The following is a 55669-nucleotide window of genomic DNA, read 5'->3' as shown; positions in this document are numbered from 1 at the left end:
GTGCCGTCGCCCATGCCGAAGATCCAGCCGTAGCCCGGCAGCAGCCGGTCCTCGCCCGGGCCGCGGCGGTCCCACAGCTCCAGCCAGGACTCCAGGTAGTCGTCCTCGTGACGGGGGCTCTCGAAGTACGTGCGGACCGCGACGCCCATCGGACGGTCCTCGCGGCGGTGCAGCCCCATCGCCAGGGAGAGACGGGTGGAGTTGCCGTCGGCGGCCACCACGAGCGGTGCGTGGAAGGTCACCTCCCGCTTTTCCTCCCCCAGCTTGGCGTGCACGCCCGTGATCCGGCCCGTGCGGTCGTCGATGATCGGGGCGCCGACGTTGCAGCGCTCGTACAGCCGGGCGCCCGCCTTCTGGGCCTGGCGGGCGAGCTGCTCGTCGAAGTCGTCGCGCTTGCGGACGAGGCCGTAGTCGGGGAAGGAGGCGAGATCCGGCCAGTCCAGCTGCAGTCGCACACCTCCGCCGATGATCCGGAGCCCCTTGTTGCGGAGCCAGCCGGCCTCTTCCGAGATGTCGATGCCCATCGAGACGAGCTGCTTGGTGGCGCGCGGGGTCAGTCCGTCGCCGCACACCTTTTCGCGGGGGAAGCTGGTCTTCTCCAGCAGCAGTACGTCGAGTCCGGCCTTCGCCAGGTAGTACGCGGTCGTGGAGCCGGCTGGCCCCGCGCCGACGACGATCACATCGGCGGTGTTTTCGGAGAGGGGCTCGGTCACGGCGGGATCTCCCCAAGTTCGCAATCTACGTGCCGACGGGCACTGGACATGGGCAGTCTATTCAGCGTTACTGATCACCCGGCTGAAGGGCTGCCCCGTGAACCGAGCACTCCCCGTGGTACGGCTCCGTGTCCCCACCGACGAGGACGCCCCCGCCTGGCACCGGATCTTCGACGACCCGGACGTCATGGAGTTCCACGGCGGCAAGCCGGCCGAGCTGTCGGTGTACGAGGAACTCACCGCCCGCCAGCGCAGACACGACGCCGAACGCGGCTTCTGCCTGTGGTCCATGCTCGACGAGTCCGGCGAGGTCATCGGCTTCACCGGCGCCCAGCCGTGGGAGCGGGAGTGGGGTCCCACGGGCGAGATCGAGATCGGCTGGCGGCTCGGGCGGGCGTACTGGGGCAAGGGTTACGTCACCGCCGCCGCGCAGATGACGCTGGAGCGGGTGCGGACGGCCGGAGTACCGAGCGTCGTGGCGATGGTGCACGCCGACAACGCGCGCTCGATCGCGGTGACGCAGCGGCTCGGCATGCGGCTCGCCGAGGTCTACACGACACCGGAGTCGAAGCAGCGCGGCCACCGCTACCGACTCGACCTGTGACTCTCAGTAACTGGCTGCTACAGAAAGCCACTTGACGCTTCCGGATGACACCCCCCGGCGGTTACCCTGCCTGTACCGCTGGGGGTGACATCTGTGCGCATAACACCCAAGACGCCCGAAGTGCGCGTACCGAAGCTGGTCGGTCTGATGGCCATGGACGCGCGCGAGGCGGCAGAGGCACACGGCGTGCTGCTGGCCGCACCCGACCGCCCCGACTTCCATCTCACGGTCGTCGACTATGTCGTACGGCAATACCCGCCGCCCGGCGTCGAGGTGCCCCACGGGGCCGTGGTCACCGTGTGGTTCGAACTGGGTGAGGGCGAGGGCGGCGGAGGTGCGGGCGTGCGTGAGCCGCGGATCCCGAATCCGCCGACGGGCGGACTGCAGCGCGAACTGGACGCGCCCGGGGACGCCTTCGAGATGCTCCGCCGGTGACAGGCGCCCCGCCGAACTGAAGAAGCTCAGCCCTCCTTGAAGCCCCGGTGCAGAGCGACGATCCCGCCGGTCAGGTTCCGCCAGGCCACCCTCGACCAGCCGGCCTTGCGCAGCCGCTCGGCCAGCGCGGGCTGGTCGGGCCAGGCGCGGATGGACTCGGCGAGGTAGACGTACGCGTCGGGGTTGGAGGAGACCGCGCGGGCGATCGGCGGCAGGGCGCGCATCAGGTACTCGGTGTAGACCGTGCGGAAGGGCGCCCAGGTCGGGTGCGAGAACTCGCAGATCACGACCCGTCCGCCCGGCTTGGTCACCCGGTACATCTCGCGCAGCGCGCCATCCGTGTCCTGGACGTTGCGCAGCCCGAAGGAGATCGTGACGGCGTCGAACACGTCGTCCCTGAAGGGCAGCTTCGTCGCGTCGCCCGCGGTCAGCGGCAGCCACGGGTGGTTCCGCTTGCCGACCTGGAGCATGCCGAGCGAGAAGTCGCAGGGGACGACATAGGCGCCGGTGCGGGCGAAGGGCAGCGAGGACGTCGCCGTACCGGCCGCCAGGTCCAGGACCTTCTGCGCGGGGCGGGCGTCGACGGCCCTGGCGACCTCCTTGCGCCACACCCGGTCCTGGCCGAGCGACAGCACGTCGTTCGTCAGGTCGTACCGTTCCGCGACGTCGTCGAACATCGAGGCGACTTCGTGCGGCTGCTTGTTCAGGGAGGCGCGGGTCACGGGCCCATTCTTGCAGGACCCGTTCACGGCAGAAGCCGCGGCTTCTTCTTCCCCGCCACGTCCTCCACCCAGCCGCACAGCAGCACGAACACGGCGATCAGGAGCCACCCGATCCCGAACATGAACCACTGGCTCTCCAGCGGCAGCCACTTCTCGAAGGCCGGCACCTTCCAGAACCGGTCGATCAGCGGGACGGCCAGGATCAGCGCGATCTCGTGCCAGAGGTAGATCGTGACCGCGCGCGCGTTGAAGACCGTCACGATCCTGTCCAGCGGCCGGAAGCGGATGAGCCCTGCGAAGTCGATCCGGAAGCGGGCCTTGGCCCACATCAGGAGCAGCACGAAACCGGCCGACCAGAAGGCCTGAGCGAGGGGGATCTCGTCGAGGTCGTAGGTGCCGAACTCGGCCTGGTGGCCGACGGCGTACCAGCCGCCGTACCCCATCGCGGCGAGCGACAGCAGGACGACGACGGCGGGTCGCATCCGCTGGAGCACGTCGTCGCGATGGGCGAAGCCGAGCATCCAGCAGAAGAGGTACGTCGACAGGTCCCACAGCGCGCTGCCGAACCGGTCGTCCGGGCCCGACCAGAGGAAGGTCAGGACCAGGACCGGGCAGAGGGACAGCAGGAGCACCGGGACGGGGGCGAGTCGGAAGACCTTCAGCAGGAGCGGGGAGAGCAGGACGAACCAGAGGTACGTCCGCAGGTACCAGAGGATCTCCCAGGCCTGTTCGCCCCACTGATTGCCCGGCGGGTCACCGAGCGGCACGACCCAGAAGACGATCTGCCAGCCCGGCATCCAGCCGTGGATCAGCATCGCGAGAACCACGAAGAAGCCCCAGAACCAGAACGGCGGCAGCAGCCGGCGCATCCGGCTCCGCACCACCGTGAACGCCGGGCGGTCCAGGGACTTCGCCATCAGGGAGCCGGCCAGGCCGAACATGATGCCCATGGAGGGGAACACCAGGCCGGCCCAGGCCCACCCGAAGGTGTGGTACGCGACCACGCGGATGAGGGCGAGGGCCCGCAGGGTGTCGAAGTAGCGGTCCCGGGTGGGTGCCGGCGCCGGGAGGGCATCGGCGGCGGGAGGAGCGACGGCGACCAAGGGCGCCTGACCTGAACGTGTCGTTCACGCTGCCGGTCATGCCGTCGGGGCTGGACGACGACAGCCTGACGCTTCTGGAGTCGGCCAACGACCACTCCGTGCAGGTCTCCACGGTCAACCTCATGACCATGAATTACGGCGGGTCGTACGACGGGGACATGGGGGTTATGCGATCACCGCGGCGAAGGCCGCGCACGATCAACTGGCCGATGTTTTCGGGCTGTCCGATGCGGCGGAAGTGCGGAGTTTTGCGGAGCAGAACGAGGTCGCGTGGGTGTCTATGTGGTCGACGTTCCGGGATCAGGAGTGTGCGGAGGGGGACACGGCTACGAATTGCAGTGGGGTTGACCGGGAGGCGGGGGCGTTTGCGGAAGCGTCTGCCGGGTGAGGGTGCGTCGGCGAGTGCGGGTCGTGGAGGGCTGGTCGCGCAGTTCCCCGCGCCCCTGACGGGGCGCTGATCTCACCGGCGTCTATGTACCAAGCGGCCCGCACACACCGTCGCCACGCACTCGCCCTTCTCGTCGAACACCGCCAGATCCGCACGGCCGTTCTCAGTGATCGTCATCGGGCGCGTGCGCGGCAGCACGGCCACGTCGTTCCGTGCCGCCGCCGCCCGCAGTTCAGCGGTGTTGGCGTACTCCTCCAGTACCGCCACCGCCCCCTCCTTCAGCACCGCGTGGATCCGTTCGCGCGGTGTCGGTGCGTCCGGGAGGGGGCCGTCGTGCACGCGCGCGGGTCCGAGGACGCCGCCGGGCCACTGCCGCACCCGCGCGTCCGGGAACCGCTCCGTCAGCTCGGTGAGCGACCCCACCGCGGCGACTCGCGTCCCCGCCACCGCGACGGCGCCGCCCTCGTCCGCCGCGTGAATCGTCAGCACGTGTACGTCAGTTGGAAGCGAGGAGCTTCAGCTCGGGGTGTGCCGTGCCGCCCTCGATCGCGGTGGACGAGATGTGGGACATGACGCGCTCGTCGACCGGGTCGTTCGCCGGGTCGTCGTGGACGACGAGGTGCTCGTACGTGGTCGAGCGCTGGGCCGGGACGCGTCCCGCCTTGCGGATGAGGTCGATGATCTCGAGGCGGTTGGAGCGGTGCTTGGCGCCCGCGCTGGAGACGACGTTCTCCTCCAGCATGATCGAGCCGAGGTCGTCGGCGCCGTAGTGGAGGGAGAGCTGGCCGACCTCCTTGCCCGTGGTCAGCCAAGAGCCCTGGATGTGGGCGATGTTGTCCATGAAGAGGCGTGCGATGGCGATCATCCGCAGGTACTCGAAGAGCGTGGCCTGCGTGCGGCCCTTCAGGTGGTTGTTCTCGGGCTGGTAGGTGTACGGGATGAAGGCCCGGAAGCCGCCCGTGCGGTCCTGTACCTCTCGGATCATCCGCAGATGCTCGATGCGCTCGGCGTTGGTCTCGCCCGTGCCCATGAGCATCGTGGACGTCGACTCCACGCCCAGTTTGTGCGCGGCCTCCATGATCTCCAGCCAGCGCTCGCCGGACTCCTTGAGGGGCGCGATGGCCTTGCGGGGGCGCGCGGGAAGGAGTTCCGCGCCGGCGCCGGCGAAGGAGTCGAGGCCGGCGGCGTGAATGCGCTGGATCGCCTCCTCGACGCTCACCTTGGAGATCCGGGCCATGTGCTCGACCTCGCTCGCCCCCAGGCTGTGGATGACGAGCTGCGGGAAGGCCTGTTTGATCGCCGAGAAGTGCTGCTCGTAGTACTCGACGCCGAAGTCCGGGTGGTGGCCGCCCTGGAACATGATCTGCGTGCCGCCGAGCTCGACCGTCTCGGCACACCGCCGCAGGATGTCGTCGAGGTCACGGGTCCAGCCCTTGGCCGTGTCCTTGGGGGGCGCGTAGAAGGCGCAGAACTTGCAGGCCGTGACGCAGACGTTCGTGTAGTTGATGTTGCGCTCGATGATGTACGTCGCGATGTGCTCGGTCCCGGCGTACCTGCGCTTGCGTACGGCGTCGGCGGCGGCGCCGAGCGCGTGCAGCGGGGCGTCGCGGTAGAGGTCGAGCGCCTCCTCCGGGGTGATCCGCCCACCCTCGGCGGCACGGTCGAGGACGGACTGCAGGTCGGCCTTCTCGGTCACCGGAGCGTCCCTTTCGTCAAGGGTTGTGGACGGACCAAGCCAGCCTACGCCAGGCCTTTTACCGAGCCGACCTCAGGCCGTGTACGCCCCGATCAGCAATCCGGCATACGCCCCCGCGATCAGGAACGGCCCGAACGGGATCGCCGTCTTCCGGCCCGCCTTCCGCGCGACGACGAGCGCACCGCCGTAGAGCGCCCCCAGCACGAACCCCGCGAGCGTGCCGAGCATCACCGTCGGCCAGCCGTACCAGCCGAGCGCGGCGCCCATGCCGAGGGCCAGCTTGACGTCGCCGAAGCCCATGCCGCCGGGGTTGATCAGGAACAGGACGAGGTAGCCGCAGCCGAGGGTCAGCGCGCCGAACAGGGCGGTGAGCCAGTCCCCGGTGTGCTCGGGAACGAGCGCGACCAGCCCGAGGAGGACCAGGACCGCCGCCGCGAGCGGGAGGGTCAGCGCGTCCGGCAGGCGCCGCACCCGGAAGTCGACGACCGCGAGGAGCACGCCGACGGGGGCGAGGAGGAGCCAGACGGCGATTTCGGGGCGGGTGTCGGTGGCGGCGGCGAGGGCGGCGCAGACGAGGGCGGTGGTCAGGGGGAGGAGGGGGGTGGTGGCGGGGCCGTACGACGGGTCCGGGCACTTGGCGCATCGCGCCCGCCCGGCCCATCCCCGGATCGGATGCCCGCCGGGGCACTGCTCGCGCCACTCCTCCCCGGACGGGACGGCGAAGCGGTAGGCCGCGCGGGGCAGCAGCGCACCCGCCATCGCGCCCCACAACGCGGCGACGGTCACGAGGAGGCCAGTCACAAGGAGTCAGTATCGCAGCGGCAGTTCTGCCGACCCTTTTTACCGAGGGCTTCTGCCGGCCTTCGGCAGCATGATCGTCCGTGACACCACGAACGTCGCCGGGATCGCCACCATCGACGCGAGCAGCGGAGCGAAGCGGCTTCCGGCGTGCAGGATGTCGACGATGACGTACACCCCTGCCGTGGTGACGACGAAGCTCGTCGCGTTCGTCAGGGGGAACAGCAGGAATTTCCGCCAGGTCGGTCTCGTCCGGTAAGTGAACCGGGTGTTGAGGAAGAAGGACCCGATCATGCTGAGGCCGGAGGCGACGAGGTGCGCGGCCATGTACGGAAGGTGCGGCAGGAGCAGCAGGTAAAGGCCGTAGTACGTGCCGGTGTTGATGACACCGACGACGGCGAAGACGACGATCTGGCCCGATATCGGGCGGGGCTCCGACTCGGTTCCGGTTCGCGTGCTCGTCAGGGAATTGCTCATCAGGGAATGAGATCCTTGGTCGGGTGACCGCCGCACCGTGCCGGGTCCGGGGCTCGGTCCACGTTCGTCGCCTTCACCAGGAAGTGCGGGCGGCCCTTGACCTCGTAGTAGATCCGCCCGGTGTACTCGCCGATGATCCCCAGCATGATCATTTGCATGGCCGCCGCGGCGGTGACGGCCGTGATAATCGTGACATAGCCCGGGGTCTCCACGCCGTTGATGAGCGCGGCGCCCACAATCCACGCCGTGTAGAGGCCCGTGCACAACAGCAGTGCCATGCCGAGGTAGAGGGCGGCGCGCAGCGGGCGGTTGTTGAAGGAGAGCAGGCCGTCGAGGCCGTAGTTGAGCAGGCTGCGGAAGCTCCAGGAGCTGCTGCCGTGGGCGCGGGTGGCGTTCTCGTACTCGAAGGTGGTGCTGGGGAAGCCGACCCAGGCGAACAGGCCCTTGGAGAAGCGGTTGTACTCGGTGAGGTCCACGATCGCGTCCACCACACGCCGGGAGAGCAGCCGGAAGTCGCCCACGCCGTCGACGAGTTCGACGTCGACGAGCCGGTTGATGAGGCGGTAGTAGAGGCGGGCGGTGACCGTGCGGGTGAGGCGGTCGCCGGTCCTGGTGCGCTTGGCGATGACCTGGTCGTAGCCCTGGTCGTGCAGTTCCACCATGCGGTGGATCAGCTCCGGCGGGTGCTGGAGGTCCGCGTCCATGACGATCACGGCGTCACCCGAGGCGTGGCGCAGACCGGCGAGCAGGGCTGCCTCCTTGCCGAAGTTCCGGCTGAAGGAGACGTAGCGCACGCGCGCGTCGAGTTCGGCCAGCCGCTGCAACTCCTCGAGAGTCCGGTCGCGGCTGCCGTCGTCGACGTAGACGAACTCCATGTCGTGGCCGAGCGGCAGGAGTTCCTCCGCGATCTTCTGGACCGCGTCGTGGAACCGGGCTATGACGTCTTCTTCGTTGAAGCAGGGTGCGACGATCGAGATGAGCATGGTTCGGGTTCTCCCCGTGAGGTCCGGTCGGCGAGCGGTGGTCAGGCGCTCGGATGGTGGTGTGCGCGCCGTCGTCTGACCGCGGCGAGGACGCTGAGGGCGATGAGGGTCAGCAGGGAGGCGGCGCCGACGGCTCCGCCCAGGCGCAGGCCCGGTGGGTGGAACGTGCAGGTGAGACTGGTCGAGGAGCCGTCCAGGGGGACGGCGATCAGGCCGTAGTACTGCTTCGCGGGTACGGCGTCGGCGGCACCGGTCGCACAGCGCCAGCCGGCGATGCGCGGGGCCGCGACGACCGCGGTTCCCTTGCTGCCGGGCGGCAGTTCGGCGCGGATCGTGCCGTCGGAGACGGACACCTTCGTGGCGCCGGTGGTCTTCAACTGGTCGACGGCGGCGCGCAGGCGCCCGGTGTCGAGGCAGCCGACCGCGCCCTCGGGGACGACGCCCGGCCGGTTCGGGGACAGCTCGATGCGGAGCCGCCCGGACGCCGGGACCGTGCCGAGGGGCTCTATCGCGGCGATCTTGGTCCCGGGGTCGGACCGGAACCGCCCGGGACTCTGCGCCCCGGCGATGCTCGCGGTGCCCGAGAAGCGCGGGGCCCAGAGGTACGCCTCACTGCCGGCCCGGCAGGTAGCGGTGATCGTCGACGTGCCGGGTCCGTTGACCCGTAGCCCGGGCCGGCTGCCGGCGCTGCGCTGCGGCTGCTTCCCGGAGGGGGTGCGGACGGTGATGGGCGGCACGGTGTAGACGCGGGCGCCCAGCAGCAGTTCCTGGTTGCGGTACGGCGACGGCCCGAAGGCGGAGACGTTCGCGCCGGCGGTCGGCCGCACCGTGACCAGGGGCGGCACGTCCTGGCGGGTCACGGTCGCCTTGGTGCCGTCCTGCGGGAACCAGCCCTGGTGCGGGTCCGGCGGTGAGTGCACCCGCGCGCCGACGGAGAAGATCGCGTCCGTGACGGCGTTGTCCAGGCTCTGGATGTTGCGGCCGCGCGAGGTGTAGCCGCCGCCGAGGGCGATGAGCGTGCGGCTGAGGACGTCGGCGGTCAGGCTGCTGTAGTACTGGGCGCCCTGACCGCCCACCATCAGCGGGTCGTTGCCGACGGTCTGCTCCCGGCCCGGGTCGGTCCGATAGCGGGGCCAGCCGTCGGCCTCGGCGATCGCGTCCGCCTGTTGCTGCTGCCGCGGCCCCCAGGGCGCGTAGTCGTCCAGGTGCCCGAAGCGCAGCCGGGTGGCGACGGCGGAGGTGGCGGTGGCCTCGGCGACCTGCGTGCCGATGAGCAGCGTGACGGCCAGTCCGGCGAGGACCGTCTTACGCCGCCCGCTGTGGTGGCGGGCGAGCAGGGCCAGCCCGCACAGGGCGCCCGCGGCGGCGAGCAGGGTGAGCGGCAGGACGAAGGAGCGGTCCGTCAGCGCGCTGCGGCTCGCGACGGCGATGATCAGCGCCAGCAGTCCGCCCGCCGCACCCAACGCGCGCCGGCCGGGAGGGCCGTACGCCAGCGCATGCCACGCGGCGATCACCAGCAGCCCGCAGAGCACGAAGGTCTGCCGGTACGAGCTGCCGTTCGGGGTGGTGAAGGCGTGCCAGAGAAGGTGGGTCGGGCCCCACTGGAACGACAGCGCGACGGCGACGGCGAGCAGCGTCCAGCCGTAGCGGACCGGGCGCGGGACCTTCCGGTGGAAGGGCAGGGCGAGGGCGAGCAGCAGCGCTGTGGTGCCGACGTAGATGGCGGGCGTACCGAAGTTGTACGTCGTCGGCAGCAGCCGGGCCACCATGTCCTCGGTCGACGAGGGGACGAACGTCCGGACCACGCCGGGGTAGGCGTGCTTGGTGCCGAAGTACACGACGACGACCAGCGGAGCCGCCAGTCCGACGCCGAGCGCCATGGTCAGGACCGCGCGGCCCGCCGCCGCGAGGCGCTGCCGCCGGTCGAGGTCCGCGAGCCAGAGCCGCAGTAACACCACCAGACCGGCGGCGAGCGTGGCCATGTACGCCGTGTAGAAGTTGGCGATCCAGACGAGCGCCACGATGATCACGCCGAGCACCCGACGCCGGTCGTTCAGCGCCCACTCGCCGACCAGGCACAGCAGCGGCAGGGCGAGCAGGCCGTCGAGCCACATCACGTTGTAGATGGCGGAGGCCAACGTCCAGCCGCACAGGGCGTACGACGCTCCGAGCAGCCCCGCGGCCCACCAGCGGCCGGGGCGCATCCGGAGCAGCAGCCACGCCATCGCGGCCCCCGCCGACGCCACCTTCAGCAGGGTGATCACATACACCGCGAGGTCGATCTCGTCCCGCGGGAACACCCCTACGAGCAGGGCGAACGGGCTGCTGACGTACGTACCGAGGTCGGGCAGGAAGCTGGAGCCGTACCCGGACTGCCAGTTGACGAGGAGGCCGCCGTCGGCCCGTCCGTGCAGCAGGTCCCACAGGTGGGCGTGGAAGGGGACGTACTGGTTGCCGAGGTCGTTGACGCTGCGGGTGCGGGAGCCGAAGGGGTAGCTGCGGGCGATGATGTCGCCGGCGCACAGGACGGCGAGGGTGAGGGCCGCGGCCAGCAGCGCGGCGGTGCCTGCCGGGCCGGCGGGGCGGCGGGGCAGACGGAGGCGGAGCCGGGTCCGGGTTCCGTGCGTGGCCCCCGGCAACGGCGTTGCCGGGGTCGCCTGTTCCGTTAAGGGCGGGCTCGGACTGACCATTCTCGGCAAGCCTCCGGAGAATCGCGGGTGATTCTCCGTCTTAGATGAGCGCCGCTCAGGAATGGTTGTGTGACATCAGGAACCGTGGGGAACAATTCCGGCTACGTGCACCGGAGTTTCCCAAACAGGGCATTAACAAAAAGTGGACACAGGATGTCCTGAAGCGGGACCCGCTAATCGATCTTCGACATCCGGGCCGTCGGATTCCCCGACTCCGCGCTGTCCGACCGGTAGGTCAGATCGTCCCCGACCGGAGTGATCCGCACCGTCGCGGCGGCCTGACTGCACCCCGCGTGATTGCCCTTGGCCCCCACGGACGTCGCCACGATCTGCTTCGCGGACACACTCTTCAGGGTCAGTACGTCATTGCAGACGAAGCCGACCGGATCGGTCTGCCGAACCGTCCCCAACTCCTCGCCCACGTCCGCCTTGTGGAGGGTGACCCGGAAGGTACCCATGGGGAGGCTGCCGCCGAGTCCGGTGCCCTGGCCTTCCCAGGTGCCGAGGTAGGCGGCGGGTACGGCGGTCGGATTGCTGTCACCCGGCGCCTCACTGGACGACGAGCCGGACGCCGAGCTGGACGGTGAACCGCCCGCCGAGTCTGACGCGTTGCTGTCTCCCGGCAGCAGGTCGAACACGAACACCGACCCCACCGTCACCGCCGCCAGCGCCCCCGCGACCGCGAGAGCCACCGTGCAGCTCACCCTCCGACCCCGCCCCCCGTCACCCGGCGCCGCGGTCGCCGCCACGGAAACGGAGAGCTTGCCGGGCTGCTGCGGAGACACCGTCGGCGCGGCGTCACGCGGCTCGGGCACGGAACCCGAGGGCGTGGAACCCGACGGCACGGAAGCCGACGGCACGGAACCCGACGGCGCGACGGACGGCATGACCGGCGGCGGCCCGAACTCCCCCACCGACGGATTGCTGAACCCCACCGGCCCCGACGCCACCTCCCCCGCCGCCTCAAGATTCAGCAGCTGTACGGCACCCCGGCTCACCTGCTCCACCAGCGCCCCCGGCAGCCACCCGCCCGAGACCAGCCGGGCCGCGCCCTCCGGAGCCAGCAGCCGGGCCACCTCACCCGGCGAGGGCCGAGCCTCCGGGTCCTTTCCGAGACAGGCCGCCGCCAGCTCCCGCAAGTCACCGGTCAGGGACCCGAGTTCGGGCTCTTCGTGGACGACCTTGTAGAGCAGCGCCGCCGACGAGTCACCGCGGAACGGCGGCTCCCCCGTCGCCGCGTACGCCAGCACCGCCCCCAGCGAGAAGACGTCCGCCGCACCCGTGACGCCCTTGCCGAGGATCTGCTCGGGCGACATATAGCCGGGCGAGCCGATCGAGACGCCGGTGGAGGTGAGGGACGCCGTGCCGTCCGTGGCGCGGGCGATCCCGAAGTCGATCAGCAGCGGCCCGTCGAGGGTGAGCAGCACGTTCGAGGGCTTCACATCCCGGTGGACCAGCCCCAGTTCGTGCACGGCCGCCAGCGCCTCGGCCAGACCCGCACCCAAGGCCCGTACTGAATGGAGCGGCAGCGGACCCCGGTCCGCGACCGCCGCGCTCAGCGAGGGGCCCGCCGCATACGCGGTGGCCACCCAGGGCACCCGCGCGTCGGGGTCGGCGTCCAGCACCGGCGCGGTCCAGGCGCCGCCCACCCGGCGCGCGGCGTCGACCTCGCGCCGGAAGCGGGCGCGGAACTCCTCGTCGAGGGCGAAGTGCGGGTGCACGATCTTCACCGCGACCGTGCGGCCACCGGAGCTGCGGCCCAGATAGACCCGCCCCATGCCGCCGGAGCCGAGCCGGCCGAGCAGCCGGTAGGGACCCACGGTGGTGGGTTCGTCGACGTCGAGCGGTTGCATGGCGCGCCCCCCTCTCCCCCGCGCACGCCAGTCTCCTGCGCGTACGCCTGCACTCCCGGCAGCCTATGGGTACAGACGCTCCTACGGCTGGAGCAGATCCACCTTCACGTCGGCCGGGAAGCCGGTCGTCGGACCGACGCGGCGGGCGAACTCGGCGACCGCCTCCAACTGGGGTGCCCCGAAGCGGAAGTCGAGGGTCGTGAAGTACCGCTCCAGGACCTGTTCGTCGAAGGCCTCCCAGCGGGCCGCCTGCTCGGCGACCTTGCCGACCTCGTCGAGGGAGAGGTTGCGGGAGGCGAGGAAGGCCTCGTGCACGGCGCGGGTGATGACGGGCTCGCGCTCCAGGTAGTCGCGGCGGGCGGCCCAGACGGCGAAGACGAAGGGCAGGCCGGTCCACTCCTTCCACAGCGCGCCGAGGTCGTGCACCTCGAGGCCGAAGCGCGGGCCGTCGAGCAGGTTGGCGCGCAGCGCGGCGTCCCCGATCAGTACGGCCGCCTCGGCCTCCTGCATCATCAGGCTCAGGTCGGGCGGGCACGTGTAGTAGTCGGGCCGCACGCCGTAGCGGTCGGCCAGCAGCAGCTGGGCCAGGCGGACGGAGGTGCGCGAGGTCGAGCCGAGGGCGACCCGGGCGCCGTCCAGCCGGTCCAGCGGGACCTGCGAGACGATCACGCAGGACATCACCGGTCCGTCGCAGCCGACGGCGATGTCCGGGAAGGCGACCAGGTCGTCGGCGTTGCGCAGGAACTCCACGAGCGTGATGGGCCCGATGTCCAGGTCACCCTTGACCAGCTGCTCGCTGAGCTTCTCCGGGGTGTCCTTGGTCAGCTCGAAGTCGAGGAGGGTGCCGGTTCTCGCGAGCCCCCAGTACAGGGGCAGGCAGTTGAGGAACTGAATGTGGCCGACGCGCGGCCGGGTGCGAGAAATGTCCACATCGCGAGACTAGACCCCGTGGGGTACGGTGCACTCTTCAGGGTGCCGCGAACCGCCTCATAGGCCCCGTCAGCCCCCCGCCTGGATCTTCAAACTTCCGAGTGACGTGATCTTGGCCTCTATTGCTTTCGGCTGCCTGCATGCTAGGCTCGCCGCAAGTTGCAGTTTGGTTTCCCTTGCAGTACAGAGCCTGCGGAGCATGTAACCGCGGGCTCTCGTCGTTTTCAGACGTATGCAGTTGTGCGGCACTGTTTTCACACTTGCAGGTTCTGGAGCAGGGCAACCCTTTGGGCCCAAGGAGGGCTTATGGCTACCGGAACCGTGAAGTGGTTCAACGCCGAAAAGGGCTTTGGTTTCATCGCCCAAGAAGGCGGCGGCCCCGACGTCTTCGTTCACTACTCCGCGATCAATGCGAGCGGCTTCCGCTCGCTGGAGGAGAACCAGCAGGTCTCCTTCGACGTCACTCAGGGCCCGAAGGGCCCGCAGGCGGAGAACGTCACCCCCGTCTGAGTCTTCGGCCTCGGAGCCTGGTGCTTTGATCCGGAACGAATAGCAGTACCCAAGGAGCCCCACGCCGCAAGGCGACGGGGCTCCTGCCTTTTGCCCCGTCAGTGGGGGTCGGTAGGGTCCGCGGCCATGACCGAAGCCGATTTCCTCACCGCCACCCGCACCTTCTACGACGCCATCGCCGAGGACTACGCCGACCTCTTCCGTACCGCGTTCGCCACGCCGCTGGACCGGGCGGTGTTCGCCGGGTTCGCGGAACTGGTGGGGGCGGGCGGTCGCGTGGCCGACCTGGGCTGCGGGCCGGGGCGGGTGACGGCCCACCTCGCCTCCCTCGGACTGTCCGTCTTCGGGCTCGACCTGTCGGAGTCGATGCTCGCGATCGCCCGGCGGGAGAATCCGGGGCTGCGGTTCGAGCAGGGCTCGATGCTGGAGCTGGACCTTCCCGACGGTTCGCTCGCGGCCGCCGTGTCCTGGTACTCGTCGATCCACACCCCCGTGAACGAACTCCCCTCCCTCTTCGCCGAGTTCCGCCGCGTCCTCGCACCCGGCGGCCACCTCCTGATCGCCTTCCAGATCGGCGACGAGCCCCGCCGCCACGAACGGCCCTGGGGCCACGAGGTGACGCTGGACTTCCAACGCCGCCGGCCGGACCAGATCGACGGCCTGCTCCGGGCGGCAGGGTTCGCGCCCGTCATGCGGATGGTGCGAGAGCCGGCCCCGAACGAAACAACTCAGCAGGCGTCCCTGATCGCCCGCAAACCCACCTAGCATCAGCGCCCCGTAGGGGGCGCGGGGAACTGCGCGACCAGCCACAACGAACCCGCAGCTGCTCAGGAAACGCGGCGCCCGGTCGGAAAGCAACGGACACATGGCCTGGCGATCGAAGCTCGAGCGCGCCCCAGACGGTCGTGTTGTGACCCTCGACGACCTGCGAGTATTCGTGGCGGTGTGCCGGGCCGGGAGCCTCAGTGCGGTGGCACGCGATCTCTCGTGCACCCAGTCCGCGGTGACCCAGCACGTGAAGCGGCTGGAGCGGCAGCCGCGAGGTGTCGTACCGACACATGCCGGCCGCGTGCTGGAGGCGGCCGCGTCCGAAGGGCTCGTCGGGCTGGAGCTGGCGCTGCGGCGGCTGCGGGACCTGGCCGACGGGGAGAGCGGCACGGTACGGGTGGCGACCGGCGCGACGACCGTACGGCACTTCATGTCGGACGCGGTGGTGACGTTCCGGCAGCGGCATCCCAAGGTCAACCTGGAGTTCCGCACGAAGAGTTCGAGCCGGGCGTGTTTCGACGCGCTGGCCGACAGCGACCTGGACCTGGCGTGGATCACGCTGGGCCGGCCGGTGCGGGGCATCGAGCAGCGGCCGGTGGTGGAGTTGCCGTGGGTGCTGGCGGTGCGGGCCGGCGACCCGCTGGCCGACCGCGCGTCCCTGGACGCCGCCTGCGCCGACTTGGGCGTCCGTTTCAGCTTCGACACCAGCGTGGCCGACTGGGACACGGCGCTGCTCCTGGCCGAGCTGGGGGTCGGGCGGGCGGTCGTGCCCGCGTTGCCCGGGCTGCCCGTCCCCGGCGACGGAGCCCTCCGCCTGATCCCGCTCCCCAGCCTCTGCCCGCTGCCCGTCGGCTGGGCCGTGCGCCGCTGGGATGCGCTCAGCCCGCCGACCAGGGCGTTCGCCGACCTGGTGGAGAGCTATCGAAGGGACGGCGCGCGGCCCTGACCGCTCCGCGCTCCTCCACTCCACTCCACTCCGGGCTTACTTCAGGCCGATCGCCGCGCAGTCCGCCGCGTACTCCGCGGTGCAGATCTCCTTGACGGTGTAGACGTCGTCCTGGATCAGCGTCTCCTCGATGTTGTCCTGGGTGACGGCGATCACCGGTACCAACTGTGCGGGAATGTCGTCCTGCGTCGGGCTGTCGACCTTGTCCTGGGTCAGTGCGTCGAACTCGATCGAGCGCCCCTGGACCTTGAACACGGCCATCCTCGCGGCCTGGGTCGCCTCCTCGGCGAACGGCTTGTACACGGTCATGTACTGGTCGCCCGCGACGATCCGCTGCACCGCGTCCAGATTCGCGTCCTGCCCGGTCACCGGCGGAATCCTGCTCGCGCCCGCCGCCTTCAGCGCCGTGATCACGGGGCCCGCGAGTCCGTCGCTCGCCGCGTACACGGCGGCGATGTCGTCCACCCCGACGGCCTCGATCGCCTTACCCATGTTCGCTTCGGCGACTACGGGCGACCACTTGTCCGTGTCGTACTGCTCGACGATGTCGACCTTGCCCTCGAGCTCGTCGAGCGCGCCCTTCTTGAACAGTGCCGTGTTCGGGTCGCCGGGGTCGCCGTTCATCATGACGACCTTGGAGGACTCGGCCCGCGAGCCGAGTTCGCCCATGATGGCGCGGCCCTGCACCTCGCCGACCAGCTCGTTGTCGTGGGAGACATACGCGTCGATGGGCCCCTGCGCGAGCCGGTCGTAGGCGATGACCGGAATGTTCGCGTCCTTGGCCTTCTGCACGTCCGCGGCGATGGCCTTGGCATCCAGCGCGTCGACGAGGATGACATCCACCTTGTCGGCGATCATCTTCTGGAACTGCCGGCTCTGCTCGGCCACGCTCGCCTCGGCGTTGGCGTAGACGACCTTGCCTTTGTTGTTGGTGAGGGTGGCGACTTCCTTCTTGATCAGCGGTTCGTCGAACTTCGCGTAACGGGCCGTGTCTTTGTCCGGCAGGAGGAGACCCACCGTGATGTCGTCGCCCTTCTCCGGGGTCGCGGAGCTGTCGCTGTCCCCGATTCCGTCGACGACACCGCACGCGGTGATCGACAGGGCCGAGACGGAGGCGGCGAGAGCTATGCAGATACGGCGTAGGGCTGATGTGTGGGGGGAAAGAGGGTTCACTGCTGGAGCCTTCCGAGCGGATGAGCGGCGTTGCTACCCGGGTGGCGGTAGCCAATGCCCCGGCGGCATGTCACGTCAAGCGGTTGTCGTCACAGGACGGCAACCGTTTTCCGCGCAGCGCGCCCAGGGAACAAGCCCACCCGCCGCGCCTCTAACGTTCGTACAGTCGCTCCACATCCGCCGCGAAGTCCCGCATGACCGCCTCGCGGCGCAGTTTCATGGAGGGCGTCAGATGGCCGGAGAACTCCGTGAAGTCCTGCGGCAGGATCGCGAAGCGGCGGATCGACTCGGGGCGGGAGACGAGCTTGTTCGCGTCGTCCACGGCGCGTTGCAGGATGGCGGTCAACTCCTCGTCGTTGACCAGGAGTTCGGCGGGGACGGGGTGTTTGCCGTTCATGCGGCGCCAGTGGGTGATGCCGTCCATGTCGAGGGTGATCAGCGCGGAGACGTAGGGGCGGCCGTCGCCGACGACGATCGCCTGGGAGATCAGCGGGTGGGAGCGGAGCCAGTTCTCCAGCGGGGCCGGGGCCACGCTCTTGCCGCCCGCTGTGATCAGGAGTTCCTTCTTGCGGCCGGTGATCGTCAGGTAGCCCTCGTCGTCCAGCGCGCCGATGTCCCCCGTCGCCAGCCAGCCGTCGGGGGCCGCCGGGACCACTCCGCCGGCCTGCGGGTCCCAGTAGCCGCGCAGTACCTGACCGCCGGCCAGCAGGATCTCGCCGTCCGCGGCGATGCGGACCCTCGTGCCGGGGAGCGGCCAACCGACCGTGCCCAGACGGGGTTTGAGCGGGGGTGTGATGGTCGCCGCGGCAGTGACCTCGGTCAGGCCGTAGCCCTCGTAGATCTCGATGCCCGCCCCGGCGTAGAACGCGGCCAGCCGCCTGCCCAGCGGTGAGCCGCCGCAGATCGCGTACCGTACGCGTCCGCCCATCGCGTTGCGGATACGGCGGTAGACCAGCGGGTCGTAGAAGGTGCGCGCGGCTTTCAGCGCCCGGCCCGGGCCCGAGCCCGTCCCCGTCTGTTTCGCCTCCATCGCCTCGCCGTACTTGATGGCAACGTTCGTCGCACGGTCGAACGCCGAGACCCGGCCGCTCGACTCCGCACGGGCCCGCGCGCTGTTGAAAATCTTCTCCAGCATGTACGGGATGGCCAGCAGACACGTCGGTCTGAAGCTCGCCAGGTCCGGCAGCAGGTCGTCCGGTTTCAGGCTCGGCGCATGACCCAGCCGTACTCCCGCCCGGACGCACGCGATCGCCACCATCCGGCCGAAGACATGGGACATCGGCAGGAACAGCAGCACCGACGCCTCTTCGCTCGTCCGCGCCTTGAAGATCGGGTACAGGAGTTCGATCGCGTTGTCGACCTCGGCGAAGAAGTTGCCATGGCTGAGCGCGCAGCCCTTGGGGCGGCCGGTCGTGCCCGAGGTGTAGACGAGGGTGGCGATGGTGTCGGGGACCAGCATCCCGCGGCGTACGTCCACCTCCTGGTCCGGCACCTGCTCGCCCAGCTCCGCCAGCCGGTCCACATGACCCTTCTCGATGACCCACATATGGCGCAGGTCGGGCAGGCGTTCGCGCTCGGGGCCGATGGCGGCGGCCTGGGCGGCGGTCTCGGTGACCAGGGCGACCGCGCCGGAGTCCTGGAGGATCCAGCGGACCTGGAAGACGGAGGAGGTGGGGTAGACGGGGACGGTCACCAGGCCGGCGGCCCAGGCGGCGAAGTCGAGGAGCGTCCACTCGTACCTCGTACGCGCCATGACGGCGACCCGGTCGCCGGGGACCAGCCCCTCGGCTATCAGCCCTTTGGCCACCGCGTGCACCTGCGCCGCGAACTCGGCCGCCGTCACATCGATCCAGTCGCCGTCCTCCGTCTTGCGGCTGAGGACGACATGTTCCGGCTGCGTCTCCGCGCGGTCGAACGGCAGGTCGGCGAGCGAGCCGTGCACGGCCGATGCGACCAGCGGCGGGATGGACACCTCCCGCACCACTCCGTCCAGCCGACGGATCTCCGGCGCCATGAGGATCGGCTCGCCGTCGTAGTCGAGGTCGATGCCGAAGTCGGGGGTGGAGCCGGACGGGGACGCTTGCGGGATCGACATGGGCAGCTCCTGGGGCGTGCAGCTCGTACCGCTCTGCTGCATGAAGTACGCGCGGCGTGTACTGCGGCGTTCACCGGCGGTGTGCGGCCACGCGTGTTACCGCTGGTTAGGTGGGAGATCGTACGGCGCCCAGGTGTGGAGTTGGTGCGGGTTACGGGGCGGTAAGGGGCCGGGGATGTGCAACCTCGGCGATCACACAGGAACCGGCCGGGCGGACGTCAACTTCTCTGCTCCACCGGCGCGTTGGAACCCCCTAAGGTGAGGAATGTTCACCTCCCGACCTGGCCTTACCTGAGGTAACGTTACTCCAGAGTAAGCATAGTTCCCGCGTGGGGAGATGACCATGGCCGACCTGACCGACGCGCCCGCGCTCACGCCCCTGCTCGCCCGCGGCGCCCTCCTCTCCCCCTTCAAACGGCCCCGCCCGGACGCCGACTTCCCCCGCACCCGGCTCGTCCTGCCCGGCGTCCGCATCGACCTCGCCCGGCTGGCCGCCTACGAACGCGTCTGCGGCTTCGCCACCGGCGACGACGCGCTGCCCGTGACCTATCCGCATGTGCTGGGCTTTCCGCTGGCCATGCGGCTGATGAGCGGCCGGGGCTTTCCGCTGCCGCTGCTGGGACTCGTCCATACGTCGATCGAGATCACCCAGCGGCGCGCGCTCGCGGCGACCGGGGAGTACGAAGTCGGCGTCCACGTCGAGGGACTGGCGCCCCATCGGCGGGGCACGGAGGCCGCGGTCGTCACGGAGGTGCGGGCCGCGGGGGACGTCGTATGGGAGTCGCGCAGTACGTATCTGGCCCGGCATCGGACGGACGCCCGTACCCCACCACAGTCTCCGACTCCGATGGATCCGAAGAAAGAGCCGGAGCCGTTGCCCGTCATCGCCGAGTGGCGCCTGGCCGCAGACATCGGCCGGCGCTACGCGTCCGCGTCCGGAGACCGCAACCCGATCCACCTCTACGCCTTCACGGCCCGCCTCTTCGGCTTCCGCCGAGCCATCGCCCACGGGATGTGGACCGTGGCCCGATGCCTGGCGGCACACGGCGTCCCGGAACGGGCGCTGGTACGGGCCCACTTCAAGGCACCGGTGCTGCTGCCGGGCACGGTGACGTATGCGGCGGACGGCGAACGCTTCGAGCTACGGGGCAGCGACCGGACACACGTGAGCGGCGCGGTCTATCCGGCCTGAGTGCCGGCTGCGGGCCGGTGGGGGCTGGTCGCGCAGTTCCCCGCGCCCCTGGAGGGGCGCTGTGGCGCAGCGGCATTCACCAGCTCGGCTTAGTGGCTGGCGCCGCCTACCCGGCCTGAGCCGGCTCCGGCTCCTCCGGTGGGGGCCAGGGGTGGCCCGCCATCAGGCCGCCGAGGCCTGCCCAGGCGAAGTTCATGAGGGTCGCGGCGGCCTGGCGGGCGGTCACGCCCGGCGTTGTGTTGGCCCAGGCGGCGAGGGACTCGGCGGCGCCGACCAGGGCCTCGGCGAGACCGGCGACCTCGCGCTCCGGGAGGTCCGGGTCGTGGTGTGCCTCGCGGGCGCCGGCCAGGATCAACTGCGTCACGAACGCGACGATCTCCTCGCGCATCCCGGCGACCTCGGAAGCGAACGGCTCGCCGTGCGTGCGGGCCTGGAGATGCAGCACCGACCAGGCGTCCGGGTTCTGCGAGGTGTGCGTGAAGAACGCCCGCAGCCCCGCCCAGAGTTGGCGGTCGGCGGGCAGCCCCGGGTCGACGCCCTTGCGGACCGCTTCGGTGAGCGCGGCCGCCTCCCGGCGGATGCACGCCGTGAAGAGGTCTTCCTTCGAGTTGAGGTACAGATAGACCAACGGCTTGGAGACGCCCGCCAGTTCGGCTATCTCGTCCATCGACGCGGCCATGTATCCCCGCTGGCCGAAGGTCAGCACGGCGGCGTCGAGCATCTGCTGCTCACGGACGGCACGCGGCATCCGCTTGGTCTTCACGGCACCCATGGGGTCAGCCTACGGTTCGCAGGCCGCGGCAGAGCCTTAAGAGGCATGCCCCTGCGCACGGGAGGCGTCGTCCGCCACGTCCTCCTGGGACCGGTTGGCGTCCAGGTTGGCCTTCACCCGGTCCACTTTCTGGACGATCCGCACCGACGCCCGGTCCCGCTCCTTGCGCAACGCCACGAAGCTGATCGGGGCGGAGATCACCAGAGCGAGCAGGACGACCCACATGCCGTTGGACTCGCCGAGACCGCGCGGGGCCAGGCCGGAGTAGACGAGGCCCCAGACGACCACGAGGCAGCCCGCGAAGATCCCGAGGCGCATCAGTGTGTAGCGGAGCATCTCAATCCACTCTTCCGATTCCAAAAAGGTCCGTCATCAAGTGAAGCACGCGCACCTCCCGATCTTGGAGGGGGGTGTACGACGGTCAGCTCAGCGTCAGCAGCATGTGCACGTCGTCCCGGTCGTCCCCGGGAGCGACGCGGATCGCGCCGGGGACCCGCCCAACCTCCTTGTAGCCGCAGGAGCCGTAGAACCGCTCCAGGCCGTTGCCACCCCGGCAGGTGAGCCGGATCGCCTCGATGCCGTCGAAGCCGCGGGCCGCGTCCTCGGCGGCGGACAGCAGGTCACGGCCGTAGCCCCGGCCCTGGTGCCGCGGGTGCACCATCACCGTGTACAGCCACAGCCAGTGCGTCATCAGCCGGTGCGTGTTGAAGGTGAAGAAGGCGGTCGCCGCGACCTGCCCGGCCTCGTCATGCCCGACGAGCAGCCGCGTGCGGCCGTCCGCCATCGCCGCGAAGTGCTTCACCAGCTCCGGGCGTATCGCCTCCCGCGTCACCGGCGGCACGAAACCGACGGAGCCGCCCGCGTTGGAGACGTCGGTCCACAGGTCGAGAATGCCGTCGCGGAGGGCGGGATCGACGGCGGGGTCCAGGGTGAAAGTAAGGGACACGCAAGCATCGTAGCCATTACGACAGTGCGCGCGCCGCCACCTTCAGATCCGAGACCAGCCCCTCGTACGCCGCCCTCCGGTCCTTGTCGTCCTGCGCCCGCAGCACCGACGACGGGTGCACGGTCGGCACCAGCCGCTCCCGGCGTCCATGGATCTCCTCCTCCAGGACCGCCCCGCGCACCTGCGTCACCCGGAACGACGACCCGAGCAGCGCCTTGCCCGCGGTGGCGCCGAGCACGATGATCAACTCCGGCTCCACGACCGCCAGCTCGGCCGCGAGCCACGGCCCGCACGCCGTCATCTCACGCAGCGTCGGCGCCTTGTGGATACGGCGCTTGCGAGGCTCGGCCTGCGTGAACTTGAAGTGCTTGACGGCATTGGTGACATAGGCGTCCGCCGGGTCGATGCCGGCCTCCTCCAGCGCACGGTCCAGGAGCCGCCCGGCGGGCCCGACGAAGGGCTTGCCCTGACGGTCCTCCTGATCGCCGGGCTGCTCACCGACGAGCATGACGCGAGCGTCCGAGTTCCCGGCACCGAAGACGGTCTGGGTGGCGTCCCGGTGCAGGGGGCAGCCGCGGCAGTCGGCGGCGGCGCGACGCAGGGCGGGAAGACCACCGCGGTCGGGAAGGAAGGGCTCAGCGGTATAGGCGTCCTCAGGAGCCTTGGTGTCAGTCATGCGGCCCGAGTACCCACCTCGGCCCTGTCAGCGCGGTCTCGCGCCTCCGCCCCGCCGCGTGTTCAGTCGGTGCTCGACCGGCCGGCCTTCCACGCGCGGTAGTGCTGCTCGGGGTTGTCGGTGAACGAGGCGTGGCGGGGGCGCCAGCCGAGCAGGCGGTGCGCCTTCGCGCTCGTGACGAGTTCGTCCTGGTCGGCGGTCATCTGCATCATCCCGCCGGCCTCCGCGGTCTCCAGGATGATCTCGCCGGTGTATCCGGCCGCGCGCACGGCGACGCGCTGCATGTCCAGGGCGGGCAGGCGCTGGTCGTCGGCGACGACGAACACCTCGCCGTCCACGGCGGTCGGGTTGTCGAGGATGCGGACGTAGGCGTCGGCGAGGTCGTCGACGTGGACCCAGCTCCAGCGCTTGGTGGTGTCGCCGTAGAAGACGGGTTTGCCTGCCTCGGCCGCGGCGAACCACTCGCCGGTCATGGAGGTGGTGGCGGGCCCTCCATACATGAACCCGACCACATCCCCGAGCACCTGGTGCGGGATCTTGCCCGGGCCCTCGCCGGGACCACCCAAGCCCTGTATCAGCCCTGAACTGCGGTGATGTAAAGCGAAATCACACCCGCATCGGCTGCGGCGACTCCCGGCGCTCCGGGTCCGGACCCTCGTACTCCCGAATGATCTCGTACCGCGTGTTCCGCTCCACCGGCCGGAACCCCGCATCCCGGATCAGGTCCAGCAGATCCTCACGGGTGAGCTTGTTCGGCGTACCGAAGTCGTCCGCGTCGTGCGTGATCTTGTACTCGACGACCGACCCGTCCATGTCGTCGGCGCCGTGCTGGAGGGCCAGCTGCGCGGTCTGGACGCCGTGCATGACCCAGAAGACCTTGACGTGCGGGACGTTGTCGAAGAGGAGACGGGAGACGGCGAAGGTCTTCAGGGCCTCCGCACCCGTCGCCATCTGCGTGCGCGCCTGGAGGCGGTTGCGTACCTTGCCGTCCTTCATGTCGACGAAGTCGTGCTGGTAGCGCAGCGGGATGAAGACCTGGAAGCCGTTCGTCTCGTCCTGCAGCTCACGGAGCCGGAGCACGTGGTCGACGCGGTGCCGCGGCTCCTCGATGTGGCCGTACAGCATGGTGCAGGGGGTCTTCAGACCCTTCTCGTGCGCCAGCCGGTGGATGCGGGACCAGTCCTCCCAGTGGGTGCGGTGGTCCACGATGTGCTGCCGCACCTCCCAGTCGAAGATCTCCGCGCCGCCGCCGGTGAGGGACTCAAGACCGGCGTCGATCAGCTCGTCGAGGATCTCGGACGCGCTCAGCCCGGAGATCGTCTCGAAGTGGTGGATCTCCGTCGCCGTGAACGCCTTGAGCGATACGTCCGGGAGGGCCGCCTTCAGCTCGCGCAGGGAGCGGGGGTAGTACCGCCACGGAAGATTGGGGTGCAGCCCGTTGACGATGTGCAGCTCGGTGAGGTTCTCGCCCTCCATCGACTTGGCGAGCTTCACGGCCTCCTCGATGCGCATCGTGTACGCGTCCTTCTCGCCCGGCTTGCGCTGGAACGAGCAGTAGGCGCAGGAGGCCGTGCACACGTTGGTCATGTTGAGGTGCCGGTTGACGTTGAAGTGCACGACGTCGCCGTTCTTGCGCGTCCGCACCTCGTGCGCCAGCCCGCCCAGCCAGGCCAGGTCGTCCGACTCGTAGAGCGCGATGCCGTCCTCACGGGTCAGCCGCTCACCGGCCCTGACCTTCTGCTCCAGCTCGCGCTTGAGCCCGACGTCCATGGGGGTCACACCTTTCTCAGACAGCCTCGACAACCGTACGCCTACGCTTCTTCGGGGAGTTCTCCGACCCGGTTCTCCCACTTCGTGGAGAGCACGATCGTGGTACGGGTCCGGGAGACGCCCTTGGTGCCACTGAGCCGGCGGATGATCTTCTCCAGGCCGTCCACGTCGGCGGCGCGCACCTTGAGCATGTAGGAGTCCTCGCCGGCGATGAACCAGCAGTCCTCGATCTCGGAGAGATCCCTCAGTCGCCGGGCCACGTCCTCGTGGTCGGTGGCGTCGGAGAGCGAGATGCCGATCAGCGCGGTGACGCCGAGGCCGAGCGAGGCGGCGTCGACGGTGGCGCGGTAGCCGGTGATGACGCCGGCCGCCTCCAGCCGGTTGATGCGGTCGGTGACGCTGGGTCCCGACAGGCCGACGAGGCGCCCCAGCTCCGCGTACGAGGCCCGGCCGTTCTCTCTCAGGGCCTGGATGAGCTGCCTGTCCACCGCGTCCATGCGATTCGAAGCCTTCCGCTGATTAGGTCGATAGAGATATAGGTCGAAGAGAGATATAGAGGTGACGAGTCTTCGGGCGTTGCCCAGTCACTCAGTGACTCAGAGGGTCGGTGGTTCAGGTTGCGCCGGACCCGCCGCCGAGTTCGCCCTTCCAGCGGCGGTAGAGATCGTGCTCGACACCGGCCGCGTCCAGGATCCGGCCGGCCACGAAGTCCACCAGGTCCTGGATGTGTGTGGCCCCCTGGTAGAAGGCGGGCGAGGTGGGCACGACGGTCGCGCCCGCGTCGTCCAGTGTCACCAGGTGGCGCAGGGTCTGCCCGTTGAGCGGTGCCTCGCGTACGGCGACGACGAGCTTGCGGCCCTCTTTCAGGGTCACGCTCGCCGCACGCTGGAGCAGGTCCTTCGACAGCCCGAGCGCGACGCCCGCGACGCAGGCGGTGGAGGCGGGCACGATCAGCATCCCCTTGGCGGGGTACGACCCCGAGGACGGGCCCGCGGCCAGGTCACCGGCGCTCCAGTGCCGTACGCCGGCGAGGTCCACGGCGAAGGCCTCCGGCTTGCCGTCGGCTCCTCGCGCCAGCCATTCCCGCAGGTCGTCTCGCCAGTGGGCGTCCCGGAAGGCGATGCCGGTCTCATCGAGCAGGGTGAGCCGGGAGGCCCGGCTGACGACCAGGTCGACACTCTCGCCCGCGACCAGCAGCGCGCGCAGCACGGCGGCGGCATACGGGGTGCCGGAGGCGCCGGACACCCCTACGATCCAAGGCGTACGCGCCGTCTCTCCTGGCTTGACTCGGTTCACGACACCGAGCCTATCCGGCTCCCCACCCCGGGAACCGGCCGAGGGGTGCGGGCCGTTGCTATGAGTGACGGGCTAGGGCTGGGGGATGCCATGGCGGGTATGGGTGCGGGGTCTGGTGCCGGGGCAGGTGGAGACTCCGGTGGGCGGCCGGGTGGCGGCTCCGGGTGGCGGTCTGGCGCGGGCTCCGGGTGGCGGTTCGGGGCAGGCTCCGGTGAGCGGCCGGGCTCAAAGTGGCGGACTGGCGCGGGCTCCGGTGGGCCGTCCGGCCCGGGCTCTGGTTCGCGGTTCGGGGCGGGCTCCGGTGGCTCGGGTGGGCGGTTCGGCGCAGGCTCCAGCTGGCGATCTGGCGCGGCGAGGGGTGCCGCCGGATCCGGTGCGGGCCTTGCGTTGACGCGGGGTGATCGGGCGAGGACCGCGGCCAAGGTGGTGGTGGGCTGGGTGGCCCTGCTGTGGCTGCTGGAAGTGGTCGACGTGATCAGCGGCCATGCGCTGGACGGCCTCGGCATCACCCCGCGCGAACCGTCCGAGCTGATCGACATCGTGCCCGCCGCGTTCCTCCACTTCGGCTTCGCCCATGTCGCCGCCAACAGCGTGCCGCTGCTGGTCCTCGGCTTCCTCGCGGCCCTCGGCGGCCTGCGCCGGTTCGCCCTCGTCTGCGCGCTGATCATCGTCGCGGACGGACTGGGTGTATGGCTCATATCCCCGGCGCACAGCAACACCGCGGGCGCCTCCGGCCTGATCTTCGGCCTCTTCGGCTTCCTCCTGGTGACCGGCTTCGTGGAACGCCGCCCACTCGGCATCCTCGTCGGCCTCCTGATAGCCGCGGTCTGGGGCGGCTCCATCCTGTCCGGCCTGGCCCCCACCCAGACCAGCGTCAGTTGGCAGGGCCATCTGATCGGCCTGGTGTCAGGAGTCGTAGCGGCCTACCTGTTCCGCCGCCCCGCGATACCCACGCGCGGAGCCTAAGGCGACCCAGGCAAAGTCACCCACGGCTCTGCAGCGCCCCGATAGGGGCGCGGGGAACTGCGCGACAAGCCCCCACCGGCCCGCAGACAACCAACGACAGACCGCCCCTAGACCCCTAGACCGTCAACCCCCGCACCATCAGATCCAGCAACGCACACACGAACAACGCGATCCCAATAAACCCGTTCACACTGAAGAACGCCCTGTTCAGCCGCGACAGATCACGCGGCCGCACAATCGAGTGCTCGTAAATGAACGCACTCGCGACAATCAGCAGACCGAACCAGAAAAAGAAGCCCGCATCCGTCACCACCGCGTACCAGACGAACAGGGCCGTCGTCACCGCATGGCAGACCCGCGCCCCCCACACCGCCGCCGGAATCCCGAAGCGGGCCGGAACCGACATCACCCCGATCTCACGATCGGTCTCGACATCCTGGCAGGCGTAGATCAGATCGAACCCACCGATCCAGATACCGACGGCGAGCCCCAGGATTACCGCGTCCCAGGACCACTCACCGGTGATCGCCAGCCACCCGCCGACCGGCCCCATCGCCTGAGCCAGACCAAGGATGGCCTGCGGAAAGTTCGTGAACCGCTTGCCGTAGGGGTACACCACCATCGGAATCACCGCGACGGGCGCGAGGGCCAGACACAGCGGATTGAGCAGCGCCGCCGAGCCCAGAAAGACCACCACGGCGATCAACGCACCGGTCCAGGCGTGCTTCACCGACATCGCACCGGTGACCAGCTCACGCTGCGCCGTCCGGGGATTACGGGCATCGATCTCACGGTCGATGATCCGGTTCACGGCCATCGCGAAGGTGCGCAGCCCGACCATGCAGATCGTCACCAGCAGCAGCCGGCCCCAGTGAATGTTCCGGTCCCACTGGAACATCGCGGTGAGCGCGGCGATGTAAGCGAAGGGAAGCGCGAAGACCGAGTGCTCGATCATCACCAGACGCAGAAACGCCTTGGTGCGTCCCGGCTGCGGGATCGCGGCGGATGCGGAACTCAAAGGCCGTACTCCTTCCACCGGCGGTCGACCTTCGCCGCCGTCTCCGGGTCGGACAGCACCATCTCGGGCCACCCGCCGTCCCGCGTATAGCCCTCCTCGGGCCACTTCTTCGTCGCGTCGATGCCCGCCTTGCCGCCCCAGAACTGCTGATAGGAGGCGTGGTCGAGATGGTCGACCGGACCCTCCACGACCGAGAGGTCGCGGGCGTAGTCCGTGTTGCCGAGGGCCCGCCAGGCGACCTCGTGCAGATCGTGGACGTCGCAGTCGGCGTCGACGACGACGATCAGCTTGGTGAGGGACATCATGTGCGCACCCCATACGGCGTGCATCACCTTTTGGGCGTGCTTGGGGTACTTCTTGTCGATCGAGACGATCGCACAGTTGTGGAAACCCCCGGCCTCCGGCAGGTGGTAGTCCACGATGTCCGGGACGATGACCTTCAGCAGCGGGAGGAAGAAGCGCTCCGTCGCACGGCCCAGCGGTCCGTCCTCCGTCGGGGGGCGGCCTACGACGATCGACTGCAGGAGCGGCCGCTTCCGCATCGTCACGCAGTCGATCTTCAGGGCGGGGAAGGGCTCCTGCGGGGTGTAGAAGCCGGTGTGGTCACCGAAGGGCCCCTCGGGCATCATCTCGCCGGGCTCCAGCCAGCCCTCCAGGACGACCTCCGCCTGCGCCGGCACTTGCAGCGGCACGGTCTTGCAGTCGACCATCTCGATCCGCTTGCCCGCGATGAACCCGGCGAACAGGTACTCGTCGATGTCACCGGGGAGCGGCGCGGTCGAGGCGTAGGTCACGGCCGGCGGGCATCCGAAAGCGATGGCGACCGGCAGCCGCTCACCGCGCCGGGCGGCGACCTGGTAGTGGTTCCGGCTGTCCTTGTGAATCTGCCAGTGCATGCCGATGGTGCGCTTGTCGTGGCGCTGGAGGCGGTACAGCCCGAGGTTGCGGATGCCGGACTCGGGGTCCTTGGTGTGGGTGAGCCCCAGGTTGAAGAAGGAGCCGCCGTCCTGGGGCCAGGTGAACAGGGCCGGCAGGTCGTCGAGGTCGACCTCGTCGCCGTACAGAACGACGTCCTGCACGGGCGCGCTGTCGGACTTCACCTTCTTCGGCGGTACGTGCGTCATCGCGCCGAGTTTCCCGAAGGCCTCGCGTACGCCGACGAAGCCGTGCGGCAGCTCGGGGCGGAGCAGGCCGCCGATCTTCTCGGAGATCTCGGCGTACGACTTCAGGCCCAGCGCCTTCAGCAGGCGCCGGTCGGTCCCGAAGACGTTCATGGCGAGCGGCATGCTGGAGCCGCGCACGCTCTCGAAGAGCAGTGCCGGGCCGCCCGCCTTCTGGACCCGGTCGACGATCTCCCCGACCTCCAGATACGGGTCTACCTCGGCCTTGATGCGCTTGAGGTCACCCTCGCGCTCCAGCGCCCTGAGCAGGGAGCGAAGATCGTCGTAAGCCATGTGTCCAGTATCGGCCAAGGGCTACCCTGGCCCCGTCACCGGGGCCGTCCCAAGCCCCTCTCCGTCTTCTGGGGGTTCACCGCCTTCATGCTCAGGTATCTGCCCCTCCTGCTGGTCCTCGCCCTGTGGATCTACGCCTTCATCGACTGCCTGAACACCCCGGAGAACGAGGTGAAGGGGCTGCCGAAGGTGGCGTGGGTGTTCATCATCCTGCTCTTCGGCCAGGTGCTGGTCGGCCCGGTCGCCTGGTTCGTGGCGGGCAAGGTCCGCAAGACCCCGGCGAGCGGCATCACCCCCTTCTCCCCGGGCCGCCGTACGAAATTCGTCGCGCCCGACGACAACCCCGAATTCCTCAAGTCCCTCGAGGACGAGGAGGACAAGAAGCGCGGCGACGACCCCAAGGAAGACTGAGGACGGCTGACAAGCTGTACGCCGCGGAGCCCTCCGAAGCGGGCAATGCGCCCCTGGGCCGGGGCATGTGCGGGCCGGACACTTGTCTCGCATGACGACAGCTCCCGCCGACTCCTCCGGCACGATCGCCCCCGAGTACGGCGACAAGGTCATCGCCGTCGAGACGGCGGGCTCGGAACCCATCCCCGACGCCGAACGGCACGGCGGTCCCCTGCAGTTGCTGTGGACGTGGGCGTCTCCGAACATCGAGTTCGCGACCGTCTACATCGGCGTGATCTCGGTCCTCTTCTTCGGGCTGACCTTCTGGCAGGCGACCGCGGCGCTGCTGCTGGGCACGGCGCTCGGCGCGCTGACGCACGGGATCCTGTCGCTGGACGGCCCGCGGTTCGGGGTCCCGCAGATGGCGATCGGGCGCTTCTCCTTCGGGTTCAAGGGGAATCTGCTGCCCTCCGGGGTGAACGCGCTGGTCGCCGGGGTCGGCTGGTTCGCCGTGAACAGTGTGAGCGCCGCCTTCGCGCTCAACACCCTGACCGGTCTACGTCCGCTCCCCTCCCTGCTGTTGGTGGTGGCGGCCGAGATCGTGATCGGCTTCATCGGCCACAACTTCGTCCACGCCTTCGAGAAGTACGCGTTCCCGGCCCTCGCGGTGATCTTCCTGCTGGCCGGGGTGTGGACCTTCAAGGAGGCGGACCTCGCCGCCCCCGGCGCGGGCGGCGGCATCGGCGGCTTCCTGCTCGCCTTCAGCGCGGCCTGGGGCTACACGGCGGGCTGGAACCCGGGCGCCTCCGACTACTCCCGCTATCTCCCACGCACGGCGAACCGCTTCCGGACGGCCCTGTACCCGGCCGTCGGCCTCTTCGTCTCCGTGGCGGTGGTCTCCGTGATCGGCGCGGCGTCGGCGACGATCGTCGCCCCCGAGGGCGCCACCCCGACCGGCGCCTTCACGGGCCATCTCCCGGGCTGGCTCAGCAACTTGGTCCTACTCGCCATCATCCTCGGCGCGGTCTCCGCGAACGCCCTGAACGTCTACTCCTCCGCCATGTCGGTCACCTCCCTCGGCCTCAACCTCCCCGTGTGGCTCGGGCGCGGCGCGATCGTCGTGCTGTGCGGTCTCGCGGGTACGGCGGCGGCGTGGGCGTCACTCGCGGACGCGGGGCACGCGTACGAGGCGTTCCTGCTGGTGATCGCGTACTGGGTGGGCCCGTGGCTCGGGGTCGTCCTGGTCGAGCGGTGGCTCCGGGCGCGGACGCCGGCCGAGGAACTGGCGCCACGACTCGGCGACCGCACCTTCACCAACTGGCCCGGTTTCGCCGCCCTGTTGACCGGCATCGCGGTGTCCGTGCCGTTCTTCTCCAACCAGGAGAAGTACGTCGGCTGGGTGCCCGAGCAGTGGCCGTCCTTCGGCGACATCACGTGCCTGGTCGGGTTCGCGGTGAGCGCGGGGTTGTACTGGGCGCTGCATCGGAAGGATCAGCCGACGTCCGCTTCGATCTGACCCATGCGCTCCACCTCGATGTACTTCTCCCCGAACGTCTCCTTCAGGATCGGCTCGGCCTTCGCGGGATCGTCGACGCCCACGCTCACGAAGCCCTCCGAGTCGACCCCGACCGCACGCATCTGAAACGTGCCCTCCCAACGCTGCATGTCCTCACTGATCCGCCCGGCGAGCGCGTCCAGGGTCGTGCGGTTGACGTCGGTGTCGTGCAGCCGGATCGTCACGCCCTTCTCGGCGGCCCCGCAGAGGTCGGCGTCGAGCGCGGCGGACGGAATGCGCCAGACCTTGGCCGTCTGGTGGCGCTGGTCGACGGCCAGCCCGGTGAAGACGGCGGCGTGACGCCGCTGGGCGAGGTCGATGTAGGCGAGCGTCCGGTCCAGCGCGGTGTCGCCGGCGCCCTTGGGTGTGCCAGGGAGGCCGGGCAGACTGCCGGTGGGCTGAGTCCCGACACACTCGGTCACCCCACCGGACGGCGACGTGTCCTTGACCCCGGCGGGATCCGCCTTGAGACCCCCGTCCTTGAGCCCCCCGTCGGTGTGCCCGGTCTCCAGCGCGTCGATCCACAGACCGGCGGCCAGGGTCACAGCGGCGGTACCGATGGCGGCCGCGATCCACGTACGGTGCTGCATGTCCCCCTCCGTCCCTCTCAGTCGGTACTGAGACGGGGGAACAGGCGGAAGCGTTCGGGCGGATCTCAGCACCATGCGCCCATGCCCCAGGCCTCACGCCACGGTCCGCAACCCACCCCCCACAGCCGCCCCCATCCCCCGCACCACCCGGTGCGCGCAGGCAGCCGCCAGCAGTTCCCCCAGCAGATCAGGGTCGTCGATCTCCAGGCCCAGCAGGGACTCGATCCGCTCCAGCCGCTGGTACAGCGACTGTCGGCCGATGTGCAGCAGCGCCGCTGTCCGGGTCGGTGAGCAGCCGTGCCGCAGGTGGACCTCCAGGGTGCGGACGAGGTCGCTCGGGTGGGCCGCTTCCCAGGCGAGCAGGGGGCCGAGCGCGTGCTGGACCATGCCGGTGAGCCGTTCCCGGTTGGCGTCCACGCCGCCCCTCGTCAACTCCCGTTCCAGGGCGAGGGCGCGGGAGGAGGTGACGAGAGGACCGTCCGGTGCCCCGGGTTCCGGGGGCGGCACCGTCAGCGCGAGTTCCAGTGTCGTACGGGCCGCCCGCAGCGTGTCGCTCCAGCGCAGCCAGCCGCCGGCGTCGACCGCGGGCCCGATTGCCACGGTGAACCCCGGGGCGGCGGCCGTACGGAACGCCTCCTGGACCGCCCGCACCGGGTCCCGTCCGCTGCCCGGGCGAGACTGCGCGGGCAGCGCCAGGAGAGCCAGTACGTCACCCGGGAAGGCGGCCCGCAGCACGCCCGCCCCGCCCAGCAGCCGTGCCGCCCGGTCCACGGCGCCCACCTCGCGTGTGCCGTGCAGCGAGACGCCGATCAGGCGTGACCCGTGGCCCGGGTGGAATCCCGCGAGGGCGGCCCGCGCCTCCACCTCCGGCTGGTTCAGCGCCGCCCGGTTCGCCAGATCCGCCAGCAGCGCGGCCGTGTGGTCGTCACCCCACGGTCGTACCAGTGCATGCCGGTCGGACAGACCTCGCGCGACGATCGCCCGGTTCGCGGCCTCCGTGATCCGTACGAAGGGCACCACCCGGTGCAGGGCCAGCAGCGGCAGCCCCACGCGGCCCGCCTCGTCGATGACCTCGGGGGGCATGCTGGGCAGCGAGCGGCCCACCTCCACCGCGAGACCGGTCGCGTCCCGGGCCGCCAGTTCGCGGACGTACCGCCGGCGGACCTCCTCGTCCGCGTCCGTGAGTCCGAAGCCGTTGGTCAGCAGCAGCTCGCCGCCGTCCAGGAAATTCGCGCCCTCGTAGACCTCGCTGGAGTGCACCCAGCGCACCGGGCGGTCCAGTGCGCCCGCACCGGCCAGCAGCTCGGGCTCGGCCGCGCGCACCGGGTCGAGGGCCAGGACTTCACGGAGGGTGAGTGCGGGCACAGGAGCCTCCAGGGCGCTGACATTCCGTCCGGCTACGGGCTGCCCGGAGAGTACTTTCCGCACGTTGCCCCGGTGTTTCCGCGCCAGCAGAGTGGACGTATGGATCAGGCACAGGCACACACCTGGCTCACCACCGCGATCGAAGAGGCCCGCGCCGGGCTCGCCGAGGGCGGCATCCCGATCGGCGCCGCGCTCTACGGCGCCGACGGCACGCTCCTCGGCCGCGGCCACAACCGGCGGGTCCAGGACGGCGACCCGTCCATGCACGCGGAGACGGCGGCGTTCCGTGCCGCGGGACGGCAGCGGTCGTATCGCGGGACGACGATGGTGACGACCCTCTCGCCCTGCTGGTACTGCTCGGGACTGGTCCGCCAGTTCGGCATCTCCCGGGTACTGATCGGCGAGGCGGCCACCTTCCGCGGCGGCCACGACTGGCTCGCCGAGCACGGTGTCAAGATCGTGCTCCTGGACGATCCCGAGTGCGTCGGCATGATGCGCGACTTCATCAAGAACAATCCGGCCCTGTGGAATGAGGACATCGGTGACTGAGCCCCGTATCCCCACGATCGACCTGAAGCCCTGGTTCGACGGCGACCCGGAGGTGCGGGCGCGGATCGCCCGTACCGTCGACGAGGCGCTGCAGACGGCCGGTTTCCTGCTCGTCACCGGGCACGGTGTGGACCCTTCGCTGCGCTCCCGGATCCGCGAGGCCGCGAAGGCGTTCTTCGCGCTGCCCGTCGACGTCAAGCAGGCCTACGCCGCGAAGGTCGGCGGGCGGGGCTGGCTCGGGCCGGGGGCGGAGGCCAACGGGTACTCGGAGGGGACCGAGACCCCGCCGGACCTGAAGGAGTCGCTGACCTTCGCGACGCACGAGCCGTTCGAGGACCCGGAGATCAACGCGGAGTGGTACGCGCCGAACGTCTGGCCAGCGGAGGTGCCGGAGCTTCAGCGGCTCTGCGAGGAGTATCTGGCGCGAATGGCCGACCTGGAGAAGACGCTCCTCTCCCTCCTCGGTGAGGCCCTCGGGCTCGAACCCGGCTTCTTCTCCCGGCACATGGACCATCCGACGTACGGCTTCAACATCAACTGGTACCCGGGCACGGACGTCATCGGCGCACCCGCGCCGGGCCAGTTCCGCATCGGCCCGCACACCGACTTCGGCACGGTGACGATCCTCGACCGGCAGGCCGGCAAGGGGGGTCTCCAGGTCTTCACGGACGAGGGCGGCTGGGAGGACGCGCCGTACGACCCGGCGGCCTTCACCATCAACATCGGTGACCTGATGGCCCGTTGGACCGGCGACCGCTGGCGCTCCGGCCGCCATCGCGTCCTCCCGCCGCCCGCCGACGCACCCACCGAGGAGCTGATGTCCCTCGTCTACTTCGGCGAGTGCACCCCGGGCACGCTCGTGGAGTCCGTGCCGGCACCGGTGGGGCGGGTGGCGTACGAGCCGGTCGACTCGCATGTGTATCTGCGGGGGAAGCTGGACTCGATCACCGTCGACTGAATCACCGTCGACTGATGTGCTCGATCAGCCGCTCGAACCGCGCCCGCCACCGCTGCTCCGACTCCCGCCCACCCCGGAACTCATGGGTGAAACGGAGCGTGCTGCCCTCGTCACCGGCGCGCTCCAGGTGGAAGCGGAGTCGGCCGCCGCCCTCCACCGTGTACTCGGCGATCCGTTCCACGTCCCAGGCGGTGACTCTCCCGGAGCCGACGTCACGCAGGGTGACCGCGCCGCCGAGGCGGGGTTCGAGGACATCGGCCGGGGTGAACCAGGCGGCGAGGCCTTCCGCGGTGGCGAGGGCGGGCCAGACCGTCTCCATGGGCCTCGGGAGCCGCACCAGGAAGTGCAGTAGGTGCGTGCTCCCGTGGATCCGGCTGGCGCCCTGCTCGATGGAACCGGTCATGACACCAGCCTGACCCGTGACGCCGGGTCGCGCACGCGTTAGGGACGCTCACCCCGCTTGTCCACCAGCGTCCGCTCCAGGATCGCGGTGCGCCCCATCACGTCGCCCTTCTCGAAGCCCGACTGGAGGTCCTCGACGGCCACTTCCCGCTCGCCGAGGAACTTCATGGTCTTCTTGTCGAAGATCAGCTCGACCCGCTCCCCGTCGTCCACCCGGGCGACCGCCACGCCGTGCCGCCCGGCCGCGTCGACGGCGTCGTCGATCACGAAGACGCCGGAGATCTTCCCGGCCGCCCGGTAGAGGGCCGCCGCCTGGGCCGGCGGCATCAGGGACTCGCGGGCGAGGTCGCCGACGAGGACGAAATTGGCCTCGTCCTTGCTGTCGCTGCCCTCGCTCACACTGTTCAGCCAGTCGAACATCCGGTCCGGATCGGTGGGCAGGGTCTGGAGGTGCCGGTAGTTGGTGTTGGACGGGATCCCGGGAGTCTCCTTCTCCAGCAGCTCGTGGTCGGCGCGGACGACGGGGTCGTGCAGCATGTCCTGCTCGCTGCCGTCCACCGAGAGCCACACCTCGCGCTGGTGGATCGGTTCGAGGAACGCGGGCTTGCCCTCCTCGTGCACGCTCCAGCCGACCTTGCTCTTGATGTACACGAACTGGTCGTCACGGATCTTCAGCGTGTCCGCCTGCTCGGCGGCCAGCGCGATGTCCTCCAGCAGCGCCACGGCCTCCTTCGAGGCGGCCCGCGTCGACTGCTCGCCGGACGGCGCGGCGAGGGTCAGGGTCACGGCGGTCACGGCCGCGACGGCGCCCGCCACGAGCGCGGGCCGCAGCCACATGCGGGTCCGTCGTACGGGTTCCTGCCGGATCTCGGTCATCAGATGCTCCTTGAGGAGTCGGTGACGGCCCGGCGGAAGGTCGCGTTCGGGAAGCTGGTTCATCGGTTTCCCTCCCTGATGGGCCAGACCGCGGTGGTGCGGTCACCTCTCATCTGTCCGTCCAGAGAAGCCGGTTCCATATGTTTCGCGAGTTTTGTCCGCGCCCGCGAAAGCCGCGATCGTACGGTCCCGACGGGCACCCCCAGCGCCTCGGCCGCCGCCTCGTAGCCCAGCCCCGACCACACACACAGCGCCAGCACTTCCCGCTCGGCCCGCCGCAGCTTCGCCAACGCGGTCCGTACGGCGGCCAGTTGCGCCGCGTCGTCCAGCCGGCCGGCGACGTCGTCGGCGAAGTCCCGTACGTCCTCGGCGGGTGGCAGACGGGCGACGGCCGCAGCGTGTCTTCGGGCGGTGCGGCGGGTGTTGCGGGTGACGTTGGTGGCGATGCCGAGCAGCCACGGCCGCAGCGAGCCGCCCTCCTCGTCGAGCCGCTCACGCAGCCGCCAGGCGTCCAGGAAGGTCAGCGAGACGACGTCCTCGGCCGTGCTCCACTCCCCCGTGAGCCGGAAGGCATGGTTGTACACGGAGCGTGCGTACGCGTCGAAGAGGTCGCCGAAGGCGCTGTGGTCCCCCGCGCGGATCCGTTTGCGCAGATTCGTATCCACGCCTCTTTACCTGTCCGTACGACGAAGGCCGGTTCCGTGACTCAGGTCACAGGAACCGGCCTTCACTGCAAGGGACTTACACACCAGCGGGCTTACACACCGGCGTACGAGTGCTTGCCCGAGACGAAGATGTTGACGCCGTAGTAGTTGAACAGCCAGCAGCCGAAGGCGAGCAGAGCCAGGTAGGCGGCCTTGCGGCCCTTCCAGCCGGCGGTGGCGCGGGCGTGCAGGTAGCAGGCGTAGGCGACCCAGGTGATGAAGGACCACGTCTCCTTGGGGTCCCAGCCCCAGTAGCGGCCCCACGCGTCGCCCGCCCAGATCGCGCCCGCGATGATCGTGAACGTCCACAGCGGGAAGACGGCCGCGTTGACGCGGTACGAGAACTTGTCGAGGGAGGCCGAGGCGGGCAGGCGGTCGAGGACGGAGTTCGCGAAGCGGCCGGGCGTGCCGCCGGTGGCGAGCTTGTTCTCGTAACTGTCCTTGAAGAGGTACAGGATCGTGGAGACCGCGCCGACGTAGAAGACCGCGCCGCAGAAGATCGCCGTCGAGACGTGGATGTACAGCCAGTACGAGTGAAGGGCGGGAACCAACTGGTCGCTGGCGGTGTACAAGACAGTGACGGCCAGGCCGAGATCGAGGAGGACCGTGGTGATCAGGAAGAGTCCGAGCCAGCGGATGTTCTTCTTCAGCGCGAGCAGTGCGAGGTACACACCGACGGCGACCGTCGAGAAGGTGATGTTGAACTCGTACATGTTGCCCCACGGCGCCCGCTGCACCGACAGGGCCCGAGCGAGCACACCGCCGAACTCGATCAGAAACGCGAGGACGGTGAGGGAGATGGCGATACGCCCGTAGAGGTCGCCCTGTTCGTCCCCGCCGTGCGCCCCCGGCCCGTCGGGCACATCCCGCGCACCCGCCGCGGCCCGCACGACGACCTTCGGCCGCTCCAGTACGGCGGCACCGCCCGCCGTCCGCACCGCGACGGCCGGCGCTTTCGCCGCGGACTTCTTCTGCGTGGTCAGCGCGGCGGCCGTCCGGCCGACCTTGCTGCGGCTGCCGAGAAGCCATTCGGCGATATAGGCGAAGAAGGCCAGCGTGTAGACGGCCATCGACGAGTAGATCAGCGTGTTGCTGAGGCTCGCGAGGTTTTCGTTGGTCGCGGCGGCGAGATCGGTTGCGGCGGCGAGAGTCATTTCTCAAGCCTTTCGGCAGGTACGGCTTGGGGGTCGGGGGAGGTGGAGGAGTCGTCGGAGTCGGCGTCTGGGTCTGCGTCCGGGTCGGGGGCGCCCGGTGCCTGGTCGTACAGAGTCCCGGCGAGGTCACCGAGTTCCTCGGGCACCTTCGCGGACTCGCTGCGGCCCAGGCCGGCCATCTCAACGACCGTCACCCCATCGGCGCCGGGCGTAGCCCGCACCCACACCCGGCGGCGCTGGATGAACAGGGAGGCGGCGAGACCGAAGATGGCGGTGACGGCACCGCCGAGTGCCCAGCCGCTGGCGGGCTGCTCGGTGACCTGGAAGTTGGCCCACTCCTTGGTGCCCTCGTAGGTGACCGTGCCGGCGCCGCCGGGGAGCTTCATGGTCTCGCCGGGCTTGAGGTTCTCCCTCAGCTGCTGGCCCTTGGAGTCCTTGAAGTCCTTCATGTGCGACTTGTCGAGCTGGTACACGCTCTGCGGGATGCCCGAGTCGACGCCGAGGTCGCCGTGGTAGGGCTCCAGGTTCAGGACCGGGTTCAGCAGCGCCGGGAAGGCGGAGGAGATCTCGTTGCCCTTCACATAGCTCGGCAGGAAGAAGGCCTTGAAGCCGAGCTGTTCACTCACGCCCTTGGCGTTCTTGTAGCCGTCGTAGACCTTGATCACGCCGGAGGAGGTGGAGTTGGAGTCGAGCGGCAGCAGCGGGACCGCGTCGCTGTAGACGACGTTGCCCTTGCCGTCCCGGACGGTGACGAGGGGCGCGTAGCCGTGGGCGGTGAGGTAGACCTTCGAGTCGCCGATCTCCAGGGGCTTGTTGACCTGGACGACGGTCTTCTTGTCCTTGCCGTAGGCACCCTCGGCGTAGGTGATCTCGGCCTGGTAGGTGCGCGGCGTGCCCTTGTTGGGGCCGGAGGTCGCGTACGTGCCGATGAAGTTGTTCAGGTTGAAGCTGAACGGCGCCAGGTCGTCGGTGTCGAAGAGGGTGCCGGACTTGAAGTCGTCGTACTGGGTGAGGGTGTTGGAGAAGCCGTCGCCCTCGAGGACCAGCTTGTTGCCCTCCATCTTGAACAGCTGGCCTGCGGCGAAGGCGATCAGCATCACGATCAGCGCGATATGGAAGGCGAGGTTGCCGACCTCACGCAGATAGCCCTTCTCGGCGGCGACGGCGTCACCGGAGAGATGGGCACGGAAGCGCCGCTTCTTCAGCAGGGTCAGCGCGGCCTCGCGGACCTGCTCCGGCTCCGCCTCGGTGCGCCAGGTCGTGTACGCGGGCAGCCGGGTCAGCCGCTTGGGCGCGCCCGGCGGACGGCTGCGCAGCTGGCCGACGAACTGCCAGGTGCGGGGCACGATGCAGCCGATGAGGGAGACGAACAGCAGGATGTAGATCGCGGAGAACCACACCGAGCTGTAGACGTGGAAGAGGCCGAGCTTGTCGTAGATCGGCGCGAGGATGTCGTGCTTGTCGCGGAAGTCGGCGACCTTGGTGGCGTCGGTTCCGGACTGCGGGATCAGCGAGCCGGGGATCGCGCCGAGCGCCAGCAGCAGGAGGAGCAGCAGGGCGACCCGCATCGAGGTGAGCTGACGCCAGAACCAGCGGGCCCAGCCGACGACGCCCATGGAGGGCAGGCCCGGCAGCTCCTCCTTGGGAGCGGTGGAGAGCTGGGAGCCGGCGGCGCCCAGGTCCTGGTCCTCGGCGGCGGCCGAAGTCGCGTCGGAGGCGGTCGTCTTGCTCATCGATCAGATCCCCACAGTGAAGCCGTTGGACCAGTTCTGCATCTCCGACACGAGACTGTCCCAGGCGCCGGTCAGCAGCAGCAGACCGGTCGCGATCATCATGGTGCCGCCGATCCGCATCACCCAGACATAGTGGCGCTTGACCCAGCCGAAGGCACCGAGCGCCTTACGGAAGGCGATCGCCGCGAGCACGAACGGCGCGCCGAGGCCGAGGCAGTACGCGACGGTCAGTATGGCCCCGCGGCCCGCGCTGCCCTGCTGCGAGGAGAGCGCGATCACGGAGGCGAGGGTGGGGCCGATGCAAGGCGTCCAGCCGATGCCGAACAGGGCGCCGAGGAAGGGGGCACCGACGAGCCCGGTCACCGGTCGCTTGTGGAAGCGGAACTCGCGCTGGGTGAGCCAGGGCATCAGGCCCATGAAGAAGACGCCCATGGCGATCATGAGGACGCCGAGCACCTTGTTCAGCACGCCGTGCTGTTCCTGGAGGCTGGAGCCGAAGTATCCGAACAGCGCGCCGCTGGAGACGAACACGGCGGTGAAGCCCAGCACGAACAGCGAGGCGCCCGCGACCATCCGCCCGCGCCGGGCCTCGGCCAGATCGGTGCCGGCTACTCCGGTGACGTAGGACAGATAGCCGGGGACGAGCGGCAGGACGCACGGCGAGAAGAAGGAGACGAGGCCGCCGAGCAGCGCGATCGGCAGGGCGACCAGCAGGGCGCCGTTGAGCACGGTGCCGTTGTAGCCGGTGGCGGCCAGCGTGGACACTCCGGTCACGTCACTTCTCCGTGAGGACCGGGTTGAGCATCTTGCGCAGCTTCTCCTCGCTGAGCGCGGCCAGCGAACGCGCCGCGATCTTGCCGTCCCGGTCGAGGACGAGCGTGGAGGGGATCGCCTGCGGGTTGAGCGTGCCCTTCTCGAAGCGGAGCATCAGCTTGCCGGTGGGGTCGTACAGGCTGGGATAGGTGACGCCCTGCTGCTTCTCGAAGGCGAGGGCGTTCTTGGTGCTGGTGTCACGGGTGTTGATGCCGACGAACTGCACGCCCTGGCCCTTGAGGTCCTTGTAGACCTTCTCGAAGCCGGGCGCCTCGGCGCGGCACGGCGCGCACCAGGAGCCCCAGACGTTCAGTACGACGACCTTGCCCTTGTACGAGGCGACGTCCAGCTGCTTGCCGTCGATGGTGTCACCGGACAGGTCGGGGGCGGCGACCCGTTCGCCCTGCTCGACGGTCGAGATGCCGTCCTCGCCCATGACGAAGTTGGTGTCACCGCCTCCGCCGGAGGTCCCTCCGGAGGTGCAGGCGGACAGCAGCAACGCGGCGACTGCGGCACCGGTGAGGGTCAGGGGGGCGCGGCTGGCGGCACTCATGTGAAAAGTTTCGCATGTCCGTTCCGAGGATCTTGCGCACCCCCCTTCCGGGCGGAAACTCCCATTTCAGAGGCTCTTCCACCCCGCTGCGGGCGCCTGCCCGACGTCGAGGGTGCGCAGCTTCTCGAGGACCGCCGGCTTCTGTACGTCCATCCAGTCCACGAACTGCCGGAAGGAGACGAGGCGGATGTCCTCGCCCTTCTCCTTCTCCCGCGCGATGTGCTTCAGCGCGGCTTCCACGGCGTCCATGTAGATCCCGCCGTTCCACTGCTCGAAGTGGTTGCCGATGAAGAAGGGGGCGCGGTTTGTCTCGTATGCCCGCTGGAATCCCGCTATGTACGCCTCCGAGGACTGCTTCCGCCAGCCCGGGTAGTTGTAGGCGGGCGCCTTGGTCGTGTTGAGCGACTGGTTGGCGAGCATGTTGTAGTCCATGGACAGGACCTCGAACGAACGTCCGGGGAAAGGTATCTGCTGAAGCGGCAGATCCCAGATGCCGTTCTTCTTGGTGGGCCAGACCTGGCGGCCGCCGGGCGAGGAGGCGTCGTAGCGCCAGCCCAGCTCACGGGCGACGGGCAGCAGGTTGTCCTGGCCGAGCAGGCAGGGCGTGCGGCCGCCGACGAGTTCCTTCTCGTAGTCGAAGGGCAGGGCGGGCATGTCGGTCCACCCGGTGTTGGTCCGCCACTCCTTCACGAACCCCTTCGCCTGCTGGATCTCGCTCTTCCACTGCTGCGGCGTCCAGTTGCCGACGCTGCCCGTGCCGGCGCAGAAGTGCCCGTTGAAGTGGGTGCCGATCTCGTGTCCGTCGAGCCACGCCTGCCGGACGTTCGTCAGCGTCGCCTTGACGTGCTCGTCGGTGAGGTAGCCGATGTCGGAGGCGCCACGCGGGTTGTTCGGGGGGTCGTACAGCCGCTTCTTGCTCTCGGGCAGCAGATACAGCCCGGAGAGGAAGAAGGTCATGTGCGCGTCGTGCTGCTTGGCGAGTTCCAGGAAGCGCGGAAAGAGACCGTTGCCGACCTCGCCCGCCCCGTCCCAGGAGAAGATGACGAACTGCGGCGGCGTCTGACCGGGCTCCAGCGGCACGGGCTTCGACGGCTGATGCGGCTGCTTCCCGGTGAACGACGTCGACCCGTCACCGATCGGCCGCGCCGTGGCCGTCGGCTTGGCGGAGGGCCCCTTCCCGGAACCCCCCACCCCCGACGACCCCTCCGACGGGGAGAAGGTGCCACATCCGGCCAGCCCGGCAGCAGCAGCGGCCCCGGCCCCAAGACCGATTGCTCCCCTTCGCGTGAGTGTGCGCATTACGTCCCCGATCGTCACGTTCTCTGGTGGTCACCCAGTCAGAGGACACGAGGAACAGGGAGGTTCCGGAAGTTCGCAAGCATTCCGAAACAAATGCAACAAGGGTGCAACAAAAGGCTTTTAAGGGGCGCGGGGCTGTATCGATTTGCGGCTCCGCCGCGTGGGCGCGACAAGCCCCCACCGGCGAGGCAGCCGAAGAACTACCTACGCCCCGAAGGCCTTGTCCTTCCCCTTCACCGGCTTGGCCCCCGCCAGCAGATGCGCCGGCACAAGATCCCGAGCCGGCTCCGAGTACCCCACGGACACGACCTGGTTCCCCTGATACGTGAACGACGTCAGGGACGCGAGCGTGCACTGCCGCTTGCGCGGGTCGTGCCACAGCCGCCGCCGCTCGACATACGACCGCACGATCCAGATCGGCAGCTGATGACTGACCAGCACCGCCTCATGCCCACGGGCCGCGTCCTTCGCGGCGTCCAGCGCCCCCATCATCCGTACGACCTGGTCGACGTAGGGCTCACCCCAGGACGGCCTGAACGGGTTGACGAGGTGCTTCCAGTTCTCGGGCCGCCGCAGCGCCCCGTCGCCCACACCGAAGGTCTTGCCCTGGAAGACGTTGTCGGCCTCGATGAGCCGCTCGTCGGTCGCGAGATCCAGCCCGTGCGCCTTGGCGATCGGCGTGGCCGTCTCCTGCGCGCGCTCCAGCGGGGACGAGCAGACGTACGTGATGTCGCGGGGCGCGAGGTGCTCGGCGACCCGGTCGGCCATCCGCCGCCCCAGCTCCGACAGGTGGTACCCGGGCAGCCGCCCGTACAGCACACCGTCCGGGTTGGCGACCTCGCCGTGCCGCATGACGTGTACGACGGTGATGTCGGGGTTGCTCATGCCTGGGCCTCCGCCGCCGCTCGGGCCGCCGCCGGGAGGGCGTCGGCGATCCGCTGCACGGCACGCTCGTCGTGGGCCGTGGACACGAACCAGGACTCGAAAGACGACGGCGGCAGATAGACGCCGTTCGCCAGCATCGCGTGGAAGAACGCGGTGAAGCGGAAGGACTCCTGCTTCCTGGCGTCCTCGTAGTCACGCACCGCGCGGTCCGTGAAGAAGACGGAGAACATGTTGGAGGCGGTCTGCAGCCGGTGCGCGACGCCTTCCTTGGTGAGCGCCTCGGTGACCAGGGCCTGGATCTGTGCGGAGACGGCGTTGACGGTGTCGTACGCGGCGTCGTCGAGGAGGCGCAGCTGGGCGAGGCCGGCGGCGGTGGCGACCGGGTTCCCGGAGAGGGTGCCGGCCTGGTAGACGGGGCCGACGGGCGCGAGGTGCGCCATGACGTCCTCACGTCCCCCGAAGGCGGCGGCGGGGAAGCCACCGCCCATGACCTTGCCGAAGGTCATCAGGTCGGGCCGGACGCCGTCGATGCCGTACCAGCCGGCCTTGCTGGTCCTGAAGCCGGTCATGACCTCGTCGGAGATGTAGAGGGCGCCGTTCTCCCGGCAGGCGTCCTTCAGCCCCTGGTTGAACCCGGGCCCCGGAGGCACCACGCCCATGTTGCCGGGCGAGGCCTCGGTGATCACGCAGGCGATCTCGCCGGGGTGCCGGTGGAAGGCCTCCTGCACGGCTTCGAGGTCGTTGTACGGCAGCACGATGGTGTCGCCGGCCTGGGCGCCGGTGACGCCGGGGGTGTCGGGCAGGGCGAAGGTGGCCACCCCGCTCCCCGCGGCGGCGAGGAGCGAGTCGACGTGACCGTGGTAACACCCGGCGAACTTGATCACCTTGGTGCGCCGGGTGAACCCGCGGGCGAGCCGGATGGCGGACATGGTGGCCTCGGTGCCACTGGAGACGAGCCGCACCTGCTCCAGCGGCTCGATCCGGGCGACCATCTCCTCGGCGAGCGCGACCTCGCCCTCGCCGGGTGTGCCGAAGGACGTACCGCGGGATACGGCGTCCTGGACGGCGGCGATGACCTCAGGGTGGGAGTGCCCGAGGATCATGGGGCCCCAGGAACAGACCAGGTCGACGTAGTCGCGCCCGTCGGCGTCGGTGAGATAGGGCCCGTGGCCGGACACCATGAACCGGGGTGTCCCGCCCACCGCCCGGAAGGCGCGTACCGGCGAGTTCACGCCGCCGGGGGTGACGGCGGCCGCACGGTCGAACAGAGCCTGCGAGACAGGCGCATCGTATGAATAAGGCAGTTCACTCATGTCCGGCGACTTCTCCGACCTTCTCCGATTTCGTGGGCTTCTCCTGGTGACCTCCTCAGGGTAGGCGGCGGCGGAACCGGACGTGGTCCCCCACCCGTCTCCCCGTCTGCGAAACTGAGACCTGATACACACAGCTCAAACGGGGATCCCGTACGTATGTCATAGGGGAGCCCTCACCGGCCAAGCTGTGGCGAGGCTTGTTCAGGGGCTGCGAAGATCCTGCGGACAGGTGTTTCAACGCACGTTTCGGCGGGCGGCCGTGGGGGAGGTCACTGACACGATGATCGGGTTGCGCGGCTGGGGCCACGCGTCCTAGAAAAGCAGTCGGGTGGAGATATGCATCGCGGTGGCGGACTGGGCGAGGGGACTGACGACCTGGGCCCTCGACGTGCCCGAGGGGGCAGGCACCGGCGCGCGGCGGAGGAAGCGGCTGAATCACGGCAGGCACAGGGTGGACAGGAACCCGAGCGGCTCGACCAGCGGGTCGAGCGGCTGCGGGCGGGGAGCAGGAATGGTGGTCGGGTGGGGGTGACGTACAAGTACTTCGGCGCACCTGACGGCGCGACCGCGGCCCGCGTCCCGATCTCGATGCGCCCCGAGGAACTCGGCGGCGACGAGCTCGGCATGAACGGCATGTTCACCAAGATCAAGCCCGAGACGATGGCCGCGATGGTCCTCACCGGCATCGAGGGCGTCCCCCTGAACAAGGTGCCGCCCCTGGAACTGGTCGTCCTCCACCCCGACTACGCCGTCGTCAAACTCCCCATGACCGTCGTCGACCCCCTCCGCGGAATCGGCGAGGAGGCGGTCGGCGCGGCCGCGTTCATCTGGTCGACTGTGCCGGACCGGGGTGGACCGCGGGACGCGTTCAATGTGTATCAGCTGCTGCATGAGTGGCAGGACTTCAGCCACAGGCTGCACGAGGCGGGGCATCAGCCGTATTGCTTGGTGTGGCCCTGACCTCGGGTTTCTTTCATTGATGGGCGCCTGTGGGCGGCGTACGAGCAACTAGCCGGACCGGTGCCGCCGGGTCAGTATCCGATGGCCTCTCGGAGAAGCAGCACGGTGCCGCGCCCTGGGCGTGGTTCCGCGTTGAGGATGAGTAGGCGGTTGACGGCGCTGGGCATCCCGTACACCGCTTGGGCGCGGGCGTTCTCCAGCGGGAGGGCGTGCTCCTCGATGCGGCGCAGGGCTGTGCTCAGGTCGGGCACCACCTTCTGCGCGCCGACGATCCAGATCGCGTGGGCGGCGCCGCCCGCGTTGGCGGGGAGTTGGCTGCCGCTGCCCGAGGCAAGGACGAGCGAGCCGGTCTCGGTGACCGCGGCGACGCTGTTGATGACGAATTCGGGGCCGGCGACCAGCCTTCGGATCTCGTCGGCGCCGGTGGCACGGTCGATGGCCAGCGTGCGGGGCCTGATGGCGTCGTACTGGCCGCTGGCGTTGATGTCCTCGTCGATGCCGGACAGTCGGAGGGTCTCGCTGGCTCCGGTGAGCACGCTGGCGCCCGCGGGGACCAGGTCCTTGATGCGGGCGCGCGCTTCTGCGGCGTCGTCGAGTATCTCGGCGGCGAAGCCGCCCGCACGCAGCGCGGCGGCTACCCGCTCCAGTTGTTCGGCCGTTGCCGGGTCGGTGAAGGACGGGGGCGGAGCCGGGGTGGCCGTGGCGTGGGCCGGGTCGGTCCCGGAGCCCTGCGCCGTGTGGGGCGCCGTGCCCGCCAGCGGGGAGGTGTCGAGGTAGCGGACCTCGTACACCCGCTCGGCGAACCTCCAGCCCTCCGCGGTGCGCTGGTAACGGTCGTGGTAGACGGCGTAGTTCAGGCCCTGGCGTCCGTCGAGGGTGCGCACGAGTTCCTGGATGTAGGCGCGGCCGGTCGCGGTGTCGCCGTCGAGCTGGATCGTGCCGGGGTGTGTGTTCTGTACGAAGAAGTCCCACTGGCTCTGCAGCCGCTCGCCCCCGGCAAGGATCTCCTCGCGGCCGATCTGCTCGACAGGAATGTTGGGCATGCGCAGGGCACCGTCCGGTGTGAACAGCGCCGCCAGGCGGGGTCGGTCGCGCATCATCACCGCGTCGGTGAACTCGGCGCGCAGTGCCTCGATCTCGACGCGGTCCGCGATGGTCTGGAGGTCGTTCATCAAAGTCCCCTCTCCGTTCTCCGTCTCGCTGTCGCCCTCACCGGTGCGACACCGTTACGACAACGCAGCCCCTCGGAATGTGAGGCGGCGCGTCGGCCTCACATTCCGGTGGCCTGACTTGTCGTAACGGGTAGCGGCACCGAAGAAGCGAGCGAGGGAGACGGGCAGACCATGACCACCAGAGCCGAGCCCGGAGACGACCAGAGCGATCCGGGCCTCAGCGCGATCATGAGTGAGCGGCGTCGGCTGATCAACCTCGGCTATCGACTCCTCGGGTCCCTTGCCGACGCCGAGGACGTCGTGCAGGAGACCTACGCCCGCTGGTATGCCATGTCCGCACGGGAGCAGCAGGCCATCGAGTCGCCCGGCGCCTGGCTGATGACGGTCGCCAGCCGCATCTGCCTGAACCTGCTCGGCTCGGCGCGGGCCAGGCGGGAGACGTATGTGGGCGACTGGATCCCGGAACCGCTGCCCGAACCCACGGAGTGGATCACCGGGCACTCCGGCGCCGGCGGGACCGACCCGGCCGACCGGGTCACCCTCGACGAGTCGGTGACGATGGCCTTCCTGGTCGTCCTCGATGCGATGACCCCGGCGGAGCGCGTCGCGTTCGTCCTGCACGACGTCTTCCGTTACCCCTTCGGTGAAGTGGCCGAGATCGTCGGCCGCACTCCGGCGGCATGCCGCCAACTGGCCTCGTCCGCCCGTCGGCGCATCCGCACCGCGCAGAGCCCGGCGGGCCCGAGTGCCGGGCAGGCCGGCATCGTCAGGCAGTTCAGAACGGCGTGGGAGGCCAAGGACATCGACGCCCTGATCAGCCTGCTCGACCCCGACGCCGTCGCGACCGCCGACGGCGGCGGGCTGGCCGTCACCCACCTGCACCCGATCGTGGGCAGCGAGCAGATCGCACACGCCTACGCCGAGATCGCCCGTGTGTCGGGCGCCCGCACCACGTTCCTGGAGTGCACGGTCAACGGCCTGCCCGGCTTGGTGGCCCAGCAGGACGGCAACCTCTCGACCGTGTTCGCGTTCGAGGTCGCTGGCGACCGGATCAGGCATATCTGGGCGGTGAGAAACCCCGAGAAGCTCCGTCCGTGGCGGATCAGCTGAGGAGCGATCCGGGACACCGCTCCGTGGGCGCCGCTGAGCTCGGCCGGCCGCCGTCGGCCGGCATGGAAAGGGGCGCTCAGCCAAGCAGGGGATCCGCCAGTCGTCCCAGCAGGCCCGCGACCAGGGCGGTCTGGGTGGGGACGGTGTCGGGGTGGATGAACTCGCCCTGGGCGTGGGCGCCGTCGCCGATCGCGCCCAGGCCGCACAGGACCGGCAGGCCGAGGGCGGCGACGAAGTTGGCGTCGCTGGCGCCGCCGACGGCGGCGTCGGGCAAGTGGTCGCGGCCCTGGGCGCGGGCGACGTCGCGGGCGAGGTCGAGGAGGGGGGCGGAGGCGGCGTTGAGGGTCATCGGCGGGCGGTTCCAGGCGTGGTCGATGTCGATGCGGACGCGGGGGTCGCTGACCTTGATGGCGTCGAACTCGGCGTCGACGCGGTCCTGTTCGGCCTCGCTGCTGACCCGGATGTCGATGCTCGCGGTGGCCTGTCCGGCGACGACGTTGACGGCCGAACCACCGCTGATGAGCCCGGTGTTGATCGTCGTACCCCTCTCGGGAGCGGCGACGGCCGCGGCGGCGAGGACGAACTCGGACAGCGCGGTGATCGCGCTCGCCCCGTCCTGCGGCGCGAGCCCGGCGTGCGCCTCGACGCCGGTGGCGGTGACCTGGAAGATCCCGGAGCCCTTGCGGGCGGTCTTGACCGCACCGTGCGCGGTCGGCTCCAGCACCAGCGTGACGTCGACCTTCTGGGCGACCGCCTCGATGACCGGACGGGAGGAGAGGGAGCCGATCTCCTCGTCGCCGTTGAAGAGGAAGGTGACGGTGGGGAGCGGGGCGCCGCTCTCGCGGGCGAGCTTCAGGGCCCAGATGCCCTGTGCCAGGCCGGTTTTCATGTCGAAGATGCCCGGCCCGCTGAGCCTCGCCCGGCCGCCGGACTCGACCGACGGCTGTTCCCATCCGGCGAGGGTGCCGGTCGGCCATACGGTGTCGTAGTGGCCGACGAGCGCGACGTGCCCGGGGCCGGTGCCGGTGTACGTGAGGGTGAGGGTGTCGCCGCACTCGCCGCCGGGGTGGCGCTGTTCGTGGTCGGGCCGGCCGAGCCGGTGGACGGCCAGTTCGCGCAGGAGGTCCAGGCCCGCGGCGAGGGCGGGCAGGTCGTAGCTGCTGGTCTCGTGGCGGACCAGGGTGAGGATGTCGGTGACGATCTCCGACGAGACCTCCTGGGCACGGGTGGTGAGGGCGGCGGCGGGCGATGCGGTCATGATCTGCTTTCTCGTACGACGGTGTGGGGGGCTTGCGGACGATGCGGGGTCAGCTGACGCCGAAGGGGATGCCCAGCAGGTACCAGGCCACGAAGAACGCGACCCAGACGACCCAGACGACGGCGGCGATGGGGATCGTGAAGGAGGCGAGGGTGCCGATGCCGGCGGACTTCTTGTGCTGCTGGATGAAGCCGAGAGCCATCACGAAGTACGGGCTCATCGGGGTGACGCAGTTGGTGACCGAGTCGGCGACGCGGTAGACGGCCTGGGTGGTCTCGGGCTCGATGCCGACGAGCATCAGCATGGGTACGAGGACGGGGGCGGCCAGCGCCCACAGCGCGGAACCGCTGGTGATGACGAGGTTCATGAACGTGATCAGCACGGCGACGCCGACCAGCACGGTCCAGCCGCTCATGTCCAGGTCACGCAGCGTCTCGGCGCCCTTGACGGCGAGGATGTCGCCGATGTTCGTCCACTTGAAGTAGGCGAGGAACTGCGAGATCGCGAAGAATAGGACGAGGATCGGGGCCATCGAGCGGGTGCCGTCGGCCATCGCGGCGAGGATGTCGCGGGAGGCGGAGAAGGTGCCGGTCATCCGGCCGTAGACGGTGCCGAGCACGGCGAAGAACAGGCCCAGGACGAGCGCCATCCCGCCGATCAGCGAGGAGTCGACGATGCCGCCGTGCTCGCCGCGCAGCGGTGAGGACGAAGGGATCATCGCCACCACCAGGAACGCGACGAAGCCCAGGGCGACCAGCCCGGTCACGCGCAGCGCACGGCGCTGCTGCCCGGTGACCTCGATCGCCTCCCGCTCGTCGGCGTTCAGTGCGGCGACCGGCTCGTCGGGCTCCAGGTCCGTACGGCGGGCGAGGACCTTGTCGACGACGAGCGTGATCACCAGGGCCACGAAGACCGACGAGGCGAGCCCGAAGAAGTAGTTGGCCACCGGGGTGACCACGTAGTCCGCGTCGATGGTGTGGGCTGCGGCGGTGGAGATCCCGGACAGCAGTACGTCGGTGGTGGTGAGGGACGGCGAGGCGTCGTAGCCGGCGGAGATCGAGACGTAGGCGACGATGCAGCCGAGCACCGGGCTGCGTCCGGCCGCGCGGAAGACGAGTGCGCCGAGCGGGATGAGGGTGACGTAGGCGGCGTCGCCGGCGACATGGCTGACCATGGCCGTCATCGACAGCACGAAGGTGAGGTACCTGCCCGGCACCCGCGCGACCATCCGGCGCAGCAGGGCGGAGAACAACCCGCTCTTCTCGGCGACGGCGATGCCGAACATCACGGTGAGGATGGTGGCCAGCGGCGGGAAGGCCGCGAAGTTTTCGACGGCTCCCTCGACGGCCATGGTGATGCCGTCCCTGCTGAGCAGGTTCTCCACCTTGATGGTCTCGTCCGTGCCGGGGTGCACGGCACTGACGCCGACCGCCGCCAGCACGGCGCTGAGGACGGCGACGACCCCCGCGAGGATCCAGAACAGCCAGAACGGGTTGGGGAGTTTGTTGCCGACCTTCTCGATCGCCGCGAACGCGCGGAACGCGGCGCGCAGGACTCTCGACTGTGGCTCGGTCGGCCGGGGCGGGATCGCGGTGGCACTCATCGGTACCTCTTAGTGCGCTTGAGGGATGTTCCTGCGAACAATGGCAGTCGAATGAGAGATTCTCTAGCCCCTAGATGTAACAGCGGGATTAACCGGCAAGCTTCGGCAGTCTAAGGTGAGGCACTATGACCCGCCCCCTCCTCGACGATCTCGACCGGCGCCTCATCGGTGCGCTGCACCTGGCACCCCGGGCCACCTGGGACGACATCGGCGGGATCCTGTCCGCCGACGCCAGCACACTGAAGCGCCGTTACGACCGCCTGTACGAGGCCGGGATGGTCCGCGTGATCGGGCAGGCCGCCTGGGGCATGCACTCCACGGCGATGCCGGTCCACGTCTTCCTGGACATCACCGGCGAAACCCCGCTCGCCGTCCTCCGCCGGCTCCAAGGCCTGCCCCACCTCCAGCTCCTGGCGCAGATCTCCGGTGACCACCCCCTCTACGCCGTCGTCCACGCCCCCTCCGAGGCGGCCACCAGCGAGGCGATCGACCGGATGTTCTCCGTCCCCGGCGTACGCCGCGTCAAAGCCCTGCCCGCGCTCAGCACCCTGCGCCGGGGCCACACCTGGGACCCCCAGTTCCTCACCGACACCGAACGCGCCGACCTGCTGAAACTCACCGGCGCCCGCCCTGAGGGCACCGCGACCGCTACACCCCCCGCCAAACCGCTCAGCGAGGCCGAACGCACCGTCGTCGCCCAGCTGATCCAGGACAGCCGCGCATCCGCCGCGAGCATCGCCCGGGCCGCCGGCCTGGCCACCTCCACCGCGCACCGCGTCGTACGCCGGGTCCTCGACGAGGGATGGGTCAAACCGCGCCTGGAGATCGTGTCGGAATGGCTCGGCTTCCAGACCCCGTTCGTGCTCCGCCTGCGAGTGGCCCCCGGCGAGACTCCCGACGTCATGCGCCGCATCGACCAGCTCCCCCAGACCCGGCTCGCCGCCCACGTCGCCAGCGACATGTCCGTACTCGCCACCGGCCTGGTCACCGACCGCTCCGCCGTGGCGCACTTCATCGACCACGAGCTGGCCAGGATCCCCGGCATCCTCACCGTCAGCGTCGACGTCATGCTCGCCGAGCCGCGCCGCTACTGGCTGGACCGGGACCTGACCTCCGGACTCGGCGAATTCCACGCACCGGCACTGCTGTGAGTGCCAGCCATCAGCCGAGGCAAGGCCACCAAGCCCGCCGAACTGGTCCGCTGAGCTCCGCCTACGAGTCCGGCGACGTCAGACAGTACGTGAGGTCGCGGAACGTTCCGGGCCCCGCGGCGAAGTCAGGGGCGTCGCTGTAGAAGAGGGCGGCCGCGTTCGGATCGCCGTACGGAGTGATCTGGCGGCAGGTGTCGCGGCCGTCGCCCTTGACGATCCGCTCGAGGCGCAGCAGGGCTTTCGGGTCGGTGCACGGCACCCGGGGTCCGACGGGCGTACGGACGTCGAAGCCGCTGTAGCAGTCGCCCTCCTTGCCGTAGATCATCAGGCACAGGCTGGGCTTGTCGTTGCGGAAGTCGAAGCCGGTGTAGTCGTCCTTGATACAGAGGTCCGACTTGCCGTGCGGCACCAGCCGGGTCACCCGGGCGACCGCGTTGCGGTGGGCGCAGTCGACCACCCAGACCTCCCCGCCCTGCCCGGGACCTTCGGCGCCGACGCAGTCGCCCTCGCGTGCGGAGGTCGTCGGGCGGATGTCTGCCTGCGAGTCGGCCGGGGAGGAGGAGTGAGCCGACGGGGTGGAGGTGGGGGTGGAGGGCGCGCTGCTCACCGCTTCCGGCCCGGTCTCGGTGCGGCCCTCTGTGCCGCTCTCGGTGCCGCACGCGGTCAGCGCGGTGAGGGCGAGGACGCCGACGACGAACAAGGGGGCTTGCTTCCGCATCACGGCTCCGGGGGTCCGGCGGACGGTCGGGAGGCTGCTCACGCCAGATGTCTACCGGAAGCGCGCGGGACCCCTCCCGCCCCGATCCCGCTCGGCATCCCGCGCCGCCCGCTCCAGTCGGCTCCGGTGCTTCTCCCACCAGGCCGAATCACCCGGCGGCATGCCGTCGTTGCCCTTGTTCATGCCGACGGCACCGTCCGTGAGTTCCCGGATGATGTCGGCGTGCCCGGCATGCCGGTGGGTGTCGGCGATGACGCGCACCACGGCGTGGTGCAGCGTCACCTCGTCCCTGCCGCTGGGCCACCACGGCACCTTGCCGACCGTGTCCAGCGGCAGCGCGTCGATCGTCGCGTCCGCGTGTGCCCACGCCCGGCGATACAGGCCCACGATCTGCTCGCGTGACTCGTCGGCGGTGGCCCACATGTCCGCGTTCGCCTCGGCACCCTCCTCGACCCACGGCAGCGCCTCACCGGAGGGCCGTCCGAACGTGTCGCCGAGATACCCGAGTTCCACCGTGGCCACGTGTTTTTCGAGCTTCCAGAGCAGGGCATCACGGGCGGACTGCAGATCGAAGTGAAGGTCAGGTACCGGCGGCCGTACGCGACCTCACGACCCGCGACCTACATGTCCGCCGCGTCCACCACCGCCCCCAGATCGACGAACTTGAAGCCGGTGGCCGTGCGGTCCTCCACGCCCGGCGTCTCCTCGCCGTCCTGGACGACGAGCAGGCCGCGCGGATAGCGGCTGCCCAGCGGGGCGTTGAGGATGGCGGCGCCGTCGCACTCCTCCACGCTGTCCAGCGTCGAGGACGCGGCGCCGACCCTGAACCCGCCCTCGTACTCGTTGGCGTCGCCGACCTCACGGTCGTACAGGGCGAAGGTGTTGTCGCCCTGGCTGGACGCGAGGAGGTAGCCGTCGCCGTCCCGCTCCTCGAACAGCGTCAGGCCCTCGACGTCGGCCGACAGGTGCTGGCCGCCGAAGCCGGGGTCGGCGCCCGGCGTGCACTCCTCGGTCTCCTCGTCGTAGGTGCCCGGGACGCCGTACTCCTTGGTCCTGTCGATCAGGACGGGCGTGCCGGTGAGGTCGGCGCGCAGCCGCCAGATGCCGATGTCCTCCTGGCCGGCGTAGAGCGTGCCGGTGGCCGGGTCGACGACCATGCCCTCGACCTGCGGGAGTTCGCCGGGCTCCAGGCAGGGGGCCCAGGTGGTGCCGTTCGGGAGGCGGAAGGAGGAGGGGAGGTCGAGGGTGCGGACCTTGCGGTAGCCGACCTTGCCGTTCGCGGCCGGGACGAGTTCGAGGAGGGCGAGGCGGGTGCGCTCACGCTGGCTGACCAGGGCGTACGTACGGCCGCTGGCCTTGTCCTTCCAGGTGCCGAGACCGTACGCGGTGCGCTGGTCGTTGATCTCGCTCTGGTCGGCGGAGAAGACCGGGACGGCGGCCGGGTCGGTGATGTCGGTCAGCGGGGCGCCGGGGCGGGAGGCGTCGATGCGGTAGATCCGCAGCCGGTCGTTGCCGCGGTCGCTGACCACCGCGACATCGGCCCGGCCGGACGAGGTGCGCAGGCCGTTGACGAGGTCGACGTTGTTGTACCGGCCGGGCGCGTCGTCCGCCGACGGCGGCTTCGGCGCGGCGATCGACTGCACCAGGCGCGCGCCCAGGTCGTAGACCCGCAGCCCGCCCTCCTTGGCGGTCGCCATGACGAGGCTGCGCCCGGGGTCGGCGGGGTTCCGCCAGATCGCCGGGTCGTCCGCGTCGGCGTTCTGGCCGGCCTCGTCATCGAAGAGCGGCGCGGACTCGCTGCGCGCGGTCACCACCGGCAACTCGGCGTCCGCCCCCGCGGGGGACGCCGCGAGGAGGGTGGCCAGTGCGGTACCGGCGGCGAGGGCGGCGGCTCTGCGTGCGGCGCGGGGCGTCGTTCTCACGGGCGCTTCCTTACGTCAGGGGTGTCAAGGACATGCCGATGGTGGGCGGGGAAGTTGGCTTCCAGGGGGACGCCGGCTGTCCGGAAGGCGTCACGAGTGATCTCACGAGTGATCTACGGAGAGGGCGAACCGGTATCGAGCAACCTCACCCTGCCGCCAGGACGATTCCCGTCCCGTCACTTCACCCCCACCGTCCGCAACACCGTCACCGCCAACGCCCGCGCCACCTCCACCACTTCACGCACCGACACATGCTCCCCCGCACTGTGCGCCACCGCGATGTCCCCCGGCCCGTACTGCAAGGTCGGCACCCCGGCCCCGGCATACAGCCGCAGATCGCTGCCGTACGGCGCCCCGCGCTCCCGCATCCCCGAGTCACCGCCGACCGAGTCGGCGTAGGCCGCCCGGATCACATCCGGAAGGGGATGCCCCGGCGCCAGCCGCCCGCTCGCGAACTGCCCGCCCGGCCACGTCACCGTCGCCGGATGGTCCCGCAGCCACGGGTCGGCGGCGCACACCTCGGCGACGCGGCGTTCCAGAGAGGCCCTCGCGTCAGCCGGATCCTCCCCCAGCCGCACCCCCAACCGCCCCTCGGCGACGAGCAGATCGGGCACGCTGCTCGCCCAGTCGCCGGCGTGGACGGTGCCGACGGACAGGGCGTACGGGATGGGGTACTCGGCCATGAGCGGGTCAGGGCCGGTGTTGCGGCCGGCCTCCAGCTCGGCCAGCGCCCTGTGCAAGGTCACGTACGCGTCGATCGCGCTGACGCCCCGCTCCCGCGAACTCGCGTGCGCCGCCAAGCCGGGCACGGCGATACGGAACGTCAACGCACCCGCGTTGGCGGTGACCAGGGTCCCGGCGGTCGGCTCACCGATGACGCAGACGTCCCCGCGATGCCCCCGCTGCAACGTCCCGAACGCACCGAGCCCACCGTCCTCCTCCCCCACCACGAAGTGCGCGGCGACCTGCCCGCACAACCGCACCCCGCTGGCCCGTATCGCCCCCAGCACAGCAAGGTGCGCCGCCAGCCCGGCCTTCATGTCACAGGCCCCGCGCCCGTGCACCAGATCACCGGTGACCCGCGGCACGAAGGGATCCCCCTCCCACGCGGCCGGATCCCCCGCAGGCACGACATCAACATGCCCCTGCAACACGAAGACCGGCCCGTCACCCCCGTCCGCAGTCCGCCCGACCAGCCCCCACGCCTCCTCACGCGCAGCCTCCGCCCCCGGAAACCCGGGATGCGCCAGCAGCGCGCCCAGATCCAACGGCCACAGGTCGACATCCAGCCCGAGCCGCTCCAACCGCCGCGCAAGCTGATGCTGAAGCTCCGATTCAGCCGCACTCCCGGTAACACTCGGAACAGCGATCAACTCAAGCAACGTCCGAGCAACGGCGGCCTCATCGATCTCCGAGAGCACCAGAGCTTCTTCGTGACTCAACACGCGGCGCATCCTCTCCAAGGGGGGCACAGCGCCCCTTCAGGGGCGCGGGGAACTGCGCGATCAACCACATAAAACCCGCACCCGCCAAACCACAGAAGCCCCCGAGCTACTAGGCACCCCCCCCCCCCCCCCTCCCCCGAAACCCGCCCCCCCCCCCCCCCCCCCCGCCCCACCCCCGCGCCCCCCCCCCCACCCCCCCCCGCCCCCCCCGCCGCCT

Annotated in this window: 56 protein-coding genes and 1 pseudogene (1 of these 57 cut by a window edge); 15 read left to right on the top strand and 42 right to left on the bottom strand. The window is 69.9% G+C overall.

All coding sequences use genetic code 11. From position 1 onward, the window contains the following. Positions 1–713: the 5' portion of a geranylgeranyl reductase family protein gene (locus tag KCH48_RS35520; RefSeq protein WP_210581067.1), read on the bottom strand. The gene continues 574 nt to the left of window position 1, outside the view; the window shows 713 of its 1287 coding nt (coding positions 1–713); it begins with the start codon at positions 711–713; the stop codon falls past the left edge of the window. Between the two features lie 97 nt (positions 714–810). On the opposite strand from KCH48_RS35520, the gene KCH48_RS35515 reads away from it, so the two are divergent. Both KCH48_RS35515 and KCH48_RS35510 read left to right on the top strand, forming a co-directional pair. Beyond that, on the top strand, positions 811–1317 hold the full coding sequence (locus KCH48_RS35515; protein ID WP_210581066.1) for a GNAT family N-acetyltransferase: 507 nt from the start codon (positions 811–813) through the stop codon (positions 1315–1317). 93 nt (positions 1318–1410) lie between these two features. Then, positions 1411–1752 carry a PASTA domain-containing protein gene (locus tag KCH48_RS35510; RefSeq protein ID WP_210581064.1) on the top strand — a complete coding sequence of 114 codons (342 nt, stop codon included), beginning with the start codon at positions 1411–1413 and terminating at the stop codon, positions 1750–1752. A 26-nt stretch (positions 1753–1778) separates the two neighbouring features. Here KCH48_RS35510 and KCH48_RS35505 read toward each other — a convergent pair whose 3' ends face one another. Together KCH48_RS35505 and KCH48_RS35500 are read right to left on the bottom strand one after the other, a co-directional pair. Continuing rightward, positions 1779–2474: a demethylmenaquinone methyltransferase gene (locus KCH48_RS35505; RefSeq protein ID WP_210581062.1), complete on the bottom strand. Its 696-nt coding sequence runs from the start codon at positions 2472–2474 to the stop codon at positions 1779–1781. A gap of 23 nt (positions 2475–2497) precedes the next feature. Continuing rightward, on the bottom strand, positions 2498–3577 hold the full coding sequence (locus KCH48_RS35500) for an acyltransferase (protein WP_210581060.1): 1080 nt from the start codon (positions 3575–3577) through the stop codon (positions 2498–2500). A 5-nt stretch (positions 3578–3582) separates the two neighbouring features. Here KCH48_RS35500 and KCH48_RS42590 point away from each other — a divergent pair. After that, a pseudogene (locus tag KCH48_RS42590) lies at positions 3583–3965 on the top strand (hydrolase); the annotation flags it as partial. 72 nt (positions 3966–4037) lie between these two features. Here the strand turns inward: KCH48_RS42590 and KCH48_RS35495 are convergent. The 8 genes from KCH48_RS35495 to KCH48_RS35460 all read right to left on the bottom strand — a co-directional run bounded on the left by KCH48_RS35495 (position 4038) and on the right by KCH48_RS35460 (position 13392). After that, entirely contained in the window at positions 4038–4454 is a 417-nt protein-coding gene (locus KCH48_RS35495; protein WP_210581058.1) for a hypothetical protein, read from the bottom strand. A 7-nt stretch (positions 4455–4461) separates the two neighbouring features. Further along, positions 4462–5661, bottom strand: coding sequence for a cyclic dehypoxanthinyl futalosine synthase (gene mqnC, locus KCH48_RS35490; protein WP_210581056.1), 1200 nt, complete (start codon positions 5659–5661; stop codon positions 4462–4464). Positions 5662–5733: 72 nt separating this feature from the next. Beyond that, entirely contained in the window at positions 5734–6420 is a 687-nt protein-coding gene (locus KCH48_RS35485) for an A24 family peptidase (protein ID WP_210581155.1), read from the bottom strand. 81 nt (positions 6421–6501) lie between these two features. Beyond that, positions 6502–6936: a GtrA family protein gene (locus KCH48_RS35480; RefSeq protein WP_210581054.1), complete on the bottom strand. Its 435-nt coding sequence runs from the start codon at positions 6934–6936 to the stop codon at positions 6502–6504. Next, the gene (locus KCH48_RS35475) at positions 6936–7919 is read right to left on the bottom strand and encodes a glycosyltransferase family 2 protein (RefSeq protein ID WP_210581052.1); all 984 of its coding nucleotides are present in this window, start codon (positions 7917–7919) and stop codon (positions 6936–6938) included. Before KCH48_RS35475 ends, KCH48_RS35480 begins: the two co-directional genes overlap by 1 nt. A gap of 41 nt (positions 7920–7960) precedes the next feature. After that, positions 7961–10609 carry a YfhO family protein gene (locus tag KCH48_RS35470; protein ID WP_210581050.1) on the bottom strand — a complete coding sequence of 883 codons (2649 nt, stop codon included), beginning with the start codon at positions 10607–10609 and terminating at the stop codon, positions 7961–7963. A gap of 173 nt (positions 10610–10782) precedes the next feature. Next, positions 10783–12462, bottom strand: a complete 1680-nt coding sequence (locus KCH48_RS35465) for a serine/threonine-protein kinase (RefSeq protein WP_210581048.1) — start codon at positions 12460–12462, stop codon at positions 10783–10785. 81 nt (positions 12463–12543) lie between these two features. Further along, the gene (locus tag KCH48_RS35460) at positions 12544–13392 is read right to left on the bottom strand and encodes a menaquinone biosynthetic enzyme MqnA/MqnD family protein (protein ID WP_210581046.1); all 849 of its coding nucleotides are present in this window, start codon (positions 13390–13392) and stop codon (positions 12544–12546) included. 306 nt (positions 13393–13698) lie between these two features. Here KCH48_RS35460 and KCH48_RS35455 point away from each other — a divergent pair, with 306 nt between their 5' ends. The 3 genes from KCH48_RS35455 to KCH48_RS35445 all read left to right on the top strand — a co-directional run bounded on the left by KCH48_RS35455 (position 13699) and on the right by KCH48_RS35445 (position 15616). Continuing rightward, positions 13699–13902, top strand: a complete 204-nt coding sequence (locus KCH48_RS35455; protein WP_003992177.1) for a cold-shock protein — start codon at positions 13699–13701, stop codon at positions 13900–13902. Positions 13903–14028: 126 nt separating this feature from the next. After that, complete coding sequence (locus tag KCH48_RS35450) at positions 14029–14667, top strand: class I SAM-dependent methyltransferase (protein ID WP_210581044.1); 639 nt, start codon at positions 14029–14031, stop codon at positions 14665–14667. Between the two features lie 145 nt (positions 14668–14812). Beyond that, positions 14813–15616 (top strand): LysR family transcriptional regulator, encoded by an 804-nt coding sequence (locus KCH48_RS35445; RefSeq protein ID WP_210581042.1) that lies wholly within the window; start codon positions 14813–14815, stop codon positions 15614–15616. 36 nt (positions 15617–15652) lie between these two features. Here KCH48_RS35445 and KCH48_RS35440 read toward each other — a convergent pair whose 3' ends face one another. Continuing rightward, positions 15653–16789, bottom strand: a complete 1137-nt coding sequence (locus KCH48_RS35440; protein WP_210581041.1) for a sugar ABC transporter substrate-binding protein — start codon at positions 16787–16789, stop codon at positions 15653–15655. A gap of 151 nt (positions 16790–16940) precedes the next feature. Continuing rightward, positions 16941–18803 (bottom strand): long-chain fatty acid--CoA ligase, encoded by a 1863-nt coding sequence (locus KCH48_RS35435; protein WP_246886386.1) that lies wholly within the window; start codon positions 18801–18803, stop codon positions 16941–16943. A gap of 424 nt (positions 18804–19227) precedes the next feature. Between KCH48_RS35435 and KCH48_RS35430 the strand changes: the two genes are divergently transcribed. Continuing rightward, positions 19228–20076 (top strand): MaoC/PaaZ C-terminal domain-containing protein, encoded by an 849-nt coding sequence (locus tag KCH48_RS35430; RefSeq protein ID WP_210581038.1) that lies wholly within the window; start codon positions 19228–19230, stop codon positions 20074–20076. Positions 20077–20182: 106 nt separating this feature from the next. Here the strand turns inward: KCH48_RS35430 and KCH48_RS35425 are convergent, their stop codons facing one another. From KCH48_RS35425 to KCH48_RS35390, 8 genes are all read right to left on the bottom strand, one after another. After that, positions 20183–20848 carry a TetR/AcrR family transcriptional regulator gene (locus tag KCH48_RS35425; protein WP_210581036.1) on the bottom strand — a complete coding sequence of 222 codons (666 nt, stop codon included), beginning with the start codon at positions 20846–20848 and terminating at the stop codon, positions 20183–20185. A gap of 36 nt (positions 20849–20884) precedes the next feature. Continuing rightward, positions 20885–21184 carry a DUF4229 domain-containing protein gene (locus KCH48_RS35420; RefSeq protein WP_210581034.1) on the bottom strand — a complete coding sequence of 100 codons (300 nt, stop codon included), beginning with the start codon at positions 21182–21184 and terminating at the stop codon, positions 20885–20887. Positions 21185–21269: 85 nt separating this feature from the next. Further along, complete coding sequence (locus tag KCH48_RS35415) at positions 21270–21794, bottom strand: GNAT family N-acetyltransferase (RefSeq protein ID WP_210581033.1); 525 nt, start codon at positions 21792–21794, stop codon at positions 21270–21272. Between the two features lie 16 nt (positions 21795–21810). Further along, positions 21811–22470 carry a UdgX family uracil-DNA binding protein gene (locus KCH48_RS35410; RefSeq protein WP_210581030.1) on the bottom strand — a complete coding sequence of 220 codons (660 nt, stop codon included), beginning with the start codon at positions 22468–22470 and terminating at the stop codon, positions 21811–21813. Positions 22471–22532: 62 nt separating this feature from the next. Continuing rightward, positions 22533–23036 (bottom strand): NAD(P)-dependent oxidoreductase, encoded by a 504-nt coding sequence (locus KCH48_RS35405; RefSeq protein WP_210581029.1) that lies wholly within the window; start codon positions 23034–23036, stop codon positions 22533–22535. A 40-nt stretch (positions 23037–23076) separates the two neighbouring features. Continuing rightward, positions 23077–24240, bottom strand: coding sequence for an aminofutalosine synthase MqnE (gene mqnE, locus KCH48_RS35400; RefSeq protein ID WP_210581027.1), 1164 nt, complete (start codon positions 24238–24240; stop codon positions 23077–23079). 41 nt (positions 24241–24281) lie between these two features. Next, complete coding sequence (locus KCH48_RS35395) at positions 24282–24737, bottom strand: Lrp/AsnC family transcriptional regulator (RefSeq protein ID WP_210581025.1); 456 nt, start codon at positions 24735–24737, stop codon at positions 24282–24284. A gap of 115 nt (positions 24738–24852) precedes the next feature. After that, a complete protein-coding gene (locus KCH48_RS35390) occupies positions 24853–25536 on the bottom strand; it encodes a UbiX family flavin prenyltransferase (RefSeq protein ID WP_210581023.1) in 684 nt (227 codons plus the stop codon). Positions 25537–25923: 387 nt separating this feature from the next. Between KCH48_RS35390 and KCH48_RS35385 the strand changes: the two genes are divergently transcribed. Next, positions 25924–26502, top strand: coding sequence for a rhomboid family intramembrane serine protease (locus KCH48_RS35385; RefSeq protein ID WP_210581021.1), 579 nt, complete (start codon positions 25924–25926; stop codon positions 26500–26502). A 115-nt stretch (positions 26503–26617) separates the two neighbouring features. Here KCH48_RS35385 and mqnP read toward each other — a convergent pair whose 3' ends face one another. Both mqnP and KCH48_RS35375 read right to left on the bottom strand, forming a co-directional pair. Then, positions 26618–27520, bottom strand: coding sequence for a menaquinone biosynthesis prenyltransferase MqnP (gene mqnP, locus KCH48_RS35380; protein WP_210581019.1), 903 nt, complete (start codon positions 27518–27520; stop codon positions 26618–26620). Next, positions 27517–28974, bottom strand: coding sequence for a menaquinone biosynthesis decarboxylase (locus KCH48_RS35375; protein ID WP_210581017.1), 1458 nt, complete (start codon positions 28972–28974; stop codon positions 27517–27519). The genes mqnP and KCH48_RS35375 overlap by 4 nt, the downstream gene beginning before the upstream one ends. A gap of 87 nt (positions 28975–29061) precedes the next feature. Between KCH48_RS35375 and KCH48_RS35370 the strand changes: the two genes are divergently transcribed. Then, positions 29062–29385 carry a PLD nuclease N-terminal domain-containing protein gene (locus KCH48_RS35370; RefSeq protein WP_210581015.1) on the top strand — a complete coding sequence of 108 codons (324 nt, stop codon included), beginning with the start codon at positions 29062–29064 and terminating at the stop codon, positions 29383–29385. Between the two features lie 91 nt (positions 29386–29476). Then, on the top strand, positions 29477–30880 hold the full coding sequence (locus tag KCH48_RS35365; protein ID WP_210581013.1) for a cytosine permease: 1404 nt from the start codon (positions 29477–29479) through the stop codon (positions 30878–30880). Here the strand turns inward: KCH48_RS35365 and KCH48_RS35360 are convergent. Beyond that, positions 30856–31509 carry a hypothetical protein gene (locus KCH48_RS35360; protein WP_210581011.1) on the bottom strand — a complete coding sequence of 218 codons (654 nt, stop codon included), beginning with the start codon at positions 31507–31509 and terminating at the stop codon, positions 30856–30858. The two genes, KCH48_RS35365 and KCH48_RS35360, sit on opposite strands and share 25 nt — an antisense overlap. Before the next feature lie 93 nt (positions 31510–31602). Next, positions 31603–32874 carry a PucR family transcriptional regulator gene (locus KCH48_RS35355; protein ID WP_210581009.1) on the bottom strand — a complete coding sequence of 424 codons (1272 nt, stop codon included), beginning with the start codon at positions 32872–32874 and terminating at the stop codon, positions 31603–31605. A gap of 99 nt (positions 32875–32973) precedes the next feature. On the opposite strand from KCH48_RS35355, the gene KCH48_RS35350 reads away from it, so the two are divergent. Next, on the top strand, positions 32974–33423 hold the full coding sequence (locus KCH48_RS35350) for a nucleoside deaminase (RefSeq protein WP_210581007.1): 450 nt from the start codon (positions 32974–32976) through the stop codon (positions 33421–33423). Continuing rightward, positions 33404–34381 (top strand): isopenicillin N synthase family oxygenase, encoded by a 978-nt coding sequence (locus KCH48_RS35345; RefSeq protein WP_210581005.1) that lies wholly within the window; start codon positions 33404–33406, stop codon positions 34379–34381. Before KCH48_RS35350 ends, KCH48_RS35345 begins: the two co-directional genes overlap by 20 nt. A 1-nt stretch (position 34382) precedes the next feature. Here KCH48_RS35345 and KCH48_RS35340 read toward each other — a convergent pair whose 3' ends face one another. The 10 genes from KCH48_RS35340 to hemL all read right to left on the bottom strand — a co-directional run bounded on the left by KCH48_RS35340 (position 34383) and on the right by hemL (position 44113). Further along, positions 34383–34784, bottom strand: coding sequence for an SRPBCC domain-containing protein (locus KCH48_RS35340; protein WP_210581003.1), 402 nt, complete (start codon positions 34782–34784; stop codon positions 34383–34385). Positions 34785–34822: 38 nt separating this feature from the next. Beyond that, positions 34823–35722 carry a CU044_5270 family protein gene (locus KCH48_RS35335; protein WP_210581001.1) on the bottom strand — a complete coding sequence of 300 codons (900 nt, stop codon included), beginning with the start codon at positions 35720–35722 and terminating at the stop codon, positions 34823–34825. Further along, positions 35719–36324 (bottom strand): RNA polymerase sigma factor, encoded by a 606-nt coding sequence (locus KCH48_RS35330; RefSeq protein WP_307841040.1) that lies wholly within the window; start codon positions 36322–36324, stop codon positions 35719–35721. The genes KCH48_RS35335 and KCH48_RS35330 overlap by 4 nt, the downstream gene beginning before the upstream one ends. A gap of 92 nt (positions 36325–36416) precedes the next feature. After that, positions 36417–37517: a c-type cytochrome biogenesis protein CcsB gene (gene ccsB, locus KCH48_RS35325; RefSeq protein ID WP_210580999.1), complete on the bottom strand. Its 1101-nt coding sequence runs from the start codon at positions 37515–37517 to the stop codon at positions 36417–36419. Further along, positions 37514–39250 carry a cytochrome c biogenesis protein ResB gene (locus KCH48_RS35320; RefSeq protein WP_210580997.1) on the bottom strand — a complete coding sequence of 579 codons (1737 nt, stop codon included), beginning with the start codon at positions 39248–39250 and terminating at the stop codon, positions 37514–37516. Before KCH48_RS35320 ends, ccsB begins: the two co-directional genes overlap by 4 nt. A gap of 3 nt (positions 39251–39253) precedes the next feature. After that, positions 39254–40024 (bottom strand): cytochrome c biogenesis protein CcdA, encoded by a 771-nt coding sequence (locus KCH48_RS35315; protein ID WP_210580995.1) that lies wholly within the window; start codon positions 40022–40024, stop codon positions 39254–39256. A 1-nt stretch (position 40025) separates the two neighbouring features. Then, complete coding sequence (locus tag KCH48_RS35310) at positions 40026–40616, bottom strand: TlpA disulfide reductase family protein (protein ID WP_210580993.1); 591 nt, start codon at positions 40614–40616, stop codon at positions 40026–40028. 66 nt (positions 40617–40682) lie between these two features. Continuing rightward, positions 40683–41915, bottom strand: a complete 1233-nt coding sequence (locus tag KCH48_RS35305) for a hypothetical protein (RefSeq protein WP_210580991.1) — start codon at positions 41913–41915, stop codon at positions 40683–40685. Between the two features lie 204 nt (positions 41916–42119). Next, a complete protein-coding gene (locus KCH48_RS35300; protein WP_210580989.1) occupies positions 42120–42800 on the bottom strand; it encodes a histidine phosphatase family protein in 681 nt (226 codons plus the stop codon). Then, a complete protein-coding gene (gene hemL / locus KCH48_RS35295; protein ID WP_210580988.1) occupies positions 42797–44113 on the bottom strand; it encodes a glutamate-1-semialdehyde 2,1-aminomutase in 1317 nt (438 codons plus the stop codon). The genes KCH48_RS35300 and hemL overlap by 4 nt, the downstream gene beginning before the upstream one ends. Positions 44114–44635: 522 nt before the next feature. Between hemL and KCH48_RS35290 the strand changes: the two genes are divergently transcribed. Continuing rightward, positions 44636–45073 (top strand): hypothetical protein, encoded by a 438-nt coding sequence (locus KCH48_RS35290; RefSeq protein WP_019061278.1) that lies wholly within the window; start codon positions 44636–44638, stop codon positions 45071–45073. 71 nt (positions 45074–45144) lie between these two features. Here the strand turns inward: KCH48_RS35290 and KCH48_RS35285 are convergent, their stop codons facing one another. Further along, positions 45145–46245: a nuclear transport factor 2 family protein gene (locus KCH48_RS35285; RefSeq protein ID WP_210580986.1), complete on the bottom strand. Its 1101-nt coding sequence runs from the start codon at positions 46243–46245 to the stop codon at positions 45145–45147. A gap of 171 nt (positions 46246–46416) precedes the next feature. On the opposite strand from KCH48_RS35285, the gene sigJ reads away from it, so the two are divergent. Further along, positions 46417–47355 carry an RNA polymerase sigma factor SigJ gene (sigJ, locus tag KCH48_RS35280; protein ID WP_210580984.1) on the top strand — a complete coding sequence of 313 codons (939 nt, stop codon included), beginning with the start codon at positions 46417–46419 and terminating at the stop codon, positions 47353–47355. 76 nt (positions 47356–47431) lie between these two features. On the opposite strand, the gene KCH48_RS35275 is transcribed toward sigJ, so the two are convergent. Both KCH48_RS35275 and KCH48_RS35270 read right to left on the bottom strand, forming a co-directional pair. Next, positions 47432–48613, bottom strand: a complete 1182-nt coding sequence (locus KCH48_RS35275; protein WP_210580982.1) for a M20 family metallopeptidase — start codon at positions 48611–48613, stop codon at positions 47432–47434. A gap of 49 nt (positions 48614–48662) precedes the next feature. Beyond that, complete coding sequence (locus KCH48_RS35270) at positions 48663–50216, bottom strand: AbgT family transporter (protein ID WP_210580980.1); 1554 nt, start codon at positions 50214–50216, stop codon at positions 48663–48665. A 125-nt stretch (positions 50217–50341) separates the two neighbouring features. Between KCH48_RS35270 and KCH48_RS35265 the strand changes: the two genes are divergently transcribed. After that, positions 50342–51367, top strand: coding sequence for an Lrp/AsnC family transcriptional regulator (locus KCH48_RS35265; protein ID WP_210580978.1), 1026 nt, complete (start codon positions 50342–50344; stop codon positions 51365–51367). Positions 51368–51428: 61 nt separating this feature from the next. Here KCH48_RS35265 and KCH48_RS35260 read toward each other — a convergent pair whose 3' ends face one another. From KCH48_RS35260 to KCH48_RS35245, 4 genes are all read right to left on the bottom strand, one after another. After that, on the bottom strand, positions 51429–52127 hold the full coding sequence (locus KCH48_RS35260; RefSeq protein WP_210580976.1) for a hypothetical protein: 699 nt from the start codon (positions 52125–52127) through the stop codon (positions 51429–51431). Positions 52128–52136: 9 nt separating this feature from the next. Then, a complete protein-coding gene (locus KCH48_RS35255) occupies positions 52137–52652 on the bottom strand; it encodes a DinB family protein (protein ID WP_210581152.1) in 516 nt (171 codons plus the stop codon). 53 nt (positions 52653–52705) lie between these two features. Continuing rightward, complete coding sequence (locus tag KCH48_RS35250) at positions 52706–54007, bottom strand: phytase (protein ID WP_210580974.1); 1302 nt, start codon at positions 54005–54007, stop codon at positions 52706–52708. 176 nt (positions 54008–54183) lie between these two features. Next, positions 54184–55461, bottom strand: a complete 1278-nt coding sequence (locus KCH48_RS35245) for an ArgE/DapE family deacylase (RefSeq protein ID WP_210580972.1) — start codon at positions 55459–55461, stop codon at positions 54184–54186. Positions 55462–55669 lie beyond the last annotated feature (208 nt).

This window comes from Streptomyces sp. GESEQ-4, from assembly GCF_017948455.1.
Taxonomy (GTDB): Bacteria; Actinomycetota; Actinomycetes; order Streptomycetales; family Streptomycetaceae; genus Streptomyces.
The sequence above is the reverse complement of the archived record's forward strand: the minus strand, read 5'-3'. Positions and strand labels throughout refer to the sequence as shown.

What these genes read in the sequence shown, in the direction of transcription:
- KCH48_RS35485 (WP_210581155.1), bottom strand. Translation starts at nt 6,420, where the DNA reads ATGGCGGGTGCGCTGCTGCCCCGCGCGGCCTACCGCTTCGCCGTCCCG.
- KCH48_RS35480 (WP_210581054.1), bottom strand. Translation starts at nt 6,936, where the DNA reads ATGAGCAATTCCCTGACGAGCACGCGAACCGGAACCGAGTCGGAGCCC.
- KCH48_RS35475 (WP_210581052.1), bottom strand. Translation starts at nt 7,919, where the DNA reads ATGCTCATCTCGATCGTCGCACCCTGCTTCAACGAAGAAGACGTCATA.
- KCH48_RS35470 (WP_210581050.1), bottom strand. Translation starts at nt 10,609, where the DNA reads ATGGTCAGTCCGAGCCCGCCCTTAACGGAACAGGCGACCCCGGCAACG.
- KCH48_RS35465 (WP_210581048.1), bottom strand. Translation starts at nt 12,462, where the DNA reads ATGCAACCGCTCGACGTCGACGAACCCACCACCGTGGGTCCCTACCGG.
- KCH48_RS35455 (WP_003992177.1), top strand. Translation starts at nt 13,699, where the DNA reads ATGGCTACCGGAACCGTGAAGTGGTTCAACGCCGAAAAGGGCTTTGGT.
- KCH48_RS35450 (WP_210581044.1), top strand. Translation starts at nt 14,029, where the DNA reads ATGACCGAAGCCGATTTCCTCACCGCCACCCGCACCTTCTACGACGCC.
- KCH48_RS35435 (WP_246886386.1), bottom strand. Translation starts at nt 18,803, where the DNA reads ATGGCGCCGGAGATCCGTCGGCTGGACGGAGTGGTGCGGGAGGTGTCC.
- KCH48_RS35430 (WP_210581038.1), top strand. Translation starts at nt 19,228, where the DNA reads ATGGCCGACCTGACCGACGCGCCCGCGCTCACGCCCCTGCTCGCCCGC.
- KCH48_RS35425 (WP_210581036.1), bottom strand. Translation starts at nt 20,848, where the DNA reads ATGGGTGCCGTGAAGACCAAGCGGATGCCGCGTGCCGTCCGTGAGCAG.
- KCH48_RS35420 (WP_210581034.1), bottom strand. Translation starts at nt 21,184, where the DNA reads ATGCTCCGCTACACACTGATGCGCCTCGGGATCTTCGCGGGCTGCCTC.
- KCH48_RS35410 (WP_210581030.1), bottom strand. Translation starts at nt 22,470, where the DNA reads ATGACTGACACCAAGGCTCCTGAGGACGCCTATACCGCTGAGCCCTTC.
- mqnE (WP_210581027.1), bottom strand. Translation starts at nt 24,240, where the DNA reads ATGGACGTCGGGCTCAAGCGCGAGCTGGAGCAGAAGGTCAGGGCCGGT.
- KCH48_RS35395 (WP_210581025.1), bottom strand. Translation starts at nt 24,737, where the DNA reads ATGGACGCGGTGGACAGGCAGCTCATCCAGGCCCTGAGAGAGAACGGC.
- KCH48_RS35375 (WP_210581017.1), bottom strand. Translation starts at nt 28,974, where the DNA reads ATGGCTTACGACGATCTTCGCTCCCTGCTCAGGGCGCTGGAGCGCGAG.
- KCH48_RS35370 (WP_210581015.1), top strand. Translation starts at nt 29,062, where the DNA reads ATGCTCAGGTATCTGCCCCTCCTGCTGGTCCTCGCCCTGTGGATCTAC.
- KCH48_RS35365 (WP_210581013.1), top strand. Translation starts at nt 29,477, where the DNA reads ATGACGACAGCTCCCGCCGACTCCTCCGGCACGATCGCCCCCGAGTAC.
- KCH48_RS35360 (WP_210581011.1), bottom strand. Translation starts at nt 31,509, where the DNA reads ATGCAGCACCGTACGTGGATCGCGGCCGCCATCGGTACCGCCGCTGTG.
- KCH48_RS35350 (WP_210581007.1), top strand. Translation starts at nt 32,974, where the DNA reads ATGGATCAGGCACAGGCACACACCTGGCTCACCACCGCGATCGAAGAG.
- KCH48_RS35345 (WP_210581005.1), top strand. Translation starts at nt 33,404, where the DNA reads ATGAGGACATCGGTGACTGAGCCCCGTATCCCCACGATCGACCTGAAG.
- KCH48_RS35340 (WP_210581003.1), bottom strand. Translation starts at nt 34,784, where the DNA reads ATGACCGGTTCCATCGAGCAGGGCGCCAGCCGGATCCACGGGAGCACG.
- KCH48_RS35335 (WP_210581001.1), bottom strand. Translation starts at nt 35,722, where the DNA reads ATGAACCAGCTTCCCGAACGCGACCTTCCGCCGGGCCGTCACCGACTC.
- ccsB (WP_210580999.1), bottom strand. Translation starts at nt 37,517, where the DNA reads ATGACTCTCGCCGCCGCAACCGATCTCGCCGCCGCGACCAACGAAAAC.
- KCH48_RS35320 (WP_210580997.1), bottom strand. Translation starts at nt 39,250, where the DNA reads ATGAGCAAGACGACCGCCTCCGACGCGACTTCGGCCGCCGCCGAGGAC.
- KCH48_RS35310 (WP_210580993.1), bottom strand. Translation starts at nt 40,616, where the DNA reads ATGAGTGCCGCCAGCCGCGCCCCCCTGACCCTCACCGGTGCCGCAGTC.
- KCH48_RS35305 (WP_210580991.1), bottom strand. Translation starts at nt 41,915, where the DNA reads ATGCGCACACTCACGCGAAGGGGAGCAATCGGTCTTGGGGCCGGGGCC.
- KCH48_RS35300 (WP_210580989.1), bottom strand. Translation starts at nt 42,800, where the DNA reads ATGAGCAACCCCGACATCACCGTCGTACACGTCATGCGGCACGGCGAG.
- hemL (WP_210580988.1), bottom strand. Translation starts at nt 44,113, where the DNA reads ATGAGTGAACTGCCTTATTCATACGATGCGCCTGTCTCGCAGGCTCTG.
- KCH48_RS35285 (WP_210580986.1), bottom strand. Translation starts at nt 46,245, where the DNA reads ATGAACGACCTCCAGACCATCGCGGACCGCGTCGAGATCGAGGCACTG.
- sigJ (WP_210580984.1), top strand. Translation starts at nt 46,417, where the DNA reads ATGACCACCAGAGCCGAGCCCGGAGACGACCAGAGCGATCCGGGCCTC.
- KCH48_RS35275 (WP_210580982.1), bottom strand. Translation starts at nt 48,613, where the DNA reads ATGACCGCATCGCCCGCCGCCGCCCTCACCACCCGTGCCCAGGAGGTC.
- KCH48_RS35270 (WP_210580980.1), bottom strand. Translation starts at nt 50,216, where the DNA reads ATGAGTGCCACCGCGATCCCGCCCCGGCCGACCGAGCCACAGTCGAGA.
- KCH48_RS35265 (WP_210580978.1), top strand. Translation starts at nt 50,342, where the DNA reads ATGACCCGCCCCCTCCTCGACGATCTCGACCGGCGCCTCATCGGTGCG.
- KCH48_RS35245 (WP_210580972.1), bottom strand. Translation starts at nt 55,461, where the DNA reads ATGCGCCGCGTGTTGAGTCACGAAGAAGCTCTGGTGCTCTCGGAGATC.